This is a genomic window from Lichenibacterium ramalinae, assembly GCF_004137085.1.
Taxonomy (GTDB): Bacteria; Pseudomonadota; Alphaproteobacteria; order Rhizobiales; family Beijerinckiaceae; genus Lichenihabitans; species Lichenihabitans ramalinae.
Genome location: NZ_QYBC01000008.1, coordinates 1 through 55475 on the forward strand (window position 1 = coordinate 1; position 55475 = coordinate 55475).

At 71.3% G+C, this 55475-nt stretch carries 52 protein-coding genes and 2 pseudogenes; 28 read left to right on the forward strand and 26 right to left on the reverse strand.

The window, feature by feature from the left end; translation table 11 throughout:
• Positions 1-149 precede the first annotated feature (149 nt).
• Together D3272_RS10565 and D3272_RS10570 are read right to left on the reverse strand one after the other, a co-directional pair.
• A complete protein-coding gene (locus D3272_RS10565; RefSeq protein ID WP_129219141.1) occupies positions 150-869 on the reverse strand; it encodes a cytochrome c biogenesis CcdA family protein in 720 nt (239 codons plus the stop codon).
• Positions 870-879: 10 nt separating this feature from the next.
• Positions 880-1275: a thioredoxin family protein gene (locus D3272_RS10570; protein WP_129219142.1), complete on the reverse strand. Its 396-nt coding sequence runs from the start codon at positions 1273-1275 to the stop codon at positions 880-882.
• Between the two features lie 175 nt (positions 1276-1450).
• Here D3272_RS10570 and D3272_RS10575 point away from each other — a divergent pair, with 175 nt between their 5' ends.
• A complete protein-coding gene (locus D3272_RS10575) occupies positions 1451-2545 on the forward strand; it encodes a sulfite oxidase (protein WP_129219143.1) in 1095 nt (364 codons plus the stop codon).
• Positions 2546-2629: 84 nt separating this feature from the next.
• On the opposite strand, the gene D3272_RS10580 is transcribed toward D3272_RS10575, so the two are convergent.
• The gene (locus tag D3272_RS10580) at positions 2630-2917 is read right to left on the reverse strand and encodes an exodeoxyribonuclease VII small subunit (protein WP_129219144.1); all 288 of its coding nucleotides are present in this window, start codon (positions 2915-2917) and stop codon (positions 2630-2632) included.
• A 56-nt stretch (positions 2918-2973) separates the two neighbouring features.
• Here D3272_RS10580 and D3272_RS10585 point away from each other — a divergent pair, with 56 nt between their 5' ends.
• Complete coding sequence (locus tag D3272_RS10585; protein ID WP_129219145.1) at positions 2974-3837, forward strand: cytochrome b/b6 domain-containing protein; 864 nt, start codon at positions 2974-2976, stop codon at positions 3835-3837.
• Positions 3830-4618, forward strand: a complete 789-nt coding sequence (locus D3272_RS10590) for a molybdopterin-dependent oxidoreductase (RefSeq protein ID WP_129219146.1) — start codon at positions 3830-3832, stop codon at positions 4616-4618. The genes D3272_RS10585 and D3272_RS10590 overlap by 8 nt, the downstream gene beginning before the upstream one ends.
• On the opposite strand, the gene D3272_RS10595 is transcribed toward D3272_RS10590, so the two are convergent.
• From D3272_RS10595 to pdxH, 8 genes are all read right to left on the reverse strand, one after another.
• Positions 4594-5145 (reverse strand): tyrosine phosphatase family protein, encoded by a 552-nt coding sequence (locus D3272_RS10595; protein WP_129219147.1) that lies wholly within the window; start codon positions 5143-5145, stop codon positions 4594-4596. The two genes, D3272_RS10590 and D3272_RS10595, sit on opposite strands and share 25 nt — an antisense overlap.
• Positions 5146-5191: 46 nt before the next feature.
• Positions 5192-5755: an HD domain-containing protein gene (locus D3272_RS10600; protein WP_129219148.1), complete on the reverse strand. Its 564-nt coding sequence runs from the start codon at positions 5753-5755 to the stop codon at positions 5192-5194.
• Between the two features lie 68 nt (positions 5756-5823).
• Positions 5824-6627: a CAF17-like 4Fe-4S cluster assembly/insertion protein YgfZ gene (ygfZ, locus tag D3272_RS10605; protein ID WP_129219149.1), complete on the reverse strand. Its 804-nt coding sequence runs from the start codon at positions 6625-6627 to the stop codon at positions 5824-5826.
• 122 nt (positions 6628-6749) lie between these two features.
• A complete protein-coding gene (locus D3272_RS10610; protein ID WP_428977983.1) occupies positions 6750-7007 on the reverse strand; it encodes a hypothetical protein in 258 nt (85 codons plus the stop codon).
• A gap of 137 nt (positions 7008-7144) precedes the next feature.
• Positions 7145-7612: a TIGR02301 family protein gene (locus D3272_RS10615; RefSeq protein ID WP_245496492.1), complete on the reverse strand. Its 468-nt coding sequence runs from the start codon at positions 7610-7612 to the stop codon at positions 7145-7147.
• Positions 7609-8070, reverse strand: coding sequence for an NUDIX hydrolase (locus D3272_RS10620; protein ID WP_129219150.1), 462 nt, complete (start codon positions 8068-8070; stop codon positions 7609-7611). The genes D3272_RS10615 and D3272_RS10620 overlap by 4 nt, the downstream gene beginning before the upstream one ends.
• Complete coding sequence (locus D3272_RS10625) at positions 8067-8837, reverse strand: SDR family NAD(P)-dependent oxidoreductase (RefSeq protein ID WP_245496493.1); 771 nt, start codon at positions 8835-8837, stop codon at positions 8067-8069. The genes D3272_RS10620 and D3272_RS10625 overlap by 4 nt, the downstream gene beginning before the upstream one ends.
• A 147-nt stretch (positions 8838-8984) precedes the next feature.
• A complete protein-coding gene (pdxH, locus tag D3272_RS10630) occupies positions 8985-9614 on the reverse strand; it encodes a pyridoxamine 5'-phosphate oxidase (protein WP_245496494.1) in 630 nt (209 codons plus the stop codon).
• 127 nt (positions 9615-9741) lie between these two features.
• Here pdxH and D3272_RS10635 point away from each other — a divergent pair, with 127 nt between their 5' ends.
• Both D3272_RS10635 and D3272_RS10640 read left to right on the forward strand, forming a co-directional pair.
• Positions 9742-10179, forward strand: coding sequence for an RT0821/Lpp0805 family surface protein (locus D3272_RS10635; protein ID WP_129219151.1), 438 nt, complete (start codon positions 9742-9744; stop codon positions 10177-10179).
• 173 nt (positions 10180-10352) lie between these two features.
• Positions 10353-11285, forward strand: coding sequence for a DnaJ C-terminal domain-containing protein (locus D3272_RS10640; RefSeq protein WP_129219152.1), 933 nt, complete (start codon positions 10353-10355; stop codon positions 11283-11285).
• A gap of 73 nt (positions 11286-11358) precedes the next feature.
• Here D3272_RS10640 and D3272_RS10645 read toward each other — a convergent pair whose 3' ends face one another.
• Positions 11359-12261, reverse strand: a complete 903-nt coding sequence (locus D3272_RS10645; protein ID WP_129219153.1) for an anti-sigma factor family protein — start codon at positions 12259-12261, stop codon at positions 11359-11361.
• 13 nt (positions 12262-12274) lie between these two features.
• A complete protein-coding gene (locus D3272_RS10650) occupies positions 12275-12787 on the reverse strand; it encodes a sigma factor-like helix-turn-helix DNA-binding protein (protein WP_129219154.1) in 513 nt (170 codons plus the stop codon).
• A gap of 265 nt (positions 12788-13052) precedes the next feature.
• On the opposite strand from D3272_RS10650, the gene fabI reads away from it, so the two are divergent.
• The 5 genes from fabI to ribB all read left to right on the forward strand — a co-directional run bounded on the left by fabI (position 13053) and on the right by ribB (position 21488).
• On the forward strand, positions 13053-13901 hold the full coding sequence (gene fabI / locus D3272_RS10655) for an enoyl-ACP reductase FabI (RefSeq protein WP_129219155.1): 849 nt from the start codon (positions 13053-13055) through the stop codon (positions 13899-13901).
• Between the two features lie 44 nt (positions 13902-13945).
• Complete coding sequence (locus D3272_RS10660) at positions 13946-14518, forward strand: histidine phosphatase family protein (protein WP_342634175.1); 573 nt, start codon at positions 13946-13948, stop codon at positions 14516-14518.
• A gap of 328 nt (positions 14519-14846) precedes the next feature.
• On the forward strand, positions 14847-18908 hold the full coding sequence (locus tag D3272_RS10665) for a Pls/PosA family non-ribosomal peptide synthetase (protein WP_129219156.1): 4062 nt from the start codon (positions 14847-14849) through the stop codon (positions 18906-18908).
• 72 nt (positions 18909-18980) lie between these two features.
• The gene (gene aroC / locus D3272_RS10670) at positions 18981-20096 is read left to right on the forward strand and encodes a chorismate synthase (RefSeq protein WP_129219157.1); all 1116 of its coding nucleotides are present in this window, start codon (positions 18981-18983) and stop codon (positions 20094-20096) included.
• Between the two features lie 90 nt (positions 20097-20186).
• Positions 20187-21488, forward strand: coding sequence for a 3,4-dihydroxy-2-butanone-4-phosphate synthase (gene ribB, locus D3272_RS10675; protein ID WP_129219158.1), 1302 nt, complete (start codon positions 20187-20189; stop codon positions 21486-21488).
• A 30-nt stretch (positions 21489-21518) separates the two neighbouring features.
• Here the strand turns inward: ribB and D3272_RS10680 are convergent, their stop codons facing one another.
• Positions 21519-22457, reverse strand: coding sequence for an EcsC family protein (locus D3272_RS10680; protein ID WP_129219159.1), 939 nt, complete (start codon positions 22455-22457; stop codon positions 21519-21521).
• A gap of 171 nt (positions 22458-22628) precedes the next feature.
• Here D3272_RS10680 and D3272_RS10685 point away from each other — a divergent pair, with 171 nt between their 5' ends.
• The gene (locus D3272_RS10685; protein WP_129219160.1) at positions 22629-23090 is read left to right on the forward strand and encodes a hypothetical protein; all 462 of its coding nucleotides are present in this window, start codon (positions 22629-22631) and stop codon (positions 23088-23090) included.
• A 10-nt stretch (positions 23091-23100) separates the two neighbouring features.
• Here D3272_RS10685 and D3272_RS10690 read toward each other — a convergent pair whose 3' ends face one another.
• Positions 23101-23667 (reverse strand): DUF4337 domain-containing protein, encoded by a 567-nt coding sequence (locus D3272_RS10690; RefSeq protein ID WP_129219161.1) that lies wholly within the window; start codon positions 23665-23667, stop codon positions 23101-23103.
• A gap of 137 nt (positions 23668-23804) precedes the next feature.
• On the opposite strand from D3272_RS10690, the gene D3272_RS10695 reads away from it, so the two are divergent.
• The 4 genes from D3272_RS10695 to D3272_RS10710 all read left to right on the forward strand — a co-directional run bounded on the left by D3272_RS10695 (position 23805) and on the right by D3272_RS10710 (position 28785).
• On the forward strand, positions 23805-24515 hold the full coding sequence (locus D3272_RS10695) for a protein-L-isoaspartate O-methyltransferase family protein (RefSeq protein ID WP_129219162.1): 711 nt from the start codon (positions 23805-23807) through the stop codon (positions 24513-24515).
• 297 nt (positions 24516-24812) lie between these two features.
• On the forward strand, positions 24813-26471 hold the full coding sequence (locus D3272_RS10700; RefSeq protein ID WP_129219163.1) for a TolC family outer membrane protein: 1659 nt from the start codon (positions 24813-24815) through the stop codon (positions 26469-26471).
• A 219-nt stretch (positions 26472-26690) separates the two neighbouring features.
• Positions 26691-27338, forward strand: coding sequence for a PopZ family protein (locus tag D3272_RS28515; protein ID WP_487343527.1), 648 nt, complete (start codon positions 26691-26693; stop codon positions 27336-27338).
• A 607-nt stretch (positions 27339-27945) separates the two neighbouring features.
• Complete coding sequence (locus D3272_RS10710) at positions 27946-28785, forward strand: tetratricopeptide repeat protein (RefSeq protein WP_129219165.1); 840 nt, start codon at positions 27946-27948, stop codon at positions 28783-28785.
• Positions 28786-28849: 64 nt separating this feature from the next.
• Here the strand turns inward: D3272_RS10710 and D3272_RS10715 are convergent, their stop codons facing one another.
• Positions 28850-29983, reverse strand: a complete 1134-nt coding sequence (locus tag D3272_RS10715) for a DUF2336 domain-containing protein (RefSeq protein ID WP_129219166.1) — start codon at positions 29981-29983, stop codon at positions 28850-28852.
• A gap of 196 nt (positions 29984-30179) precedes the next feature.
• On the opposite strand from D3272_RS10715, the gene D3272_RS10720 reads away from it, so the two are divergent.
• The gene (locus D3272_RS10720; protein ID WP_129219167.1) at positions 30180-30383 is read left to right on the forward strand and encodes a hypothetical protein; all 204 of its coding nucleotides are present in this window, start codon (positions 30180-30182) and stop codon (positions 30381-30383) included.
• Here D3272_RS10720 and D3272_RS10725 read toward each other — a convergent pair.
• Genes D3272_RS10725 through D3272_RS10735 form a run of 3 tightly spaced genes read right to left on the reverse strand, consistent with a single transcriptional unit; the run spans position 30351 to position 33830 of the window.
• A complete protein-coding gene (locus D3272_RS10725) occupies positions 30351-30917 on the reverse strand; it encodes a DUF1254 domain-containing protein (protein ID WP_129219168.1) in 567 nt (188 codons plus the stop codon). The genes D3272_RS10720 and D3272_RS10725 overlap by 33 nt on opposite strands.
• A complete protein-coding gene (locus D3272_RS10730) occupies positions 30914-31675 on the reverse strand; it encodes a DUF1214 domain-containing protein (protein WP_129219169.1) in 762 nt (253 codons plus the stop codon). The genes D3272_RS10725 and D3272_RS10730 overlap by 4 nt, the downstream gene beginning before the upstream one ends.
• A 4-nt stretch (positions 31676-31679) precedes the next feature.
• Positions 31680-33830: a transglycosylase domain-containing protein gene (locus D3272_RS10735; protein ID WP_129219343.1), complete on the reverse strand. Its 2151-nt coding sequence runs from the start codon at positions 33828-33830 to the stop codon at positions 31680-31682.
• Positions 33831-34200: 370 nt separating this feature from the next.
• Between D3272_RS10735 and D3272_RS10740 the strand changes: the two genes are divergently transcribed.
• Entirely contained in the window at positions 34201-34704 is a 504-nt protein-coding gene (locus tag D3272_RS10740; RefSeq protein ID WP_281010843.1) for a YcgN family cysteine cluster protein, read from the forward strand.
• Positions 34705-34746: 42 nt separating this feature from the next.
• Here D3272_RS10740 and D3272_RS10745 read toward each other — a convergent pair whose 3' ends face one another.
• Both D3272_RS10745 and D3272_RS10750 read right to left on the reverse strand, forming a co-directional pair.
• A complete protein-coding gene (locus D3272_RS10745; RefSeq protein WP_129219171.1) occupies positions 34747-35538 on the reverse strand; it encodes a S1 family peptidase in 792 nt (263 codons plus the stop codon).
• A gap of 14 nt (positions 35539-35552) precedes the next feature.
• Positions 35553-36236 carry an alpha/beta hydrolase gene (locus D3272_RS10750; protein ID WP_129219172.1) on the reverse strand — a complete coding sequence of 228 codons (684 nt, stop codon included), beginning with the start codon at positions 36234-36236 and terminating at the stop codon, positions 35553-35555.
• 257 nt (positions 36237-36493) lie between these two features.
• On the opposite strand from D3272_RS10750, the gene D3272_RS10755 reads away from it, so the two are divergent.
• From D3272_RS10755 to D3272_RS10785, 7 genes are all read left to right on the forward strand, one after another.
• A complete protein-coding gene (locus D3272_RS10755; protein WP_129219173.1) occupies positions 36494-37651 on the forward strand; it encodes a cysteine desulfurase family protein in 1158 nt (385 codons plus the stop codon).
• Positions 37652-37732: 81 nt separating this feature from the next.
• The gene (gene sufB / locus D3272_RS10760) at positions 37733-39205 is read left to right on the forward strand and encodes a Fe-S cluster assembly protein SufB (RefSeq protein WP_129219174.1); all 1473 of its coding nucleotides are present in this window, start codon (positions 37733-37735) and stop codon (positions 39203-39205) included.
• Between the two features lie 166 nt (positions 39206-39371).
• Positions 39372-40121 carry a Fe-S cluster assembly ATPase SufC gene (sufC, locus tag D3272_RS10765; protein ID WP_129219175.1) on the forward strand — a complete coding sequence of 250 codons (750 nt, stop codon included), beginning with the start codon at positions 39372-39374 and terminating at the stop codon, positions 40119-40121.
• A 10-nt stretch (positions 40122-40131) separates the two neighbouring features.
• Entirely contained in the window at positions 40132-41454 is a 1323-nt protein-coding gene (gene sufD, locus D3272_RS10770) for a Fe-S cluster assembly protein SufD (RefSeq protein ID WP_129219176.1), read from the forward strand.
• A 4-nt stretch (positions 41455-41458) separates the two neighbouring features.
• Positions 41459-42706: a cysteine desulfurase gene (locus tag D3272_RS10775; protein ID WP_129219177.1), complete on the forward strand. Its 1248-nt coding sequence runs from the start codon at positions 41459-41461 to the stop codon at positions 42704-42706.
• An 11-nt stretch (positions 42707-42717) separates the two neighbouring features.
• A complete protein-coding gene (locus tag D3272_RS10780; protein ID WP_129219178.1) occupies positions 42718-43095 on the forward strand; it encodes an SUF system Fe-S cluster assembly protein in 378 nt (125 codons plus the stop codon).
• A gap of 170 nt (positions 43096-43265) precedes the next feature.
• Entirely contained in the window at positions 43266-43733 is a 468-nt protein-coding gene (locus D3272_RS10785) for a DUF4142 domain-containing protein (RefSeq protein ID WP_281010844.1), read from the forward strand.
• 82 nt (positions 43734-43815) lie between these two features.
• Here the strand turns inward: D3272_RS10785 and trmFO are convergent, their stop codons facing one another.
• The 5 genes and pseudogenes from trmFO to uvrA form a co-directional block, all read right to left on the reverse strand.
• The gene (trmFO, locus tag D3272_RS10790; protein WP_129219179.1) at positions 43816-45243 is read right to left on the reverse strand and encodes a methylenetetrahydrofolate--tRNA-(uracil(54)-C(5))-methyltransferase (FADH(2)-oxidizing) TrmFO; all 1428 of its coding nucleotides are present in this window, start codon (positions 45241-45243) and stop codon (positions 43816-43818) included.
• Between the two features lie 140 nt (positions 45244-45383).
• Positions 45384-45542, reverse strand: coding sequence for a DUF1127 domain-containing protein (locus D3272_RS10795; RefSeq protein WP_129219180.1), 159 nt, complete (start codon positions 45540-45542; stop codon positions 45384-45386).
• A gap of 251 nt (positions 45543-45793) precedes the next feature.
• Positions 45794-45934: pseudogene (locus D3272_RS27900) on the reverse strand (DUF1127 domain-containing protein); the annotation flags it as partial.
• A 258-nt stretch (positions 45935-46192) separates the two neighbouring features.
• A pseudogene (locus D3272_RS27905) lies at positions 46193-46321 on the reverse strand (DUF1127 domain-containing protein); the annotation flags it as partial.
• A 435-nt stretch (positions 46322-46756) separates the two neighbouring features.
• Entirely contained in the window at positions 46757-49840 is a 3084-nt protein-coding gene (gene uvrA, locus D3272_RS10810; RefSeq protein WP_129219183.1) for an excinuclease ABC subunit UvrA, read from the reverse strand.
• A 344-nt stretch (positions 49841-50184) separates the two neighbouring features.
• On the opposite strand from uvrA, the gene ssb reads away from it, so the two are divergent.
• The 4 genes from ssb to coaD all read left to right on the forward strand — a co-directional run bounded on the left by ssb (position 50185) and on the right by coaD (position 55430).
• Positions 50185-50733: a single-stranded DNA-binding protein gene (gene ssb, locus D3272_RS10815; protein WP_129219184.1), complete on the forward strand. Its 549-nt coding sequence runs from the start codon at positions 50185-50187 to the stop codon at positions 50731-50733.
• A gap of 88 nt (positions 50734-50821) precedes the next feature.
• On the forward strand, positions 50822-52066 hold the full coding sequence (locus D3272_RS10820; RefSeq protein WP_129219185.1) for an aspartate aminotransferase type Ic: 1245 nt from the start codon (positions 50822-50824) through the stop codon (positions 52064-52066).
• Positions 52067-52173: 107 nt separating this feature from the next.
• A complete protein-coding gene (gene gyrA, locus D3272_RS10825) occupies positions 52174-54927 on the forward strand; it encodes a DNA gyrase subunit A (protein ID WP_129219186.1) in 2754 nt (917 codons plus the stop codon).
• Complete coding sequence (gene coaD, locus D3272_RS10830; RefSeq protein WP_129219187.1) at positions 54924-55430, forward strand: pantetheine-phosphate adenylyltransferase; 507 nt, start codon at positions 54924-54926, stop codon at positions 55428-55430. The genes gyrA and coaD overlap by 4 nt, the downstream gene beginning before the upstream one ends.
• Positions 55431-55475 lie beyond the last annotated feature (45 nt).

Below are 55475 nucleotides of genomic sequence, written 5' to 3' on the forward strand. Positions count from 1 at the left end.
GCGGGGTGGAGCAGCCCGGTAGCTCGTCAGGCTCATAACCTGAAGGCCGCAGGTTCAAATCCTGCCCCCGCAACCACATCACCGAACCGACCCATCAGCCCCGCGCCCGACAGCGCGGGGCTGAAGGCGTTCGGGACGCGGCAGGGTGGTCAGAACCGCGTCGTCAGCTCCGTCAGCCAGGGCGGGGAGGCGTCGACCAGGACGGCTTCCAGGCGGTGGTCCAGCCCCGACAGGATGAGCACGCCACCAGCGATCAGCAGGACACCCAGGCCCGCCTTCAGCCCCGTGCCGGTGGACAGGAGGCGGCCGCGCCAACGCAGGACGAGGTCCCGCGACATCGTCCCGAGGACGAGCAAGGGCAGCGCGGAGCCGAGGCCGAAGAGCAGCATGGTGGCGGCGACCTGTCCGAGGTCGCGGCCCTCCGCCGCCAGGGTCGACGCGGCGCCGAGCGTCGGTCCCACGCAGGGACTCCAGACCGCGCCGAGCACGAGGCCCAGCGCGAACTGCCCGCCCAGCCCGCGGCGCGAGATCCCGCCGAACCGCGCGTCGCTCCACTGCCCGATGGGTGCGGCCGCGGCCGCGACTCGCGCCTGCAGCGGCGGCAGGACCAGGACGGCGCCGATGACGACCATCAGCAGGGCGGCGGCTCCGCGCAGCGCCCCGGAATCGATCCCGAGCGAAAAGCCGACGGTGGCGAAAAACAGTCCGATGACCACGAAGGAGATCGCGAGGCCTCCCGCCAGCGCCGCCGGTCCGAAACGATGTTCCGCCGCGGCGCCACCGAGCACGATGGGCAGGATCGGCAGCACGCAGGGCGACAGGACCGACAGGACGCCGGCCAGGAAGGCGAGGGCGAAGCCGGCCGTCATGCCGGCCCGCTCACAGCGCGGCGTCGAGCAGGTGCGCGATGGAGCCGGGCCGCGTGTCGCCCGTCGAGCGGGCCGTCTCGCGGCTGCCCTTGAAGGCGATCAACGTGCTCTGCATCCGCACGCCGAGCGACCGCAGCACGTCCTTCTGCGAATCGAAATCGACGTTCAGCACCACGAGGTCCTTGAACTTCGGCTCGGCCTCCAGGCCCGCGAGGATCGGGTGCTGCGCCTTGCAGGTGGGGCACCAGGGTGCCGAGACGTCGAGGAGGATCGACTTGCCCGACGCCTTGGCGGCGTCGAACGCGGCAGGGGTGAAGGGCGAGATCTCGGCCGCGACGGCCGACGACGGCGGCGCGACGGCCAGGGCGAGGAACATCATGGGGGCGATGCGGCGGAGAGCGATCATGGCGGCTGGACCTCTCGGATGAGCGTCGCGTTCGACGCCACTCGTCTACGAACGTCGACTGCCCGAGTTACACCGGCTTGCCTTGCGACCAGGCTGTGCTCCCGTCGTCGGCATGCGAGGCTGCAACATGGAGCGGTCGGGACGGTTGACCCGGCGACCGACGGAGTAGCCCCGCATGTCCGACCTCGCCAGCCTCAAGCCCGACCTCATCGTGCACGGAACCAAGCCGTTCAACGCGGAACCTCCGCTGTCGCGGCTGCGCGCCGCCTTCGTCACCGACGTCGCCGATTTCTACGTCCGTTCACACGGTGACGTGCCCGACCTCGACCGTGATCTCCACAAGGTGCGGGTGGTCGGGCAGGTGGCGGCGCCGCTCGCGCTCTCGCTCGCCGACCTCCAGGCCCGGTTCGCGACGAAACGCGTCGCGGCCGTGCTGCAATGCGCCGGCAACCGCCGGGCCGACCTGCAGGCGGTGGAGCGGACGTCGGGCGACGCCTGGGCTCCCGGCGCCATCGGCCATGCCGAGTGGACCGGCGTGGCCCTGGCCGACGTGCTCCATGCGGCGGGCGCGGCGGTGGGGGCGGGCCTGCATGTGGCCTTCGAGGGCGCCGACATCGCCGAGAACGAGGGCGCCCCGGACGCACCCTTCGGCGTCTCGATCCCGCTGAAGAAGGCGCTCACCGGCGACGTCCTGCTCGCCTGGGCGATGAACGGCGCGGCCCTCACCCGGGAGCACGGTGCCCCTCTGCGGGTCGTCGTGCCGGGCTACGCCGGGGTGAGGAGCACCAAGTGGATCCGGGAGATCCGCGTCCAGGACCACCCGTCCACGGCCTTCCAGCAGGCGCAAGACTATCTCCTGTTCCCGCCCGACATGCGGGCCGAGACGCACGATCCGTCACGCGGCACGGCCATCGCCGAGATGCCGCTCAACGCGGCCATCTGCGAGCCCGCGGCGGGCGCCACCCTACCCAAGGGCCGGACGGTCGTGCGGGGCTACGCCATCGCGACCGACCGTGCGGTTGCGCGGGTCGACGTCTCGGCCGATGGGGGGCGGGAGTGGCGCCAGGCGACGATCGAGCCCCGCGGCAACGGCCCCTGGAGCTGGACGTTCTGGAACACGGTGCTGGACATCACCGAAGGGGAGCACGACCTCGTCGTGCGCGCCTGGGATGCGGCCGGACAGACCCAGCCGGCGCGGCCCGAGGACGTGTGGAACTTCAAGGGCTACCTCAGCGCCGCGTGGCACCGGGTCCGGGTCATGGCGGTGTGATGCCGCGTCGGGGCCGACGGCGCCGAGGCGGCGTGTCCCCGTCCGGAACCCCTCAAAGGGGATCTCCGGCACCGGCGGCGCCGCTCAGTCGGCGTCGAACCGCTCCGCACCGGTAGGCTGCCCGTCGCTACCCACCGTGATCTTCTCGATCCGCATCTCGGCATTGCGCAACAGTGCGTCGCAATGTTTCTTCAGTGCCTCGCCGCGCTCGTAGATGGCGATCGACTCCTCCAGGGCCACGCTGCCGCGCTCGAGGCGCGTGACGATGTCCTCGAGTTCCGCGAGCGCCTTCTCGAACGGCAGTGCGGCGATGTCGCCCAACGCTGACTGATCCAAACCGAAACCTCGCCTTCCCTTCCGTCGAAACACCATGGCGACCCTGGCCGAGAAGGCAAGGGCGCCCCCGCAGGCAGCCAGAGCCCCGTCCCATGAGCCACGCTTCTCCCGCCGACCCAACGCCCGCCCGGCCGCCCGGCCGGTGGAGCAAGCGGCACAGCGCGGTCGTGCGCGTGACGCATTGGATCAACGCCCTGTGCCTCGTGCTGCTGTTCATGAGCGGGTTGCAGATCTTCAACGCCCATCCGGCGCTCTATCTCGGTTCCGCGTCCAACTTCGACGCACCCGTCCTCGCCATCGACGCGCGCGAGGTCGGTGGCCGGGCGGAAGGCTATGCGGCCCTGCTCGGCCATGCGGTCGAGACGACCGGCGTGCTCGGCCTGTCGTCGGTCGACGGCCGGGCGACCCCGCGCGCCTTCCCGAGCTGGATCACGCTGCCGTCCCGCCAGGACCTGTCGACCGGGCGGAACTGGCACTTCCTGATGGCGTGGCTCTTCGTCCTCAACGGCGTCGTCTACGGCCTCTACGGCATCGTCTCGCGCCATTTCGCCCGAGACATCGTCCCGGGACGGGCCGACCTCGCCCATACCGGGCAGGCCATCGTCGATCACGTGCGGCTGCGCTTCCCGCACGGCGAGAATGCCCGACGCTACAACGTCCTGCAGAAGCTGGCCTATGCCGGGGTGGTCTTCGTGGCGCTGCCGCTGATCGTGCTGGCGGGCTGGACGATGTCGCCGACGCTGGATTCCGCCTTCCCGTTCCTGACGAGCCTCTTCGGCGGGCGCCAGACGGCCAGGACCGTGCATTTCGTGCTGGCCTTCGCGCTCGTGGGCTTCGTCGTCGTCCACGTCGCCATGGTGCTGCTGACAGGCGTGATCAACAACATGCGCTCGATGATCACCGGGTGGTTCGACACGGGCGAAGCCAAGGACGAGGGGATCGAGACCCATGCGTGACGCGAACCCCACCCGGCGCGGCCTGCTCAAGGCCGGCCTCGCGGGCCTCGGCGGCCTCGCCCTGGCGGGCTGCGAGGGCGGCGGCGGTGACGGCGGCATCACCCAGGCGCTGTTCGGCACCGAGGAGGCCTTGACCCGCCGCATCCAGGGCCTCCTCGCGGGGCCGAACGCGCTCGCCCGGGAATACGGCGAAGCCGACATCAGCCGGTCGTTCAAGCCGAACGGCTCGACCGACCCGCAGGACGACGCCTACAGGGCGCTGGTGAAGGACGGGTTCTCGGCCTTCCGGCTCGCCGTCGACGGGTTGGTCGACAGGCCCGGCAGCTTCACCCTGGCGGACCTGCGCGCCATGCCGTCCCGCACGCAGATCACCCGGCACGACTGCGTCGAGGGCTGGAGCTGCATCGGCAAATGGTCGGGCGTGCGGCTCTCGCATCTCCTCGACACCGTCGGCGTGAAGCCCGAGGCGCGGTTCGTCGTGTTCCACTGCGCCGACACGCCCGACGAGCCCTCCTTTGGCGACGAGCCGGCGCATTTCTACGGCTCGATCGACCTCGCCTCCGCGCGCCACGAGCAGACCATCTTGGCCTACGACCTGAACGGCGCCGCGCTGGCGGTGGAGCATGGCGCGCCGCTGCGCCTGCGCGTCGAACGCCAGCTCGGCTACAAGATGTCGAAATACGTGATGCGCGTCGAGGTGGTGGACAGCTTTGCCAAGATCGGCGACGGCCACGGCGGTTACTGGGAAGACAACGGCTACAACTGGTACGCCGGCATCTGACCGGGACCCACGGCGGACGGCACGGCGAGCCGGAACACCTCGCCTTCGAAGCAGTCGGCGCCGCGTCCGATGGCTGAGACGGCCGCCACCATGCGGCCCCGCCGGCCCAGCGCGGCGTCGGCGAGGGCGACAAGGCGGGGGTTGGGCGTCGCGCTGGGGGCGGAGGCGCGCAACTCCGCCGCGATGTCTCGTTCGGGGCGTCCGGGCTGCAACGCGCAGGAGACGGCGAAGGCGGCGGCGGTGGAGCGGCTGACCCCCGCATAGCAATGCAGCAGCAGCGGCGCGCGCCGATCCCAACGCCGGGCAAAATTCAGCAGCGCCGCCACATGGTCGGCCCCCGGCGGGACGTGGCCGGCGCGCGGCCCCACGATGTCGGACAGGTCGAGCGCCAGATGGGCGAGCCCTTCGAAGGCCGGCAGGTCCTGCCGCTGGGACCGGGCCAGCAGTGTCACGACGCTGCGGGCGCGGCTCGACGCCAGGGTTTCGGCGAGCCGCGACAGCGGGCAGACCACCAGGGCGGCGCTCATCTCGGCGGACCGAACCCGCGCCAGCCGGCCACGCTGGTGAGCCCGCTCATCCCGGCAGGCCGAGCCCGCGGCAGCGGGCCACGAAGGCCGCCTCCACCTCGTCGGAGGGCCGCGGCCGGAGCCAGGGCGCGAAGGCGTCGAGGCCGGCTTCGGCCGGGCCCAGCACCGCCATGGCTTCCGCCTCGTCGAACCCCGCCAGCAGCACGGCCTCGAGACGGGCGGCGGCCCGATCGGCGCGCTTCAGCAGGGCGAGGGCCGCCGCATCGGGTTCGGGCAGGGCGAAACGGCACAGGATGGCGGCGAAGAGCCGGTTCTCCACGGCCTTGTAGGTATCGCCCACGCAGGCCTTGAAGGGCGAGATCAGGTCGCCCACCACGTATTCGGGGGCGTCGTGCAACAGGACGACGAGCCGGCCGTTCCGGTCGATGTCCGGCGCGAGATGGCCGGCCAGCGCCTCGACCAGCAGCGAATGCTGGGCCACCGAGAAGATGAAGGGCCCGCGCGTCTGGCCGTTCCACCGCGCCACGCGGGCGAGGCCGTGGGCGATGTCGTCGAGGTCGATGTCGCCCGGGGCCGGGGCCAGCAGGTCGAGCCGACGGCCGGACAGCATGCGCTGCCAGGCCGGACCGGGAACGCCGCCCGCCGTCGGAGGCGCGCCGGCGAGGGGCGGGGTCGCCGTCACGACAGCGACAGGGCCAGGTGAACGCCGTCGGCGACCGGCGGCGCCCCGAGGGCCGCGGCCTCCTCGGCCCGGTCCGTCCTCACCATGGCGAGACCGCGCCCGTCGAGGCTCGTCCCCATGGTGCCGATGACGATCTCGCCGACCGTGATGTCGGCACCGCCGGCCGGTGGCGGGCCGTCGAAATGCACCGGCACGATGCGCTTGCGCGCGGTGCCGCGGTGATGGACGCGGGACACGACCTCCTGGCCCACGTAGCAGCCCTTGCCGAAATCCACGCCGCCGAGCCGGTCGAGGTTGACGTCGTGCGGGAATGCGTCGCCGTAGGCGAAGTCGCGGCCGCCCTCGGGGATGCCGAGCGCGATGCGGTGCGCCTCGTAGGCGAGGCGGGCCGCCGGGTCGGCGATGCCGCGGGGACCGATGTCGCGGGTCCCCAGGGCGGGGTGGCGCGGGTCGCGGGCGCCGGGCCCGTCCGGCCAATGCGCCGTCACGCCGAGATCGGCGCTGCGGTCGGCGATGCCGACGGCGGCGCGCAGCCGGTACAGCGTGAGTTTGCGGGCCAGGTCCGGCGCCAGTGCGGCCGGGCAATCGAGCAGGAAGCGGTCGGCGCCACCGTCGGTCGTGGCATCGACGATGAGGAAGTCGACCATCACCTTGCCCTGGGGGCTGAGCAGTGCCGTGTAGCGGGCCTCGCCCGGGGCGAGGCCGAGCACGTCGCTGGTCACCAGCCTGTGGAGCAGGGCGCGAGCCTCAGCGCCCTCCACGGCGACGATGCCGCGATCGTCGAGAAACGCCGTCCCCATGCCAGACCCCGTGCCTTCCGTCAGGCCGGCTCGCCGCCGGCACCAGCCGACATAGACGCCCGGCGCCGCGACGCAAGATGCCGGGCCGCCTCATCCACCGTCCGATGGCGGACCGGGTCGGGTCACTGCCGGGTGAGGATCGAGAACTCGCCGTGGCGGACGCGCTCGGGCAGGCGCTCCGCGAAGGTCGCCACCGCGTCCTCGCCGTAGCAGCTCACCAGCTTCTGGAAGGCCACGAAGAGCGCGGCCTGCGTCATGCTGTCCTCGTCGAGCCCATCCAGTTCCGCCTCGGCGAAGGTCTCGATCAGGATTGACATCGCGATCTGCCGCTCTTCGGCTGCGGCGAATCGGTCTTGCTGCTCGGTGGTGGTGTCCATCATGGGCGATCTGTAACGTCTCGAAAGGGCGAGGGACAGCCTACTCTTGACCGATCGTTAACGGAACGGGCCGCCTTCGCTTTAAACCGCGCTGTGGCTTGCCGGTGCCACCGCGGCGGTGCCGGCTTCGATCGGCGACGTCAGGTGCCGCCATAGCGGGACGCGAGGTCGCGCGTCAGGCGGTCGGCGTCGGCCAGCGCCCGGGCGATGACGAGCCGCGCCGAAGCCGTGCATCCGCGGTAGGACGCGGCATAGCCGCGCAGGCCGCGGTTGAAGGCGCCGGCGAGGCGGGCACGCCGGAGGTCGCTCTGCGCTTCGGCCTCGATCAGCGCCGCCATGCGGGTCCGGTATTCGGCGGCGTCGCCGTCGCCGCACAGGCCCCGGAGCAGCGCCAGGGTGCCCAGCCGCTCGGCCAGGCGTTCCAGCTGCGGCTCGTAGGGCGGCAGCCCGTCCCCGGCGCCGGGCGGAGGCCGCGCGGGAGGGCCGGACGCGCCGACCAGTGGCGGCAGCGGCGGGTTGGCGGGCAGGCCCTGGGCGAGCCCGTCACGGGCCGCGGCGGCCATGCAGCAGGTCAGCACCGCCCCGGCGAGCCGCCGGCGGGCCGTCACCGCGCGCCCATGATGGCGGCGGCCCGGCGCAGGATGAGCGGCAGCTGCGGCGTCGTGGCGAGGCCGTCGATGCCGTCCGGCGGCACCCACAGCGTGCGCAGGGCTTCGGGGCCCGTCGTGGCTTCGCCCGCCACCCAGCGCGCCACGAAGGAGGCGACGACGAAATGCGCGGCGACGCGGCCCTCGCCGTCGCGCTCGATCACCTCGACGTGGTCGTTGAAGCCGACGATCTCGCCCTCGACCCCCGTCTCCTCGCGCAGCTCCCGCAAGGCCGCGTCGCGGATGGTTTCGCCGGGCTCGACGAGGCCGCCCGGCAGCGAGAAGCGGCGCGCGCCCGGCGGCACCGCCCGCTCGGCCAGCAGCACCAGCCCGTCCCGGAACACGGCCACGCTGGCGGCCAGGAAAGGTCGGGTCGGATAAGCGCGGGATTCGGCGAAGCTCGGCGGCGCGGCGCTCAAACGTGCTGCCCGCCGTTGATGTGGATCTCGGCGCCGTGCACGTAGCTCGACTGGTCGGTGCACAGGAAGTAGATCGCCTTGGCGACCTCCTCGGGCGTCCCGAGACGCCGCAACGGCAGCGTGTCGACGATCTTGTCGGTCCCCGGCGACAGGATGGCGGTGTCGATCTCGCCGGGCGAAATGGCGTTCACCCGGATGCCCTTCGGGCCGAAATCCGCCGCCATCTCGCGGGTCAGCGACGCCAGCGCGGCCTTGGAGGTGGCGTAGGCGGCCCCGGCGAAGGGATGCACGCGCGAGCCCGCGATGGAGGTGACGTTGACGACGGAGCCGTGGGCCTGCTGCAGTTCCGAGATCAGGCCTCGGGCCAGCATCACGGGTGCGAAGAAGTTGACCTGGAACACCTTCTTCCAATCGGCGATCTCGGTGCCGAGCGTGCCGAGGCGGGCGCCGGCTTCGCCCTTGGGCGAGATGCCGGCATTGTTGACCAGCGCGTCGAGCCGCCCCTCGGGGAGCCGCTGGCGCACGTCCGACAGCGCCTTGACGATGTCCTCCGGGTCGGCGAGGTCGACCTGCAGGTGGTCCTCGGGGCCCATCTCCCAGGGGCAGTTCTCCGGGAAGGCGTGCCGCGAACAGGTGATCACCCGCCAGCCGGCGGAGGAGAAGCGCTTCACCGTGGCGTGCCCGATGCCGCGCGAGGCGCCGGTGAGCAGCATCGTGCGGCGGGCACCCGCGGGATTCGAGGCCCGGGACATGGAGGACAGGGACATGGGACGGTTTCGCGTCGCGGTGCGGATCGGCCGGAGCGGCGCCGCGGCCGCCACCGCCCCCTTTGCGAAGTCCACGCCAGGATAGACGAGGGCGACCCGCCCGATCAAGGATCGCGCGGCATCGGGCCCGCGGCGCAGGGGCGGGCGTCAGGGGTAGAGCCGCTGGCGGCTCCAGTCGGCGGTGGGCCAGGGTGCATCCGTTTCGCCGCGCCGGAACACGATCCGGTCGTGCAGGCGGTTGGCGCGGTCCGCCCAGAACTCGATCTGGTAGGGGCGGACCCGGAAGCCGTGCCAATGGGCCGGGCGCGGGATCGGCCGGTCCCGATAGCGGTCCTCGAGGTCCGCCACGGCGTCCTCCAGCGTGGCGCGGCTGTCGAGGGGGCGCGATTGGCGGCTCGCGATGGCGCCGAGGCGGCTGCGGGGGTGGCGGCTCGCGAAATAAGCGTCCGACTCCGCCTCCGACACGGATTCGACGCGGCCTCGGACCCGCACCTGCCGGTTCAAGCTCTTCCAGTAGAGGACGAAGGCCGCCTCGGCATGGGCCGCCAGTTCCTCGCCCTTGGCGCTCTCGGCGTTGGTGTAGAAGACGAAGCCGCCCGGGTCCTTGCCCTTCAGCAGCACGATCCGGACGTCCGGCCGCCCGTCGCGGTCGACCGTGGCCAGCGCGATGGCATTGGGGTCGCGCGGCTCGCCCGCCTCGGCCTCGGCCATCCAGGCGTCGAACAGCGCATCGGGGTTCTCGCTCAGGGTGAAGTCATTGGGGATTAACGCATTCACGTTAGGTCCTTCCCGGGTGGCGTAGCGTGGGAGGCGTAAGGTGGAGCGAACGAGACGTTGCCGCCATCACGGCCATGCCGAACGTCTAGCCCGCGTGGGAGGCCCGAACAATCGGGCGCATCGTCTCGTGGCCCGGGCCGGCCTGCTGGCTCTCGCCGTCGGTCTGACCTCCGGCTGTTCGCTGTCCTTCCCCCTGTCGGGCATCGCCACCGATGCGACCCCGACGGGATCCATCGACCCCATGGCGACCCTGCTGTCCCCGGCGCTCGATCGGGAGGACATGCGCCGCGCCAAGGCGGCGCTCGCCGTCGCCCTGGATCCGCAGGGCAACGGGGCGCGCGTGGTCTGGCAGAACCCGCAGACCGGCGCCCACGGGGCCTTCGCGGCTTCGGCCCCGCCCTTCGCCGACCAGGACCGCGTCTGCCGCGCCTTCGCCGGTGCCATCGCCCCGGCGGGTTCCCCCGAACGGCACCTGGCGGGCTCCGCCTGCCGCGACGGAGACGGGACGTGGCAGGTGCGCGGCACGGATGTCGCGCCGAAGCCCGACGCCGCCGCCAAGGTGTGACGCCGAGGCCCGACGCCGAGGCCCGACGCCGAGGCCCGACGCCGCACCGCCGCCATCTTATTGCGCGTCGCCGTTCCCGCGCGGCTTGCTGACGCGGACCGGCGGCACCATCTCCACCACTGGGTTTTTTCAGCCGCGCCGCTGTTTTGGCGCGGGCCGACGATGGGTCAGATATGCGCGATCCCTATACGGTTCTCGGCGTCACGAAGTCGGCCGACGCCGCCGAGATCAAGAAGGCGTTCCGCAAGCTCGCCAAGAAATTCCACCCGGACCAGAGCCAGGAGCCCAAGGCCAAGGAGCGGTTCACCGAGGTGAACAGCGCCTACGAGATCCTGGGCGACGAGACCAAGCGCGGGCAGTTCGACCGCGGCGAGATCGATGGCGACGGCAAGCCTCGGTTCGGCGGGTTCGGCGGCGGCGCGGGCGGCGGCGCCGGCGGCTTCGACTTCAACGATTTCGGCGGCGCCTCGCCCTTCGCCCGCGGCACGCGCGGTGGCGGCGGTTTCGACGCCAGCGACATCTTCGCCGACCTCCTCAACGGGGGCGCGCGGGGCGGACGGCGCACGGCGCAGCAGCCCAGCCGCGGCGAGGACGTCACGGCCTCGGTGGCGGTGCCGCTCGAAGATGTGGTCAAGGGCGGGTCCGCCCGCGTCACGCTGCCGACCGGCCGCACGCTGGACGTCAAGGTCCCGGCCGGCATCGAGGACGGCAAGGCGATCCGCCTCAAGGGGCAGGGCCACGAGAGCCCCAGCGGCGGCCCGGCGGGCGACGCCATCGTCACGGTGCGGTATGCGCCGCACCGGACCTTCCACATCGAAGGGCGGGACCTCAGGCTCGACCTGCCCGTCACGTTCTACGAGGCCGTGCTGGGCGGCACCGTGCCGGTGGCGACGCTCGACGGCACGGTGGAGATCACGCTGCCGCCTGGCGCCAACAAGGGCCGCACGCTGCGCCTGCGCGGCAAGGGCATGCCGGGGCCGAACGGTGCCGGCGACCTGCTGGTGACTCCGCGCGTGGTGCTGCCGGAGCGGAGCGATCCCGAACTCGAGGCCCTGGCCAAGCGCCTGCGGGACGAACAGCCCTACGATCCGCGCTCCCGGGCGTGAAGGGTCGCAGGCGGCCCGGCCGGACCGCGGAAGACGGTCCGTGTCGGCGGCTGCGTGACCCAGGCCGGCCCGCTCAGGGGACGGCGACCTCGGGCTCCATCGGGGCGCCGACACTGTCGCGCAGGGCTTGACCGTTGCGGGCCAGCCAATCGGCGCCCCGGTCGCTGGTCACGGCATAGGAGAAGCCGCCGCCGCTCCAACTGGCGACCGCGATCGGCTCGGCGGCACCACGCCGCACCGCCGGCTCCGTCGGGGGCGTGGGCGAACGCGACACCAGCAGGCCCAGCCGCTCGGCGCCGTTGCCGTAGACCAGGAAGGCTTCGGCGCCCTGTGGCCCCGGCAGGATGCGGCCCCCGACGAAACTCCAGCCGAGGCGGCTGAAATCCGGGATGCGGGCCGGGGCGCCGAGGCGGTGTTCCAGCCAGCGGAGCAGCTTCGGCTCTTCGGCCGCCGTCAGCTCGACCTGGCGGATGCCGTCACCGAGGTAGATGCGATGGGCCTGGGCGGCCCGTTCGGCGAGCGCCCCGGAGGCTGGGATCCGGCCGGCCGCGGCGTGGCGCCAGCCCGTCGCGAGCCGGTCGCCGAGGCCGAAGCCGTCCGTCCCGAGGCTGCCCAGCGCGCCGATGACGAAACCCACCAGTGCCATGCCGAGCGACGTCGTCACGACCACGCCCGCCAGGCGCCCCGGAGGCGGCGCGGCCTCGTGGGCTTCCGGCTCCCGCGGCCTGGCGGCCGGTGCCTTCGGGTTGCGGGTCGGGATGGCGCCGGGCAGGAGGCGCACCGGGAGCGGCTCGAACAGCACGGAGGCGAACATCGTCCGCAGGCTCTCGTTCTGGCGCTTCCAGGCGTCAATCCGGGCCCGGGCCTGCGGATCGGAGGCCAGCGACTCGGCGAGGGCCGCGGCGCGGGCCGGGTCGATCCGCCCATCCACGAAACCGTTGAGGTCGGCGTCGTCGAAGGCCGTGTCGTAGCTCATTGCGCTGCCGGGCTCACTTCACGAGGCGGAGGTGGGAGGCCCCGCCGGGCCTGCCGCGTTCGCCTGCACGGGTCGACCGGGCGGCGGCGGGATCGGCCCGGGTCAGGAGGTCGCGCGCCTGGGTCAGGTGGGTGAAGACCACGGCGATGTCGACCTGGAGCACATCGGCCACCTGCGGGTAGGCGAGACCCGCCACCGTGGTCAGCAGCAGCACCTCCCGCAGTTCGAGCGGCAGCGCGTCGAGCCGCAGGATGTCCTTCGGCAGGAAGGGCAGCGGCCGCGTGGCGGGGTCACCCTCGGGGACCAGAGGGGCGCGATTCCGCAGCCGGTTGAGGCGGATCAGGGCCGCGAAGCACCAGACCGCCAGGGTGGGACCGCGCTTCGGCAGGTCGGCCCGGGCCGCCAGCACGATGGTTTCCTGCACGAGGTCGTCCGCCGCAGCGGGCCCGTGCCCTCGAACGAGGGCGCGGCCGAAACGCCGGAGATGCGGCGTCAGCTTTCCGATATCGTCTGCGAAGCCCGGCATCCTACCCTGATCCGCTGTGGCCGATAGGTTTACGGCGCGTTAACGAACCTACGCGACATCAACGCCGATTCCCATGCCGACGACGCACCGTCAGGCAAATTTTAACCGATCCTTTGCCGCAGTTGCGCCGCGGTCTCCGACGCCGGGCGCCGGGCTGCCGGACTTTCCTCGCGGCGCGGCGATGGGCTAAGGAAGACGAAAGCGCGGCCGCCGCGGGCGCCCGCATCGCCTCGATCCCGTCCGGCGCGGAACCTTGGAAAACCTGATGTCAGAGACGCCCACCACAGCCGCCGCCCCGGGTTCCTCCATCCTCGCCGGCCGGCGCGGCCTGATCATGGGCCTGGCCAACAACCGTTCCATCGCCTGGGGCATCGCCAAGGCGGCCCGGGCCGCCGGCGCGGAACTCGCCTTCACCTACCAGGGCGAGGCGTTGGAGAAGCGCGTCCGTCCCCTCGCCAAGGAACTCGACGGGCTCGTCGTGGGCCATTGCGACGTCACGGACTCGGCCTCGATCGACGCCGTCTTCGCCGAGGTGGCGCGGGCCTGGGGCAAGCTGGACTTCATCGTCCACTGCATCGCCTTCTCGGACAAGGACGAGCTCACCGGGCGCTACATCGACACCTCCGAGGAGAACTTCACCCGGTCGCTGGCGATCTCCTGCTATTCCTTCACGGCCGTGGCGCAGCGGGCCGAGACCCTGATGACGGATGGCGGGTCCATGCTGACGCTCACCTACTACGGCGCCGAGAAGTGGATGCCGCACTACAACGTGATGGGCGTCGCCAAGGCGGCGCTCGAAGCCTCGGTGCGCTACCTCGCCGCCGACCTCGGCGAGAAGGGGATCCGGGTCAACGCCATCTCGGCCGGCCCGATCAAGACACTGGCGGCTTCGGGCATCGGCGACTTCCGCTACATCTTGCGCTGGAACGAACTCAACGCCCCGCTGCGGCGGACCGTGACGATCGAGGAGGTCGGCGAAAGCGCCGCCTTCCTGCTCTCCCCCATGTCCCGCGGCGTCACGGGCGAGATCCTGCACGTCGACGCCGGCTATCACGTGGTGGGGATGAAGAACCCGGCCGCGCCCGACATCGCCGTCAAGGACGCGGGGCACTGAGCGCCGCCCCGACGGTCGGAACCGGCCCGCGGCGCTTCTTCTACATCCGCCACGGCGAGACGGCCTGGAACCGCGAAGGCCGCCTCCAGGGTCAGCGCGAGGCGGCCTTGAACGACCTCGGGCAGCGGCAGGCGTCCGCGGCGGGCGACACGCTGGCGCGGCTGCTCGCCGACCGCGGCCTCGACGTCGCCGCGCTGGCATACGTATCGTCCCCGCTGTCGCGCACGCGCCACACGATGGACCTGCTGCGGGGCCGGCTCGGGCCCGGTCTGCCGCAGTATGCGACCGACGACCGCCTGAAGGAGATGTCCTTCGGGGCTTGGGAAGGGCGGACCTGGCACGACCTGAAGCGTGCCGAGCCCGCCGCGATGGCGGAGCGCCGCCGCGACTGCTGGGGCTTCGTCCCGCCCGGCGGCGAAAGCTACGCCATGCTGCTGGAGCGCCTGTCGCCCTGGCTCGCTGGCCTCGCCGAGGATGCCGTGGTGGTGGCGCATGGCGGCGTGGCCCGGGCGCTGCTGCACGGCATCGCCGGCATCGCCGTGCACCGCGCTCCGTCCGAGGAGATCCACCAGGGGCGCGTGCTGCTCTTCGAGGCGGGAACCGCCCACTGGATTTGAAGCGCGTCAGGCAAGGTTCATCGGCGGCCGGCTATCGCGGGCGTCGGGGGCCCGAGCCCGCGGCGCGTCACCGATGCCCCCGCGATGCAGGGTTACGCCGCGCGGCGAAACATCTTATGACCGGCGGGCCGACGCGGCGGCCGGCAGGATGCTGGCCTTCCGCGGGGCAGGATGGGATCGAGGGTGGGCGCCACCGCGCCGGCATCGTCGAGACCCGGCTCCCTTTCCAGGCCGGAGTGCCGCCGCCGCGGGCGGGAGTGCTTCGGTCCCCATTGTCCGCAGGACCGGGCTCGGCCCGCTTCGACGGTGAAGACGGGCGCAGCACACGATGAGCGAGACGATCACGGCCGAACGCGGTCCCGCGGCGGGCATTGTCGGCCCGGCCCCGGTGCCGGCGCGGCTCGAAGGTGCTTCCCGGCCGGAATTCCTGCGCGACGAGATCCTGGCGGAGGTCTTCGCCCACGCCGTGGCGGCGCACCCCGAGGCGCCCGCGTTCCGCGCCCCGGACCGCGTGCTCACCTATGCCGAGGTGGACCGCCGCGCCGAGGCCATGGCGCGCGGGCTCGCGGCGCGGGGGCTCGGGCCGCGCAAGGTGGCGGGCCTGTGGCTGCAGCGGGGCTTCGACCTGCTCGTCGCCCAGGTCGCCATCGCCAAGACCGGCGCCGCCTGGCTGCCGTTCGACGCCGACGCGCCGGCCGACCGGATCGCGGTCTGCCTCGCCGATGCCGAGGCCGTCCTCCTCGTCACCGACGCGGGTTTCGCGGCGGCGCATGGCGGCGCCATGCCGTGTCCCCCGGTCGTCGAGGCGGACCTCGCGGCGGAGGGGGCCGGGCATCCGGCCGCCGCGGCGCGGGCCGCCGGGGCCGGCCCGGACGACCCCGCCTATCTCATCTACACGTCGGGTTCGACGGGCGTGCCCAAGGGCATCGTCATCACCAACCGCAACATCTGCCACTACCTCCGCGCCGCCAACGCGCTCTATGCCATCGCCCCCGCCGACGTCGTGTTCCAGGGCGCCTCGGTCGCCTTCGACCTGTCGATGGAGGAGATCTGGATCCCCTACCTCGTCGGCGCCAGCCTCTTCGTCGCGACGCGCGAGATCCTCGGCGAGGCCGATGCGCTGCCGGACGTGCTCAACGATGCCGGCGTCACCGTGCTCGACACGGTCCCGACGCTGTTGGGGCTGCTGTCGCGCGACATCCCCTCGCTGCGCCTCATAATCCTCGGCGGGGAAGCCTGCCCGCCGAGCCTCGGCGCGCGCTGGTGCCGGCCGGGCCGCACCATCTACAATTCCTACGGGCCCACGGAGGCGACCGTGGTGGCGACCGCCGCCCTGGTCGAGCCCGGCGAACCCGTGACCATCGGGGGGCCGATCCCGAACTATTCCTGCTACGTGGTCGACGAGGGCCTGAACCTGCTGGCCCGCGGCCAGGAGGGGGAACTGCTGATCGGCGGCCCCGGCGTGGCGCGGGGCTACCTCAAGCGCGACGCGCTGACGGCTGAGAAGTTCGTCGCCAACCCCTTCGCCCAGGGCGGCATCGACCCGGTCCTGTACCGGTCCGGCGACGCCGTCGCGGTGGACCCGGAGGGCAACATCCTGTTCCGCGGCCGCATCGACGACCAGGTCAAGCTGCGCGGGTTCCGCATCGAGCTCGGCGAGATCGAGGCCAGGATCGTCGCCCTGGACGGGATCCACCAGGCCGCCGTCGTGCTGCGCCACGATGACGGGCTCGACCAGCTCGTGGCCTTCCTCGTCGGCCAGGACGGCGCCGCGCCCGACGCGCTCGCGCTGCGGGCCGCGCTGCGCGATGCGCTGCCGCCCTACATGGTGCCGTCGCGCTTCGAGCCGCTGGACGTCCTGCCGCGCCTGCCGTCCGGCAAGGTCGACCGCAACGCGCTGAAGCGCGTGGCCCTGGCGGCGCGGGCCGCCGAGGCCCAGGAGGACCCGCGCAGCCCGACGGAGGCGGCCCTGCTCGAGGCCGCCCGCGCGGTGCTGCCGGCCGGCGCCATCCCGTTCGACGCCGACTTCTTCACCGACCTCGGCGGCCATTCCCTTCTGGCGGCGCGCTTCGTTTCCGTGGTGCGGCAGACGCCGTCGCTGGCCGGCATCACCCTGCAGGACATGTACCGGGCCCGCAGCCTGCGGGCCATCGCGGCGCTGATCGACGGGCGGGCGCCGAAGGAGGGCGCGGCCCCGGTCGACCTCGGCTTCGTGCCGCCGCCGCTGATGCGCCGCTTCCTGTGCGGGCTGGCCCAGGCCGTGGCCCTGCCCATCATCCTGTCGCTGGCCACCGCGCAGTGGCTCGGCGTCTTCGTCTCCTACATGCTGCTGACGACCAGCGAGGCGACGTTCTGGGAGGAATGTCTCTACCTCGTCGGGACCTACATGGTGATCAACATCGTCACGATGGTGCTCGCCATCGCGTCGAAATGGGTGATCATCGGCCGCCTCAAGCCGGGACGCTACCCGCTGTGGGGCACATACTACTATCGCTGGTGGCTGGTGCAGAGGCTCACGGCCCTGACCCATCCCAAGTGGTTCCAGGGTTCGCCCGTGATGCGCCTCTTCATGATGGCGATGGGCGCCAAGGTCGGGCTCGACGCCATCGTGGGCGACCACGAGGCCGGCGCGCTGGACCTCATCGAGATCGGCCGGCGGGCCAGCATCGGCGGCAAGGTCAAGTTCGCCAACGCCCGGGTCGAGGGGGCGGAGTTCATCGTGGGCCGCATCGTCATCGGCGACGACGCCTATATCGGCACCTCCTGCGTCATCGAGGACGGCGTCACCATCGGCGAAGGGGCCGAACTCGGCGACCTCTGCGCCGTCTCGTCGCAGACCGTCATCGGCGCGCGCGAAGTGTGGGACGGGTCGCCGGCGCGGCGCACCGGCACGGTCGATCCGGCCGACATCGACGCCTACCCGCATGCGACCCCCGGTCGCCGCACGCTGCTCGGCATCGGCTACGTCGCCATGCTGCTGGTCATCCCGCCGCTCGGCCTCTTGCCGATCTTCCCGGCCTTCTGGGTGTTCGACCAGCTCGACGAGTGGCTGTCGATCCCGGACGTGGACCGCTTCGCCTACCTCGCCTCGCTGCCGCTGCTGGCCTGGCCGACCGCCTTCGTCATGGTGCTGATCTCGGTCGCCTTCATCGCGGCCATGCGCTGGGCCATCCTGCCGCGCGTCAAGGAAGGGCGCTATTCGGTCTTCTCCTTCTTTTACCTGCGCAAGTGGACGGTGGCGCTCGCCACCGAGATCACGCTCGAAGTGCTCTCCTCGCTCTTCGCCACCGTCTACATGCGGGCCTGGTACCGGCTGATGGGCGCGAAGATCGGCAAGGACGCCGAGATCTCCACGAACCTGTCGGGCCGCTACGACCTTGTCGAGATCGGCGAGAAATGCTTCATCGCCGACGAGGTCGTGCTGGGCGACGAGGAGGTCCGCTCCGGATGGATGCGGCTCAGCCGCGTCCGGACCGGGCCGCGCGTCTTCGTCGGCAACGACGCCGTCGTGCCGATCGGCTCCGACATCCCCGAAGGCGCGCTGATCGGCATCAAGTCGAAGCCGCCCGAGAACGCCGCCATGAAGCCCGGCGACACCTGGTTCGGCACCCCGCCGATCCGCCTGCCGGTGCGCCAGCGCTTCGACGGCGGCGGCGCCAACTGGACCTACGAGGCGCCGCGCTGGAAGAAGGCGATGCGCGCCGTCTTCGAGGCCGTGCACATCTCGCTGCCCACGATGCTGTTCATCGTCTTCGGCACCTGGTCGGTCCAGTGGCTCGGCCCCAAGGTGTTGGATGGCCTCTACGGACAGGTCGCGCTGTTGTTCGTCTTCCTGTCGCTGCTCATCTCGGTCACCATGACGCTGGTCGTGGTGGGGGTGAAATGGGCCACGATGGGGCGCTACGAGCCGACCACCCAGCCCATGTGGTCGTTCTGGGCCATGCGGACCGAGGCCGTCGCCGTCATGTACTGGGGCCTCGCCGGGCGCGTGCTGCTCGAGCACCTGATGGGCACGCCCTTCCTGCCCTGGGCGCTGCGGCTCTTCGGGGCCAAGTTCGGCCGGGGCGTCTGGATGAACATGACCGACATCACGGAGTTCGACTGCGTGACGGTCGGGAACTTCGCCGTCATCAACTCGCTGTCGGCGCTCCAGACGCATCTTTACGAGGATCGCGTCATGAAGGTCGGCCGGGTGCGGATCGGCGACGGCGTCACGATCGGCGCGGGTTCGACGGTGCTCTACGACACCCATGTCGGGGATTTCGCCCGTTTGGGTCCGTTGACGCTGGTGATGAAGGGCGAGGCCATCCCGGCCCATTCCGAATGGGTCGGCGCCCCGGCCGAGCCCAAGGGGGCCGCCGACGAAGGCCCGATGGCGCGGGCCGCCTGAACCCGGCCGCACGACGGCGCGGCGTCCCGGCCCGCGCCGTCCCAACTGGATCCTGCCACAACCGCGGACCCCATGTCGCACAACAGCTTCGGCCACCTCTTCCGCGTCACGACCTTCGGCGAGAGCCACGGGCCGGCCCTGGGTTGCGTCATCGACGGCTGCCCACCCGGCCTCGAGATCTCCGAGGCGGTCATCCAGGCCGACCTCGACCGGCGACGCCCCGGCCAGTCGCGCTTCACCACGCAGCGCCGCGAGCCCGACGCGGTGCGCATCCTGTCCGGCACCTTCGCCGAGGGCGACGCGCCGGCCCGCACCACGGGGACGCCCATCGCCCTGATGATCGAGAACACCGACCAGCGGTCCAAGGACTACGGGGACATCAAGGACAAGTACCGGCCCGGCCACGCCGACTTCACCTACGACGCCAAATACGGCATCCGCGACTACCGCGGCGGCGGGCGCTCGTCGGCGCGCGAGACGGCCGCCCGCGTCGCGGCAGGCGCCGTGGCCCGGCGGGTCATCCCGCAGGTGCAGGTGCGCGGCGCCCTCGTGCAGATGGGGCCGCACCGCATCGACCGTTCCCGCTGGGACTGGGACGAGGTCGCCCGCAACCCGTTCTTCTGCCCCGACCCCGTCGCGGCGCGGTCCTGGGAGGGCTACCTCGACGGCATCCGCAAGGCCGGCTCCTCCGTCGGCGCCGTCGTCGAGGTGGTGGCCGACGGCGTGCCGGCCGGGTGGGGCGCCCCCATCTATGCCAAGCTCGACGGCGAGATCGCGGCGGCCTTCATGAGCATCAATGCCGTCAAGGGCGTCGAGATCGGCGACGGCTTCGCCGCGGCCGAACTCAGCGGCGAGAGCAATGCCGACGAGATCCGCCAGGGGCCGAACGGCCATCCCATCTTCGGCTCGAACCACGCCGGCGGCCTGCTCGGCGGCATCTCGACGGGCCAGGCCATCGTGGCGCGCTTCGCCGTGAAGCCGACCTCGTCCATCCTCACCCCGCGCGCCACCGTCGACCGCCGCGGCGACGAGGTCGAGATCCTGACCAAGGGCCGTCACGACCCCTGCGTCGGAATCCGCGCCGTGCCGGTCGGCGAAGCCATGATGGCCTGCGTGCTGGCCGACGCCTTCCTGCGGCACCGCGGCCAGGTCGGCGACGGACGGGCCTGGCCCTTCCAGGCGGGGTGAACGGCGCGACACCAGAGTCGGCGGTTTAGCAGCACTAAAACTTCCGTCTTTTGAGTTGGACTAAAAGCATCCCTTCGTTATCGTGGCGCCATGAAGCTCGCCGCATGGCTGACGGCTCACGCCGTGACCCGCTCCTCCTTCGCCCGGCGCATCGGGGTCACGCCCGGCGCCGTGACGCAGATGTGCGGGCCGGGAGCCTGGGTGTCGCGCGACACGGCCGAGCTGATCCTGCGCGAGACGGGCGGAGGCGTGACGCCGAACGACTTCCTGTCGGGCCTGTTTCCCCTCACCGGCGATGGAGCGAAGACGATGACCGATCAGACGTCCGTGATGGAGGCGATCGACGCCCTGGCCCGCGGCGAGATCGTCGTGGTGACGGACGACGACGACCGGGAAAACGAGGGTGACCTCATCGTCGCGGCCCAGCATTGCACGACCGAGAAGATGGCCTTCATCATCCGGAACGGTTGCGGCATCGTCTGCGTGCCGATGACCGGGACGGAGGCGCGCCGCCTGCACCTGTCCCCCATGGTGGCGGCCAACGACGCGCCGCTCGGCACGGCCTTCACGGTGTCGGTCGACGTGCGGCACGGGCTCACCACCGGCATCTCGGCCGAGCAGCGCGCCAACACGGCACGTGCCCTCTCGAACGGCAACATGAGCGCGGGCGATTTCGTGCGCCCGGGCCACATCTTCCCGCTCATCGCCCGCGACGGCGGCGTGCTGATGCGCTCGGGCCATACGGAAGCCGCCGTCGACCTCTGCCGCCTCGCCGGCCTGCCGCCCGTCGCCGTCATCTGCGAACTCGCCAACGACGACGGCACCGTCATGATGGGGCCGCAGATCGACCGCTTCGCCGCCAACCACGGCCTCAAGAGCATCGCGGTCGCCGACCTCATCGCCTACCGGCAGGCGCGCGAGAAGCTCGTCGAGCGCGTCGCCACCTTCCCGGTCAAGACCGCCATCGGCGAGATGACGGGTTATGCCTTCACCACGCCCTTCGACCAGGTGCAGCACTTCGCCTTCGTCCACGGCCGCATCGGCGACGGGCGCGCCGTGCCGGTGCGGCTCCACCGGGCCGACATCGTGAAGGATGTCCTCGGCGGCAACACCATCGTCAACCAGGCGCTGGAACGCTTCGCGGCGGAGCGGCGCGGCGTGCTGATCTACCTGCGGGACGGCACCGCGGGCGTGCCCATGTCGTCCGTTTCGGCGGAGGACGGTTCCGAATCCAAGCGGGTCAGCCAGTGGCGTGAGATCGGCGTCGGCGCCCAGATCCTGAGGGACCTCGGCATCGCCTCGATCAAGCTGCTGACATCCAGCGAGCGGACCTACGTGGGCCTGTCGGGCTTCGGCATCGAGATCGCCTCGACGGAAGCGCTCGGCGCCTGACGCCGCCGGGCCTTCCGCCGGGCGACGGCGTCACGCCGCCGACCCGCCTCCGGCCGGCGCCGCCACCCGCGGCACCGCCGATCCCGGCGCCTCGCCGCCCGGCGCGCGCGGCCGCAGCCGCTCGTAGGCGGCTCGGACGAGGGCGGCCCCATAGGTCCGCTCGAGGCGCCGCACGGCGAAATGCCCGCGCGCCAGCCGCTGGTAATGGTCCATGAAGGCCGCGTTGATGCCGGCACCCGTCACGGCGCCGAGAAGCGGCACGGCCTGGGCCACGAATTTCTGGCTGACCACCAGCCCGAAACGCGACGCGATCTGCCCCAGCAGCCGCGACAGCACCGGGGCGGCCTCGTCGGCGATGCCCCGGGTCAGGATGTGGCGGGCGGCTTCCGTCACGGATTTGGCCAGCAGGGCGCGCACGGCGAAGTAGCTGCTTTCGCCGAGGCCGGCCTCTGGCCCGGTGCCGAGCGCGAAGACTTCGAGGCAGCCCAGAACGGCTTCCGGGTCGTCGAGGTCCTCGCCCTCGCCGCGGGCGATCTCCGCCACGGACCGCAGGATGAGCGCGGTGGAGAGCGGCAGTTCGAGGGGTAGGGTGGCGAGGCCGAAGGCGCCGCCCACGGCGCCCGACGCCGCGACCGCCGCGAGGTGCAGGCGGTTGCGCGGCGGCTGGGCGTCGCCGGACAGTGACCGGACGGCGCCCCGCAGCGCGTAGCGCAGCGCCGTCGCGGCGGCCCGGTTCGCGGTCTCGGTGACGCGGGCCGGCAACAGGTTTCCGGCGAAGCCGAGCTGCCGGCCGACGAGGCCGGACAGTTGCGCGGCGAAGCTCGATCCCTCCAGCGCCCGCACCGCCTCGGCGAGCGCGGCCTCGTCCTCGGGCGAGAGCGTGCCGGGGCGCCCGACCGGCAGGGTGGCGAGTACGGCGTCGTCCGGTGGCGACGCGGCGTCGCGGCTCGGCTCGAAATGGTCGACCATGGCTCACGGGCCTCCGATGGCGGGCCGGTGCGGCCCGGCTCTCTGCGGGAAGACGCGCAAATCGGCATGGCAGTTCGATGCCGGGTGCCGGACGAAGGCTTGCCGGCCGGTCGCACCTGGGGCAGCGTCGGGGCGCGGGCCCGTGCCGGCCCGCGATCGGGGGAGGCCGCGATGGCGCATCGGGTGACGGGGTTGGCGGTCGTCGCGCTGGCGATGTCGGTTTTCGGGTCGGCCGGGGCGGCCGAACCCGTGATGGTGCAGTGCGGGCGCGAGTATCAGGCTGCGAAACTGGCCGGCACGCTCGGCGGCCTCGACTGGAACCGCTACCGCGCCGATTGCGCGGCGCGCCTCAAAGCCTCGCCCGCCGCCGCGTCGCCCGCCGCCGAAGCTCCCGTCGCGGCCGTGCCCCCTGCGGCCGCCGCCACCCCCATAGCCGTCGCCCCCACAGCCGCCACCCCTGCCGGGGCAGCGTCCAAGACCGGCGGCGGCCGGGCCGCCGCGACGGCGCGCCAGCGGCAGTGCGGTGCGGAATGGCGCGCCAACAAGGCCACGCTGGTGGCGCAGACCGCCGGCCTGACCTGGCCCCGCTACTGGAGCCAGTGCAACACCCGGCTCAAGGCGGCCGGGCAGTGACGGACCGGCGTCACACCGCGTAGGCGTAGGCCGCCACGGCCGAGCCGATGACGCCGAGCACGATGGACGCCTGCCACGGCCACCGTCGCCCGCGCATGATGATCGACAGCGTGGCCACGGCGATGCCGACATGCAGCAGCGTCACCCCCACGGTCAGCACGTGGTGGCGCTTCTCGTGGTGCTCGCCGGCTTCGATCAGCGCCTCGCTCTCGCGGCCGAGTTCCTCGGCCTTGTCCTTCGTGGCCTCGCTCTCCGTCTCGTAGACGCGCGCTTTCTTCTCGTAGGCTTCCGCCTGGGCCGGAGTGCCGATCCTGGCGATGTCGTACATGTTCTTCTTGATGCTCTGCGCCTGGAAGTAGGACCATTGGTCGGTGGCGCGGTTCTGGAGCAGGACCGATTCGCTCTTCTTGGACAGGGCGATGCCGCTCTCGACCGTCTCGAGGCTGCCGATGGTGGCGGCCACGACGGCCAGGATCGCGATGGTGACCGACACCTTCGTCAGCAGGGGATCGCCGCTATGCGCGGCGTGTTCGGCCTGCTCGCGCCGCTCCAGGTGTTCGGTCGTCACGTCTTCCATGTGGGGCTCCCCTCGCCGCCGGCGCCCGCCCGCATGGACAGCGCGCCCGCCGCTCCCCTATAAGCCTTCGGCGGCTTCGCGGCGCGCCTTCGCGCACTCGCGCGCGAATAGATTTCACTGGACGAAGGGCAGGCTCCATGCAGGGCGAGGTTGCGGCGACGGAGCAGGTGTTCTCGGCGCAGAGGCGCGCCATGGTGGATGGCCAGATCCGGACCTTCGACGTCACGGATGCGCGCGTCGTCCGGGCCTTCGACATCACCCAGCGCGAGCTCTTCGTGCCCGATGAGCTGCGCGCCTTCTGCTATTCCGACGCCATGCTGACGCTGAAGTCCCCGGCGACCGGCAGGGCGGTGCGGACCGTCATGCAGCCCATGCATCTCGCCCGCATGCTGCAGGGCGTCGATCCGGCGCCCGACGCCCATGTGCTCGTCGTGGCGGGCGGCACCGGCTACGAGGCCGCCCTGCTGCTGGAACTCGCCGGCAGCGTCGTCACGCTCGAATCCGACCCCGGCCTCACGGCCGCGGCCGCCGACAGCGTCGTCAAGGCCTCGAACGGGCGGGCAACCGCCGTCACGGGCCCACTCGCCGAAGGCTATGCGGCCCGCGGGCCCTACGACGCCATCCTGGTGCTCGGCGGTGTCGAGACCGGTCTCGACACCCTGTTCGGTCAGCTCAAGCCCGGCGGGTGCCTGGCGGCCATCGAGAGCGCGACGGTCCCCAACGGCCGCCGGATCGGCCGCGTGATGTTGTATCGGGAGACGGGCGGCGAGGTCAGCGGGCGCCCGCTCTTCGACGCCACCGTGCCGGTGCTGCAGGAGTTCAAGGCAGAGGCAGCTTTCGTCTTCTGACGGCGAATCGACGTCGGCCGAATCGCGGCCGAATGCCGTCGATGACGTTACGGAAACCCCTGCCGCGAGCTGCGGCAGGGGTTTTTGCGTCGTTAGGGCGGTCGGACCGTCGCCCTGTGTCGCATTTTTGCGCCAGATGAGCGAATTGAGGGGAGTGGGGGGAGCATGTCGCCCCACGGGCTGGCGCGACGGAGTATGATCCGGCCTCGGGTGCATCCGGCCATGGCCGCGATGGACCTGCAGCGTAGCGCGGCGCTCTCCTCATCGGGGCAGCGTCCCCGGCGTCGAGGTCTAAAGATGAGTCGTTCCAGCGCCACCAGCAGCGCCGCCGAGTCCCGCGGGCCGAACCGGCACCGGATTCGGCCTGCTCTGGCAGCTGTGGGTTTCGTGGGCCTGTCCGTCGTATCGGTCGTCTCGCCCACCGGCGCCGGTGCCGAGACGCTGAGCGACGCGCTCGCCAAAGCCTATTTCAACAACCCCAACCTCAACGCCCAGCGCTCGAATACGCGCGCGGCGGACGAGAACATCCCCATCGCCAATTCGGGCTACATGCCCCACGTCACCGCCTCCGGCGATGTCGGCGCCCAGTACCAGGACTACAGCAGCCCGGTCGGGGTTTCCTCGGGCGTGAGCTCGACCGGACTCGGCACGTCGACCGGCACCGGCACGGGCATCGGCACGACCGGGGTCGGTACCAGCACGACCGGAGTCGGCACCAGCACGACCGGCGTCGGCACCAGCACCACCGGCATCGGCACGACCGGTCTCGCCAGCGCGGTCTCGACGTCGTCGACCAGCACCGCAGTGTCGGGGTCGAGCGCCAGCAGGATCTCGGACCTATCCGGAACCGTGATCCCGCGCGGCGCCGGCATCACCGTCACGCAGACGCTGTTCGACGGCCTGCGCACCACCAACAACATCCGGTCCGCCGAATCCAATGTGTTCGGAAGCCGGGAAACGCTGCGCAACGTGGAACAGAGCGTGCTGCAGAGCGGCGCCCAGTCCTACATGGACGTGCTGCGCGATACCGCCATCCTCGACCTGCGCAACTCCAACATCAAGGTGCTGGAGGAACAGCTCCGCCAGACGCAGGACAGGTTCAAGGTCGGCGAGGTGACCCGCACCGACGTCGCCCAGGCCGAGGCCAGCGTCGCCGGCTCGAGGGCCGACTATTTCGCCGCCCAGTCGCAGCTCCAGAACTCCATCGCGAGCTTCCGCCAGGTCATCGGTGAGCAGCCGACCCGGCTCGAGCCTGCGCGCCCGCTCGACCGCGGCATCCCGCCCTCGCTCGAGAACGCCATCGCGGTGTCGCAGATCGAGCACCCCTCCATCCAGGCCGCGCTCCATTCCGTCGACGTCGCCGGCCTGCAGGTCAAGATCGCCGAGGGCGCGCTCTATCCCACGCTGAGCCTCAACGGCTCGGCCCAGCAGCGCTACGACGTCAGCAACGTCGGCAACACCAGCGTTTTCGCGGCCTCCATCGTGGGCTCGCTGTCGGTGCCGATCTACGAGGGCGGCGCCTCCTACGCGACCATCCGCCAAGCCAAGGAGCAGCTCGGAACGGCCGAATTCCAGGTCGACGTTTCGCGCGACAACGTCCGGGCCGCCGTGATCTCGTCCTGGGGCCTGCTGGTGTCCTCCAAGGCAGCCGTGCAGGCCGACCAGGCCCAGGTCAATGCCGCCGAGATCGCCCTCAACGGCACGCGCGAGGAGGCCCGGGTCGGCCAGCGCACGACGCTCGACGTCTTGAACGCGCAGCAGACCCTGCTGAACGCCCGCGTGCAGCTCGTGGGGGCGCAGCGTGACCGCGTCGTGGCCACCTACGCCATCCTGGCCTCCTGCGGGCGGCTGTCGGCCTCGGGCCTCAACCTGCGGCTCCAGCCCTACAACCCGACGGTCCATTTCGACCAGGTCAAGGATAAGTGGTTCGGCCTGCGCACCCCCGACGGCCGCTGACACCATCGAACGAGACGCGGTTTGTCCACGGAACTTCGGGCGAGGCGGCTTGTTTGCGATCCGTCTCCGACGTATCCGTTAAAGACAGGTTTACGCCGCTTCGGCCGGCGATAGCGACCTGAGTCGAGACCCCGTATCGCGTAAGAAGGTCCACAGGCCATGAGTGCTGCCAGCACCTTTTCCCCCGAATCGACCGAGGGCCGACCCGCCGAGCCGTCGATGGAAGACATCCTGGCCTCGATCCGTCGCATCATCGCCGACGACCAGAGCCACGGCGGCAAGGCCGCGACGGCCGGCAACGCCGCCCGCCGGGCGGCGCCGGACGCGGACCGCGCCGGGGCGTCGCGGGCTCGCTCGCCCTACGACGACGTGCTGGATCTCGCCCGCCTCGTGCCGTCGGCCGACCGCGCCGGCGCCCCGGAGCAGCCGCACGAGCCGCCCGCCGACGAAACTCAAAGCGATCTGCCAGCGCTGCAACAGGCGGCGGATGACGTCGATTACCGGCAGGTGGAGGACGGCGAGGGCGGCCGCGCCATGGCCAGCCTGCGGGACCGGATGCCCGAACCGTCGCCGCGCGAGGCGGCGCAGGATGAGGACGACCACATGCTCGATCACCCGGTCCCGGCCCTCGGCGATGAATCCGAAGGGGATCTCCTGTCGGCTCCGCTCGGCGCCTCCGTGATGTCGGCCTTCGAGACCCTCGCCGCGACGGTGGTGCTGCAGAACACCCCCATGCTGGAGCGGGTGATGCGCGACCTGTTGCGCCCCATGCTCAAGACATGGCTGGACGACAATCTCCCGGGCCTGGTCGAGCGCCTGGTGCGGGGCGAGATCGAGCGCGTCGCCCGAGGCACGCACCGAAGCTGACCGTCGGCGGGCCGGGAAGGCGGGGCCTGACCCGTCTCGCCGGCCAGGCCTCGTTCGACACGACACAGCCTCCGCGGTCCCCGCGGAGGCTGTGTCGTGTCGGGCTCCGCCCCCTCGGCGGCCTGGGTGCCAGCTTTCCCGGCCGCCGCGGCGCCTCCACTGCAGTGTGGCACCGTCGGTCGCCAGCATCGCTGCCGGCAATGTTGAGTCCACATTCATCACATCGCGATGTTCTTTGAGCGTTGCCTGGAGACATCGGTCTCCGTTGTGATCGTGGCTTTCCGGCAACAATGCAGGATGATCCCAACTCGGCCCGAATGGTGTGGTTCGCACGCCGCTATTCAGCCATAAACCGACCGCTACTCTCCCGCATCGTGACACGGTCGCCGCAGCCAGGCGACATGAACGGGAGATGACTGGCCAGCTGGCCGGCGTCTCAAGGCAGCGGGGGTCGGAACAGCGGCGCGACGGGCGCGCCGCTCCGGCCGGGCGAGGGGACCGGGCAGATGAGGGCATTCCGCACGCTATGCCGACGCGCCCGGGCCGACCGTCGTCCCGCGCTTTCGCGTCCCTGTCCCGCAAGCCGCCGCGGTTGAGTCCCCCATCCATGCCGATGTTTCGTCGCGTCGCCTTCCTGCTCCTCGCCGGCCTCGCCATGGGCTGTGCCGTTCCTGCCTTCGCCTTCGACGGATCGGACGGCCCCCCGCAGGGCGAGTCGCCCCTGGCCCTGTTCAAGAACCCGTCCCAGGCCTTCCGCCAGGGCATGGACGGCTATCGTTCGGGCAACTTCAAGACATCCGTCGAAGCCTTCGAATATGCCGCCGCCAACGGCAACCCGCTCGCCCGCTGGAAGCTCGGCCGCATGTATGCGGTGGGGGATGGCGTGCCGCAGGACGACGACAAGGCCTATCGCTACTTTTCCCAGATCATCAACAACTACGACGAGGACGACGGCGACCGGCGCGACCTGTCCGTCGTGTCGAACGCCTTCGTGGCGGTCGGCGTCTACAGCCTCAGCGGCCTGCCCAAGACGGGCGTGAAGCCCGATCCGGAGCGCGCGCTGGAGATGTTCCAGTATGCGGCGCTGAACTTCGGCAATGCCGATGCCCAGTACAACCTGGCGCGCCTCTACCTCGACGGGGCCGACGGCGTCGTCGGCAAGGACTCGCGGCAGGCCGTGCGTTGGCTGGCGCTGGCGGCCGACAAGGGCCACCTGCAGGCCCAGGCGCTGCTGGGCCACATGCTGTTCAACGGCTTCGAAGGCATGCCGCCGCAGCGGGCGCGGGGCCTGATGTGGCTGACCATGGCGCGCGACGCGGCCGTGAGCAGCAAGGACCCCAAGGACGCCTGGATCGGCGACCTCTACGCCAAGGCCGCCGCCGCGGCTTCCGACAGCGACCGCCAGGTGGCGTCCCTGTATCTCGACGAGCACCACAAGCGGAACTGACCCGAGGTCCGGCTCGGCCTGTCGGGCGCCGCCCCGCCGCCGGGCCGGCCCGCGGGCCGGAGCCTCAAAACCCGCGGATCCGCCTCTGCGCCGCCGCCACGATGTCCTCGGCCCGCTCCCGGGACCGCGCGACGGATCGGCCGTCCTCCACCCTCGGCCGGCCGTCCTGGTCCGCGGGCGGGCGCCGCTGGGCGCGGCTCGCCGCCTGCGTCATGGCGCCGACGAGGCGCAGCGCGGTGCGCCGCGGCAGCCCCTCGACCAGTGCCGTCAGGTTGCGGACCGCCATCACCGAATGGCCGATCGCCGGGCCGCTCAGGATGAAGACGCGCGCCGCCAGTTCCGGCGAGGCGCCGATGGCGGCCAGGGCCACGGCCAGGGGCTCGCCCCGGGGGTCGTCGATCAGCCGCCAGGCATCCTCCACCCTGACGTTGAGCGCCACCGCCAGGGCCGTGTCGAAGCCGTCCCGGTCCGGCGCCATGATGGCCCGCTCGACCCGCTCCAGCGCCACCACGTCCTCGGCCGTCTGCGGCCGCCGGCGTTCGTCCGGGGCGAGATCCTCCCGCCGTGCCGCCAGGAGGATGGCGGCGCGGCGCGCGCTGTCGGCCAGGAGGAAGAGCGGCGCCTGGGAGGCCGGCGGCAGGCCGTCGCGCTCGAGCAGTGCCCGCCCCAGGGCCTCGTCGTCGCGCGCACGGCGCACCAGATAGGCGAAGGTCCCGGCCGCGAGCGGCGCCGCGGCGTTCTGGGCCAGGGCCCGCAGAACCTCCGGCTCCGGCCGGCCGGCGAGGCTTTCGACGGTCTCGGGGCGGAGGTCGGGCCGGCCCGCCACCGCCACCGCCATGGCGGTGGTGCCCCAGTCGGCGGCCTGCGTCAGCGCCCCGGTGCCGACTTCGGCCCGGGCGAGCACCGGCACGGCGATGTCGCCGCCTTCGGCGAGGAAGCGCTTCAGGAGCCGGGTCGGCGTGGCGGGGTGGCCCGCCAGGGTTTCGGCCACCGAGCGGCGCACCTCCCCGTCGGCATCGTCCAGCAGGCGGCCGATCATGTCGTCGAACTGCAGCAGGTCGCCGGGGGCGTGATGGCTGCGTCGCACGAACATGTCCACCAGCACGCGCAGCAGCACCGGGCGGATGTCGACATCCGGCGTGCGGCCGAGACGGACGAGGCGCTCCAAGGATCCGCGCAGATCGTCGTCGTGGTCCATAACCGGAACCCCTGAATGGATTATTGCTGGCGACTCCCGTTTTACGGTCGGATCGTTGATGCGGTGTTAACCTTCGTCGAGCTTTATCGTCCTCGTAGGCCGGGGCGTGACCCCACGCGCAGCGCAGGAGCTGGAGCGAATTCGCCGGAGGCGAAACTGCTCTCGTGACCGCATCGCTCTCGTCGAGGACAGCCGCATGCAGAACATCCTGAGCCTTCCCGCCGACCGCAGACGGCCGCAGCGCGTGCTCGGCGTGCCGCGCAACGGCGCCCGCATCCTGTTCTTCACGGGCGTGCGGTACTGCCGCGACGAGCCCGCCGAAAACTTCGAGCCGTCCGCCGCCTACCGCGTGCCCCCGACCGCGACCTCAGACCGGGCGTTCGACACTGCAGCGCATTGAGGCGAGCCCTCGCTCGGCCTCGGCATAGCTGCCGAGCCGCGGCAGGATGTCGAATAGGATGAAACCACGCGCCTCCGGCGCCACCACCCTCACCTCGCGCGTTTGGCCCTCCGCGGTGTCGCGGGCCTGGGCAGCCTCCCGCTGGCTCGCCGTGAGCAGCACGAAATCCAGCCGGCCGTCGTTCTCGGCCCGGTCGTCGAGCCCGTAGAAGGCGATGCCCGACCGGCTGTGCAGAGACAGGGCGACGAAGCCCCGCCCATCCACCGCCGCCGACACGCGCAACGGACCCCGGTCGAGGTCGTAGCGGCAGACCGCCGTGGCGACCGAAGGGTCGCGCCCCGGCAGGGGATCGCCCGGCAGGCCGGCGCGGGGCAGCACCCGCAGGCCGTCGCCGGCCGCGAAGACCGCCAGGCGCGCATAGGCGTCCTCCGGGGCGACGCGCGGCAGCAGAAGCAGCGACGCGATGTGGACGACGCCCGCCACCATCACGATGGCGACGAGGATGAGGGCGGCCACGAGGCTCCTGTGGCTCATCGCGTGGTCCCCCCGTCCGCATTCGCCGCCCCGCCCGTGCAGGACAGGCGGGCGATGGCGGGAAGCGCCGCGGCGGCGGCTTCCCCGTTGTGGCCGGCCAGCGGCGTGCCGTAGAGCCGGAGCGTCAGGGTGAGCGGCCCGTCTCCCGTCAAGGGCAGCCAGTTGCCGGGCCGGGCAGAGGGCGCCACCACCACCGCCACGCCCCCGGCCATGTCGCGCAGGACATCGTTCGACGTGAAGGCGGCGCGCTCGGCCGGGTTCGCCAGGGTCGACCCATCCGGGTCCGTGGCGGTCAGCGTCCACACCCGCGCCGGTGGAAACGCGCCGGAAACGCGGTAGCTGCAGGTCCGCAGCAGGCGATAGCCCGTGTCGTCCGTGGTGGCCACGAAGGCCAGGCCCTCGCCCGCGACGAGCGGGACGGCGCCGCTCCGCGCCAGTTCGGCCCGCGCATAGGGGTCGATCGCCGCCGTCCCGACCTGGGGCCGCGCCGTCCAGGCCCCGACCGTGACGGCGCCGGGGTCCCAGCCGCGTGCCAGAACCAGCGCCGTGGCGCAGAGACCCAGGGCCAGCCCCACCGCCATGATGGCCAGCACCCCGGCGCCCGGCAGGCCGCCGGCCGTGGCGGCACGGCCGTCCGGAGCGGCCGCGGACGGGTCCTCGACAGGCCGCCGCGACGCGGACGCGACGGGGCCGGGCCGAAGCGCGGCGCTGCGCCGCGCGTCTGCGGCGCCGGACTCGTGGTTCAGGGCCGACGTCATCGCGTCATGGCATCCGGGTGGCGGCGGCCGTGCCCGGGGCGGCGTTGCCGGCCGCGAAGGCGTCGTCACCGGCCAGCCTCGGCCGGTCGGCGTCCGCCACCAGGGCCGCGATGGCGCCGACGACGGCGGCAGAGCGCGGCGACAGGGTCGAACGGTTGTTGCCGGCCGGCTGCGTCCCGCCGGCGAGCGGGGCCGCCGCGACCGTGGCGGACTGGCCGGCGGGGCCGAGGCCGAACGGGAGTCGGGCTTCCACGTTCTGCTGGGCGAACTGCATGACGTCGTGCCAGGTCGCGGCGGGCAGCGTGCCGCCCGTCACCTTCTCCATCGGGGCGTAGTCGTCGTTGCCGTACCACACGGCCGCGACGTAATTGCCGGTGAAGCCGCAGAACCAGGCGTCCCGGTAATTGTTGGTCGTGCCGGTCTTGCCGACCGCGACGGCGTCGTCGAGGCGCGCCGCGCGGCCGGTCCCGTCCGTGACGACGCGGGCCAGCATGGTGTTCAGCGTGGCGACGTCGGCGGCCGGCGCCACCTGCCGGGGCTGCGGCCCGTCCCGGTCGTGCCGGTAGACGAGGTCGCCGTGGCCGTCCCGGATGTCGACGGCCGCATAGGGCTGGACGCGCTTGCCGCCGTTGGCGAAGGCCGAATAGGCCGTGGCCATGTCGATGACGGTGACGACGTCGGCGCCGACCGGCAGCGACACCGTGTCGTCGAGCGGCGTGGTGAGGCCGAGGCTGTGGGCGAGGTCGATGATCTTGGCGCGACCCGCCTTGGGGGAACCGTTGCCGATGGCGATCGACAGCTTCACCGCCACGGTGTTGAGCGAATGGGCCAGGGCGGCCCAGAGGGGCAGGGTGCCCATCTGCTCGCCCTCGTAGTTGCGCACGCACCAGGTGCCGATGCACACGGGCGAATCCGTCACCATGGTGGTGGGCTTGAACCTGCCGGTCTCGATCGCCGCGAGATAGACGAAGGGCTTGAACGATGAGCCGGGCTGGCGCTGCGCCACGGTGGCGCGGTTGAACTGGCTGGCGCCGTAGTCGCGCCCGCCCACGATGGCCCGCACGGCGCCGTCGGGTTCCATCAGCACCATGGCGCTCTGCTTGGCGTGGTAGCTCGGGCCCTTCTCGCGCAGCTGGTCCTCGATGACGCTCTCGCTGCGGGCCTGGATGGCGCTGTCGAGCGCCGTCCGCACCGTCAGGACCCGGCTCGAGCCGAGCTTGCCGGCCTCGGCGAGCCGGCGCACCTCGTCATAGGCATAGTCGAGGTACCAGTCGGGCGCGACCTCGCGGGTGCGGTCCACCGGGGTCGCGGGGTTGCGGCGGGCGGGGTAGACCTGTCCCTCCGTCATGTAGCCGGCGTCGACGAGGTTCGACAGCACGTCGCCGGCACGGGCCCGGGCCGCCGGCAGGTTGATGTGGGGGGCGTATTTCGTCGGGGCCTTGAACAGGCCCGCCAGCATGGCGGCCTCGGCCAGCGACACGTCGCGCACCGACTTGCCGAAGTAGAACTCCGAGGCCGCCTGGATGCCGAACGTGCCGCCGCCCATGTAGACCCGGTCGAGGTAGGTCTGCAGGATCTCGTGCTTGCTCATGTGGTGCTCGAGCCAGAGCGCCAGATAGGCCTCGATGATCTTGCGCCCGATGGTGCGCTCGTTCGACAGGAACAGGTTCTTGGCGAGCTGCTGGGTCAGCGACGACCCGCCCTGCACCACGCCCGACGCATTGGCGTTGACCGTCACGGCCCGCAGGGTGCCGATGACGTCGATGCCGAAATGGTCGAAGAAGCGCCGGTCTTCCGTGGCCAGGACGGAATGGATGAGGTAGGGCGGCATCTGGTCGATCGGCACGCTGTCGTCGTGCAGGATGCCGCGGCGCCCCACGTCGGCGCCGGTGCGGTCGAGGAAGGTGACGGCGAGGTCCTGCTTCTTCAGCCAGTCCTCGGAAGTGAGGTGGAAGGCCGGGATCGCCAGGGCCAAGGCCACGATGGCGCCGCCGAGCCCCAGCGTCAGCCCTTCGCAGCAGAGCTCGACGGCCCAGCGGCGCAGGCCGGCGACGCCGAAACGTTCCATGAAGACGGCGTAATCGCCGTAGGCCCGCAGCACGCCGCGGCGGCCCCGGAAGACGGAGCTGTCGAACCAGGCGTCCAGCGCCAGCATGGCGCGCCGCACCCGCGCCCCGAACCCGTCGCCTCGCTCCACGCCCCGCTCCTGCCTCGATCGACGGTCCGCATCCGTCCCGACCCGGAGCGCTTCCGCCTCCGGCGGACCCGCTCCGGCTTGCTGTCGAGAGCAGTTCTGCCGGATCGGAGTCGCCAAGGCGTTTCCAACCGGGCCGATGCTGCTCCGGAGAACCGGGCCGCGACGGACCATACCCCCGTTCTGACCAGATTCGGTGCATGACGTCGTCGCCCGTGAGCCGAACGGGCCGGATGCCGCGCCCATCCGCCCCGACCGGTCCCGGGCCGGCACCCTTGACGGCGCCGGTGTCGAAGCGCAACTCCGGACGGGAAAGGTCGGATCCGGCGACCTGTGCCGACCCCTCCGTCCCGACCCGAGCGCGATGACCGATCCTTTCTGGCGTAGACCCCTGTCGTCCTTAACCCAGGCTGAATGGGAGAGCCTCTGTGACGGTTGCGGCCGTTGCTGCCTCGTCAAGCTCGAGGACGAGGATACCGCGCAGGTGCTCTACACCGACGTGGCCTGCACGCTCTACGATGCCGGCGCCTGCCGGTGCGGTAACTACCCGGAGCGGCAGTCCCGCGTGCCCGATTGCGTGAAGTTGACGCCCGAAGCCGTGGCCGAGATCACCTGGCTGCCGCCGACCTGCGCCTATCGCCTGGTCGCCGACGGACAGGACCTGCCGTGGTGGCACCACCTCGTGTCCGGCAGCCGCGACACCGTGCACGAGGCTGGGGTCGGGGTGCGGGGCCGCATCGCGGCGTCCGAGGACGACGTCGCCGTCGAGGATCTTCCCGATCACATCGTGTCCTGGCCGGACCGCTGGCCCAGGCGCGCCAAGCGCCCGCGCTGAAGCGCGCCAAGCGCCCGCGCTGACGCGCGCCGCAGTCCGGCGTCACGGTTCCCCGGCCGCCGACGCGATCCAGGCCGCGTAGGGAGCGAGCCAGAGCGCCTGGGTGAGGCTGCCGCACCGGCGGCTGCCGGTCCCGGCCGACCACAGGGTCAGGGCCGCGACGGCGCCCGACCGGTCGAGAAGGGGGCCGCCGGAATCGCCCGTGCAGGCTCCGGCGCCCCGGCCGGCGGGATCGACGGCCCAGGCCAGGACGGCGGACAAGGGGGCCCGCAGGGCGACGTCGGCCTCGCGCAGCCGTCCCGAGGTCGCGGCCTCGCCCTCCCGCGCCAGCCCGAAGCCGGCGACGCCGAACGCGTCACCGACGCCGTGCGCGGCCTCGGGGGCCAGAACCGCGGGCCGGAACCGCGCCGGCAACGGCTCCGCCGTCACCACGACGGCGAGGTCGATGGAGCGCTCGCGCTTGGCGATGGCTTCGGCGCGGTAGCCCGGATGCCGCCGCACCGCCGCGACCGGCAACAGGACCGGCGCGCCGCCGTCGTCCTTGAAGTGGACCCGCAGATCCGCCCCGGGCGGCACGCAATGGGCGGCGGTGAGGACGGCGCGCGGGCCGAGCACGATCCCGGTGCAGAAGCCCGCCGCGGCGCCCTGGCGCTGCAGAACCATGACGAGGCTCGCGGCGACCTCGGGCGAGGCGTCACGGGCGGGCCCGACCACGGCCGCGGCGGGCCCGGCGAGCGCCGGGAACGCCAGCGCGGCCCCGACCAGGGCCGAGCGCGGGCCGCATCGCCGCCGGGGCCGGGCACGGGCGGCGGCGGCGCGCGGTGTCCGGGCCATGGCGGCGCCGAGGCTCAGCCGGCGCTGCTGCTGCGGGCCGGGATGGCGGTCCGCACCGGGTTGTCGAGGCGGCGGTCGAGGTAGGTGCTGACCTCCTCGATCAGCTTGTCGACGCAGTTCTCGAAGAAGTGGTTGGCGTCCGGCACCACCGCATGCTCGATCAAGATGCCCTTCTGGGTCTTCAGCTTCTCGATCAGCGTCTGCACCTCCTTCAGCGGGGCGACGCGGTCCTTGTCGCCGTGGACGAAGAGGCCCGAGGAGGGGCAGGGCGCCAGGAAGGAGAAGTCGTAGAGGGTGGCGGGCGGCGCGATGGAGATGAAGCCCTCGATCTCCGGCCGCCTCATCAGCAGCTGCATGCCGATCCAGGCGCCGAAGGACAGGCCGGCGATCCAGCAGGCCCGGGCGTCGGGGCTCACGGTCTGGGCCCAGTCGAGCGCCGCCGCGGCATCCGACAGCTCGCCGGCGCCGTGGTCGAAGTGCCCCTGGCTGCGCCCGACGCCGCGGAAGTTGAAGCGCAGGACCGAGAACCCGCGCTCGGCGAAAGCGTAATAGAGATTGTAGACGATCTGGTTGTTCATCGTGCCGCCGAACTGCGGGTGCGGGTGCAGCACGATGGCGATCGGGGCGCCGCGCTTCTTGGCCGGGTGGAAGCGGCCTTCGAGGCGACCGGCGGGTCCGGCAAAGATGACTTCAGGCATGGGTTCTCCGAGCGTTCCGGGGTCGCGTGTCGCCCGGCCTTCGCCCCCGCCCAGGGACCGGCCGGCCCGGGCAGCGGGTGCCGGACGGCCGGACGGGCTCGCTTGACACCGGTTTGGAGAGGCCGTAACCCTGTTAGAATAATTCTAACAGCTTGACGGCCGCACGCTCACGGGATCGAGCGAAGGCTTGCCAGGGGGCAAGCGGCCTCTTAGCACGCCGACCCCTTGCGAAAGCAAGACTTTTGAGTGATGCACCCGTGACCGGCCAGCCCGCACGCCCCCGCGTCTACCTCGACCACAACGCCACGGCACCGCTGCGGCCGGAAGCCAGGGCGGCGGCCGGGGCGGCGATGGACCTGGCCTGCAACCCGTCTTCCGTCCATGCCGAGGGCCGGCGGGCCCGGGCCCTGGTCGAGGAGGCCCGCAGCCGCGTGGCGTCGCTCGTCGGGGCGGCGCCGGCCGGCGTGGTGTTCACCTCCGGCGCCACCGAAGCCGCGGCCTTCGCGCTGACCCCCGACCTCGGCGGTGACGGGCGGCGGGGTTTCGGACGCCTCCTCGTCTGCGCCACCGATCATGCCGCCGTGCTGCACGGGCACCGTTTCCAGCGCGATGCCGTGACGGTGCTGCCGGTGCTGCCCGACGGGCTGCTCGACCGCGACGCCTTGGGGGACGCGCTCGCCGCGGGCGGCCCCGCCCTCGTCGCCGTCCAGGCTGCCAACAACGAGACCGGCGTGATCCAGCCGGTGCGCGAGATCGCCGCCACGGTGCGGTCGGCGGGTGGCATGCTGGTTTGCGACGCCGTCCAGGCCGCGGGGCGGATCGACTGCCGCGACTTCGGGGCGGACGTGCTGCTGCTGTCCGGCCACAAGCTCGGCGGTCTCGCCGGGGCCGGCGCGGCCGTCGCGGCGACGCCGGACGTCGTCTGGGGCGCCGCCATGCTGCGCGGCGGCGGGCAGGAGCGTGGCCGGCGCGCCGGGACCGAGAACGTCGCCGCCATCGCGGCCTTCGGGGCCGCCGCGGCGGCCTCGGCCCCCGGCCCGGCGGTCGGCGCCTTGCGGGACCGGTTCGAGGCGGCGCTGCTCGCCCTCGCGCCCGATGCCGAGATCTTCGGCCGCGGGGCGCCGCGCCTGCCCAACACCAGCGCCTTCGCGGTGCCGGGCGTGGTGGCGGAGCGCTTGCTCATGGCGCTCGACCTCGACGGCGTCGCGGTCTCGTCGGGGTCCGCTTGCGCGTCCGGCAAGGTCGCAGGGTCGCACGTCCTTGACGCGATGAAAGTGAAAACCGATTTCACTTCAGGTGCGATCAGGGTAAGCTTCGGGTGGGATTCGGTCGCAGCCGACGTGGACCGCATCGTCCACGTGCTCGGCACGGCACTGCACCGCATGCGCAGGGGGCGGCTTCGGGCCGCCGCATGACGACATAGAGACAGAGGCCCGCGAGGGCGATTGAGACCAGGGGGACCGGGGCGCTCGCGCGGCCGGTCCGGGAGTGTTGAAATGGCGGCTGTCCAGGAAACCGTTGATCAGGTCAAGTCGATCGACGTCAGCGAGTACAAATACGGCTTCGTGTCGGATATCGAGTCCGAGAAGGCGCCGAAAGGCCTCAACGAGGACATCGTCCGCTTCATCTCGGCGAAGAAAAACGAGCCGGAGTGGCTGACGGAGTGGCGCCTCGAAGCCTTCCGCCGCTGGCAGACCATGGAGTCCCCGGACTGGTCGCGGGTGAAGCACCCGCCGATCGACTACCAGGACCTCCATTATTTCTCGGCCCCCAAGGGGACGTCCGGGCCGAAGTCGCTCGACGAGGTCGACCCTGAACTGCTGCGGACCTACGAGAAGCTCGGCATCCCGCTGCGCGAGCAGGAGATCCTGGCCGGCGTCGAGCCGTCGTCGCGCGTCGCCGTCGACGCGGTCTTCGACAGCGTCTCGGTCGCCACCACCTTCAAGGCCGAGCTCGCCAAGTCCGGCGTCATTTTCTGCCCCATCTCCGAGGCGGTGCATTCCCACCCCGAACTCGTGAAGAAGTACCTCGGCTCGGTCGTGCCGGTGACGGACAATTATTACGCGACGCTGAACTCGGCCGTCTTCTCGGACGGGTCCTTCGTCTACATCCCGCCGGGCGTGCGCTGCCCGATGGAGCTGTCGACCTACTTCCGCATCAACGACACCAAGACCGGGCAGTTCGAGCGCACGCTGATCATCGCCGACAAGGGCTCCTACGTCAGCTACCTCGAAGGCTGCACGGCGCCGATGCGGGACGAGAATCAGCTGCACGCCGCCGTCGTCGAACTCGTCGCCCTTGAGGACGCCGAGATCAAGTATTCCACGGTGCAGAACTGGTATCCGGGCGATGCCGAGGGCCGGGGCGGCATCTACAATTTCGTGACGAAGCGCGGCGACTGCCGCGAGGCGCGGGCCAAGATCTCCTGGACGCAGGTCGAGACGGGTTCGGCCATCACCTGGAAATATCCGTCCTGCATCCTGCGCGGCGACGATTCCCGCGGGGAGTTCTACTCGATCGCCATCTCCAACGGCATGCAGCAGGTCGACAGCGGCACCAAGATGGTCCACCTCGGCAAGAACACGACGAGCCGGATCATCTCGAAGGGAATCGCGGCCGGCCGGTCGGACAACACCTACCGGGGCCTCGTCTCGGCGCATCGCAAGGCCACCAACGCCCGCAACTTCACCAACTGCGATTCGCTGCTCATCGGCGAACTCTGCGGCGCCCATACGGTGCCGTACATCGAGGCCAAGACCGCGACGGCGGTGTTCGAGCACGAGGCCACGACGTCCAAGATCTCGGAAGATCAGCTGTTCTACTGCCGCCAGCGCGGCCTGTCGGGCGAGGAGGCGACCGCCCTCATCGTCAACGGCTTCGTGCGCGACGTGCTCCAGCAGCTGCCGATGGAATTCGCCGTCGAGGCCCAGAAGCTCATCGCCATCTCGCTCGAGGGCAGCGTGGGCTGAACCGAGCCCCGCCCCATCCCCGCCACGGCGGGGACGGGGCGACAGGCGCCGGCCTTCGGCCGCCGCCGATCCTTCAAGGCTCCGGGCCCGGCCCCGTCCCCCGCCCGCGCGGGGTGACGCCGGGACGGGCCGGCCGCCGATCCGACACACACAAGGTCTACGAACGATGCTCGAAGTCAGGAATCTCCACGTCGAGGTGGACGGTCAGAAGATCCTCCGCGGTCTCGACCTCACCGTCCGCCCCGGCGAAGTCGCCGCCATCATGGGCCCGAACGGCTCCGGCAAGTCCACGCTCTCCTACGTCATCGCGGGCCGCGAGGACTACGAGGTGACGGCTGGCGAAGTGCTGCTCGACGGCGAGAACGTGCTCGAGATGGACCCCGAGGTGCGGGCCGCCAAGGGGCTGTTCCTGGCTTTCCAGTATCCGGTCGAGATCCCCGGCGTCGCCACCATGACGTTCCTCAAGGCTTCGGTGAACGCCCAGCGCAAGGCGCGCGGCGAGGCCGAACTGTCGACGCCCGACTTCATGCGCCACGTCAAGCAGGGGGCCGAGAAGCTCGAGGTCAACCCCGACATGCTGAAGCGCCCGCTCAACGTCGGCTTCTCGGGCGGCGAGAAGAAGCGCATGGAGATCCTGCAGATGGCGCTGCTGGAGCCGCGCTACGGCCTGCTCGACGAGACCGATTCGGGCCTCGACATCGACGCGCTCCGCATCGTGTCGAACGGCGTCAACGCGTTGCGCGCCGCCAACCGCGGTTTCCTCGTCATCACGCACTACCAGCGCCTGCTCGACTACATCAAGCCGGACGTGGTCCACATCATGTCCAAGGGGCGCATCATCAAGAGCGGCGACGCCTCGCTGGCGCTCGAGCTCGAGAAGAACGGCTATCGCGACTACGTCGCCGACGCCGCCTGAGGTTCCCTCCATGGCCCCGATGATCCGCCGCGAACACGATGCCGAGCGCGCGCTCGGCGAGCAGTTCAGCGCCTTCCGCCCCGGCGACGCCTCGGCGTCTCGCCGCCAGGAAGCCTTCACGCTCTTCGCCGAGGCCGGCCTGCCGACCCGCCGCATCGAGAGCTGGCACTATACCGACCTGCGCGGACTCGTTCGGGAGGCTCTGCCGCCCGCGCCCGAGCCCGATGCCGAGACGGTCGCGCAAGCCCGTGAGCGCCTCCAGGCCCATGAGGTGCCGGGCGCGGCCCGCATCGTCGTGCTCGACGGCTCGTTCCGTCCCGAGCTTTCGGACCTGTCTGCGCTGCCTGCCGGCGTGACGGTGCGGTCCGTCCTGGACGCTCTCGCCACCGGCGACCTCGACGCCGACCTCGCCGCCGCCCAGAAGCTCGGCGCGCCCGAATCCATGCTGGCGCTCAACGCCGCCTTCCTGCAGGGCGGCGCCATGGTCGAGGTGGCCGAGGGCGCCAGGATCGACACGCCGGTCGAACTCGTGCTGCTGCTGTCCGGCCGCGCGCCGGCCGCCACCTACGACCGCAGCTTCGTGAAGCTCGGCCGGGGGGCGGCGCTGACCCTGGTCGAGCGCCATGCCGCGCTCGGCGGGGCCAAGTCGCTGACCGCGACCGTCGTGGTCGCCGCCATCGGCGACGGCGCCGCGCTGGAGCACCTCGTGCGAGTCGACGGCCTCGGCCCGCAGGCCCTGCACCTCGGCACGACTCTGGTGCGCATCGGCGCCGAGGCCAAGTTCGAATCGACCACGCTGGTGGCGACGGGCGGCGTCACGCGCCGGCAGTCCTACCTCGAGTTCGTCGGCGAGAACTCCACGTCGCACCTCTACGGCGTGTCGCTGCTCGACGGCCGCGCGCACGCCGACACGACGCTGATCGTCACCCACACGGCGGCGCATTGCGAGAGCCGCGAGCTGTTCAAGCACATCCTCGACGGCGAGGCGACGGGCATCTACCAGGGCCGCGTCGTGGTGGCGCCCGGCGCGCAGAAGACCGACGGCAAGATGCTCTCCAAGTGCATCTTCCTCGGCGAAGGCGCCAACATGTACAACAAGCCGGAGCTGGAGATCTTCGCCGACGACGTGGTCTGCGGCCACGGCGCGACGGTGGGGGCACTCGACGAGGACCAGCTCTTCTACCTGCGCGCCCGCGGCATCCCGCTGCGCGAAGCCCAGGCGCTGCTGCTCGAGGCCTTCGCGGCCGAAGCCGTCGACACGGTCTCGGTCGACGCCGTCAAGGACGAGATGGTGGCGCGCGTCGGGCAGTGGCTCCGCCAGCACGGAAGGTGATGTGATGCGCGATCAGCCCGCCGCCGCCTCGCCGGCCTACGACGTCGAGGCCCTGCGTCGGGACTTCCCGGCCCTGTCCCTGACGCCCTACGGCAAGCCGCTCGTCTACCTCGACAACGCGGCTTCGGCCCAGAAACCCCGGGCCGTGATCGATCGCATCACCACAGCCTACGAGACCGAATACGCCAACGTGCATCGCGGCCTGCACTATCTCGCCAACGCCGCCACCGAAGCCTTCGAAGGCGCGCGCGAGACGGTGCGGGCCTTCCTGAACGCCGGCTCGACCGACGAGATCGTCTTCACGCGGTCGGCGACCGAAGCCGTGAACCTCGTGGCCTCGTCCTTCGGCCTCGCCCACATCGGGGAGGGCGACGAGATCGTGCTCTCCATCATGGAGCACCATTCCAACATCGTGCCCTGGCATTTCCTGCGGGAGCGCAAGGGCGCGGTGCTGAAGTGGGTGGGGGTCGACGACGACGGCAACCTGTCGCTCGACGACTTCGAGGCGGCTCTGTCGCCCCGCACCAAGATCGTCGCCATGACCCACATGTCGAACATGCTGGGGACGATCACGCCCATCAAGGAGATGATCCGCATCGCCCACGCGCGCGGCATCCCGGTGCTGGTCGACGGTTCGCAGGGTGCCGTGCACCTCGACGTCGACGTCCGCGACCTCGACGCGGACTTCTACCTGTTCACCGGCCACAAGGTCTACGGGCCGACCGGCATCGGCGTGCTCTACGGCAAGAAGGACCTGCTCGCCGCCCTGCCGCCCTTCAACGGCGGCGGCGAGATGATCGACACGGTCACGACCGAGGGCATCACCTACAACACCCCGCCGCATCGCTTCGAGGCCGGCACGCCGCCGATCGTCCAGGCCATCGGGCTCGGCGCCGCGCTCGACTACATGCGGGACATCGGGCGCGACAAGATCCGCGCCCACGAGCGCGACCTCACGCTCTATGCCCACGAGCGGCTCGGCCGGGTGAACTCGCTGCGCATCTTCGGCAATGCCCGCGACAAGGGCGCCATCGTGTCGTTCACCATGCAGAACGCCCACGCCCACGACGTCGCGACCGTCATCGACCGCTACGGCGTGGCGGTGCGGGCCGGCACCCACTGCGCCATGCCGCTGCTGCAGCGTTTGGGCGTCACGGCGACGTGCCGCGCCTCCTTCGGGCTTTACAACACCCGCCAGGAGGTCGATGCCCTGGCGGACGCGCTGCTCCGCGCCGAAGCGCTCTTCGCTTGAACGGGACGACCATGTCAGAGACCGCCGCCACCGCGCCGAACCTGCCGGAGATCGACCCGGCCTCCGAGATCCCCCCGGCCGAGCTCGACCAGATCACCGAAGGCCTCGTGGCGGCGCTGAAGACCGTCTACGACCCCGAGATCCCGGTCGACATCTACGAGCTCGGCCTGATCTACAAGATCGAGATCGACGATTCGAAGTTCGTGTCGATCGACATGACCCTGACGGCGCCGGGCTGCCCGGTGGCGGGCGAAATGCCCGGCTGGGTCGAGACGGCGGCCGCGGGCGTGCCCGGCGTCGCCGGCGCCCGGGTCAGCATGGTGTTCGACCCGCCGTGGGACCAGAGCCGCATGTCCGACGAGGCCCGCGTCGCCCTCGATATGTGGTGAGGCTGTCGAGCATCGCCCGAAGCTGTCGAAAAGGCCGTCGGGTCGCCATCTGCCTCTATCGGTCGAGGCACGTTACGGGCCAGGCGGTAAGGCCGGACACGGCACATCGGAGATCGAGCATGAAACGACAATAAACCGTCCTCGCCGCTGCGACCGGCGTCGCCTGTCTCATCGGTTTTGGGGCGGCCTCGGCAGCGCCGAACGTTTCCGACCAGGACAAAGCCTTCGTGGCCAAGGTGTCCCAGGGCGGGATGTACGAGGTCGCGCTCGGGAAGCTCGCCGAAACGCAGGGCTCGGCGCAGGACATTAAGGATCAGGGCAACACCGAAGCCCACGATCACGAACTCGTCGGACAAGCCCTCAAGACCGCGGCGGACGGAGCGGGAATCGCGTTCTCGTCCGAACTCAATGCCGACTTCAAGGCGCGGCTGGCCAAGGCCAGCGCCTTGTCGGGGCTGCAGTTCGATCGGCACTATGTCGAGGACATGAAAGCCATCCACGTCGCTGACGGTGCCGCCTTCCTCGAGGAGGCCAAAGCCGGCACCGACACCGCCCTCAAGGCCTTCGCGGCGTCGACCTTCAACATCGTCCAGCGCCACATCGGGGAACTCGACGCGAGGACGACCGAGATCAAGTAGGTCGATCGCGGCGCGCGAGACCGGCGACCATCCCGGTCATCTCGCGGGGCGCAGGCGTGGCGGCGTCAGTTCCCTGACGGTGTCAGGCAGCGGCCGTCTCCTCGGCCGTCCCGGCCGCCAACCACCCTTCGAGATCCCGCTCCGCCCTGAGGCTCATGGCGCGCTTGTTGGCCTTGGCCTTCTCGGGCCCGCGCAGCTTCTTGCCCGTCTCCGACCGCGGCGCTTCGCCGAGCGGCGGGAACAGGCCGAAATTGACGTTCATGGGCTGGAACGAGGGCGGGCCGGCGTCGATTGTCGCGATGTGGCCGCCCGTGATGTGGTTGATGAGGGCGCCGATCGCGGTGGTGGCGGGCGGCAGGGCCGGCTCCTCGCCGCGGCGCTCGGCCGCCGCCATGCGGCCCGCCATGAGCCCCACGGCGGCACTCTCGACATAACCCTCGCAGCCCGTGATCTGGCCGGCGAAGCGCAGCCGGGGCATGGCCTTCAGGCGCAGGCGGCCGTCGAGCAGCTTCGGCGAATCGATGAAGGTGTTGCGGTGCAGCCCGCCGAGCCGGGCGAACTCCGCCCGCTCGAGCCCCGGGATGGTGCGGAACACCTCGACCTGGGCGCCATGCTTCAGCTTCGTCTGGAAGCCCACCATGTTGTAGAGCGTGCCGAGCGCATTGTCCTGGCGCAGCTGCACGATGCCGTAGGGCTTGACGGTGGGGTTGCGGGGATTGGTCAGCCCCACGGGTTTCATCGGCCCGTGCCGCAGCGTCTCGCGCCCGCGCTCCGCCATGACTTCGACCGGCAGGCAGCCGTTGAAATAGGGCGTGCCTTCCCAGGCCTTGAAGGAGATCGCCTCGCGGCTCAGCAAGGCGTCGACGAAAGCCTCGTACTGGTCGCGATCGAGCGGACAGTTGATGTAGTCGAGGCCGTTGCCGCCGGGGCCGACCTTGTCGTAGCGCGACTGATACCAGGCCTTGTCGAAGTCGATCGTCTCCTTGTGGACGATCGGCGCGATGGCGTCGAAGAAGGCGAGGTGCTGGGCGCCGCCGACGTCCGCGATGGCCTGCGCCAGCCCGGGCGAGGTCAGCGGGCCCGTCGCCACGATGACGCTGCTCCAATCCTCGGGTGGCAGGCCGTCCACGACCTCCCGCCGAACCGTGATCAGCGGCTCGTCGGCGATGGCCTGCGTCACGGCGGCCGAGAAGCCGTCGCGGTCGACCGCGAGGGCGCCGCCGGCCGGCACCTGGTGACGGTCGGCGCAGGCCATGATGAGCGAGCCGAGCCGCCGCATCTCGCGGTGGATGACGCCGACGGCATTGCCGAACGCGTCGTCCGAGCGGAACGAGTTGGAGCAGACGAGTTCGGCGAGGTCCTGCGTCTTGTGGGCCTCCGTCGCCCGCGTCGGGCGCATCTCGTGCAACACCACCGGGAGACCGGCGCGGGCGACCTGCCAAGCCGCTTCTGAGCCGGCGAGGCCGCCGCCGATGACGTGGATGGGTTCGGGACGGGCTGGGATGGACATGGCCCAGACCTAGGGGAGGCATGCGGCGCCCGCAAGGCACGGCGGGCATCGCCACCCGGAGTTCTCACGCGCCCAACGACGAAGCGCCCGCCGGAGAGATCTCTCGGCGGGCGCTTCGTCGTCTGCGGTCTCGAGACCGATCAGGCTTCGCTGTCGGTGCTCTGGCGCACCAGGGCCTGGATGTCGGCCCGGCCGATGCCGAGGTCGTCGAGTTCGCGGTCGGACAGGCGCGACAGTTCGCGCACCGAGTCGCGGTAGCGGCGCCAGGCGGCGATCTTGATGCTGAGGGTCTTGATCATGGGATGGCTCCGGTCTTGTTAGCCCCTTGGGTCCACCGATGCGGCCCGGGGCGGTAGCGACATGCCCACCCACACACACATGCGGGCATGATGGTCGTCGGGAGGCGGTCCGATGGACCGCCGCGTCGGGGATGCGCTGGCGGTCAGGCGGCCAGGGACGTCGGGGCGTGAGCGGCCCAGTTCGGCCCGATGAGGGCACCGTCCTCGGCGGTCGCCGGGGTCGTGATGAACGACTGCACGTCGTCCACCGAGGCGCCCGCGGCCACGAAGGGGATGTCGCCGCGGCCGATGCCGAGGTCGGCGAGCTCGCGGTTGGTCAGCTGGGACAGCTCGCGGATGGTTTCGCGCTCACGGCGCCAGGCGGCAAGGCGGGTGGTGAAGGTCTTGAACATGGGAAACTCCATTTCTTGTCGACCCCGGCCCGGCGATGGCGCCGCGGCGGAGCGAAGGTTAGGCGGACCCGCCCAAAGACAATGGCGGGATCCGGTGGCGGCCCGCCCCGTCCGGGGCGGGTCTGGAGGCCGCCTGCGGCGGCCCGTGTGGTGTCAGGCGGCCAGGGAGCGGCGGCCGTCGGCGCCCCACGCCGGGGCGAAGCCGTCGTCGTCGCGCTGCGCCGTCAGGGTGGCGGTCTCGCCTCGCACCGCGAGGGCGGCGCCCTCGGCGACGGCCCGGATGTCCGAGCGGGCGATGCCGAGGTCGGCCAGTTCGCGGTCCGACAGGCGGGACAGTTCGCGGACGGCCTCGCGCTCGCGGCGCCAGTTGGCGATGTAGTTCAGCATCGGAAGATCCTCGACCGCGGTCGGCGCGGGCCGTATGCCCCGCCTCGTCGGCCTTTGATGCAGTGCAATATACGCGAGTGCGGTCGCGCCACCAGCGCCGACTACAACCGTCTGACCTGCACGAAACGCATGGGTCTGTTCATCACTCGGTAGGACTTATGGCCGAATTGGCGCGAGAGGCGTCCGATTAAGCCGCGAATGCCACCTCTGTCACCCAACTGCCATGTGAATATTGCATGACGGAGTAGCGCATTGCCGTCTCTCCGTGCAGTTGTCGGGCCACGGCCGCCCCGTGCCCGGCAGGACGCCGCTTCGCTGTGCACAGGACGCTCGATGCACTGCACCATGCGTCCGCCGGCGCGGCGGCGTCGTGCTCCCGTCCTCTCCCTCGCACCGCCGCCCTCGCCCGGAGGTGCGTCGGGCCGGATGCCGAAGCTATTCGGCCGCCGCGGTCAGGGGCCGGCGCGCCAGGACGTCGCGCAGAAAGCGCCCGGTGTGGCTGGCGGGGTTGCGGGCGACCTCCTCGGGCGATCCCGTGGCGACGATGCGGCCGCCGCCGTCCCCGCCTTCGGGGCCGAGGTCGGCGATGTAGTCGGCGGTCTTGACGACTTCGAGGTTGTGCTCGATCACTACGACGGTGTTGCCCTGGTCGACCAGTTCCTGCAGCACTTCGAGGAGCTTGCGCACGTCCTCGAAATGCAGCCCGGTGGTGGGCTCGTCGAGGATGTAGAGGGTGCGTCCCGTGGAGCGGCGCGACAGTTCCTTGGACAGCTTCACCCGCTGGGCCTCGCCGCCCGACAGCGTGTTGGCCTGCTGGCCCACCTTGACGTAGCCGAGGCCGACGCGCGCCAGCGTCTTCATCTTGTCGCGGATGGACGGCACCGCCTTGAACAGGTCGGCGGCCTCCTCCACCGTCATGTCGAGCACGTCGGCGATGGACCGGTCGCGGTATTTGACGTCGAGCGTTTCGCGGCCGTAGCGCTTGCCCTTGCAGACGTCGCAGGTGACGTAGACGTCCGGCAGGAAGTGCATCTCGATCTTGATGACGCCGTCGCCCTGGCAGGCCTCGCAGCGTCCGCCCTTCACGTTGAAGGAGAAGCGTCCCGGGCCGTAGCCGCGCGCCTTGGATTCCGGCAGCCCCGCGAACCAGTCGCGGATCGGCGTGAAGGCGCCCGTATAGGTGGCGGGGTTCGAGCGGGGCGTGCGGCCGATCGGTGACTGATCGATGTCGATGACCTTGTCGAGGAACTCCAGCCCCTCGACGGCGTCGTGCGGTGCCGGGTGTTCGGCGCCTCCCCCGAGGCGCCGTGCCGCGGCGGCGAACAGCGTGTCGATGACCAGAGTCGACTTGCCGCCGCCTGACACGCCCGTCACGCAGGAGAAGGTCCCGAGCGGGATCGCCAGCGACACGTTCTTGAGGTTGTTGCCCCGGGCGTTGACCACCTTGAGGTACTGGCCTTCCTTGGCGCCGCGCCGCCGCCGCGGCAGTCCGACATGGCGGCGGCCGGCCAGGTAGTCGCCGGTGAGCGAGGCCGGGTTGGCCATGATCTCCGCCGGCGTCCCCGCCGCCACGATGTGGCCGCCGTGCACGCCGGCGCCGGGGCCGACGTCGACGACGTAGTCGGCCGCCAGGATGGCGTCCTCGTCGTGTTCCACCACGATGACGCTGTTGCCGAGCCCCCGCAGGCGCCGCAACGTGCCGAGCAGGCGCTCGTTATCGCGCTGGTGCAGGCCGATCGAGGGCTCGTCGAGCACGTAGAGCACGCCCGTCAGGCCGGAGCCGATCTGCGACGCCAGGCGGATCCGCTGGCTTTCGCCGCCCGACAGCGTGCCGGCACCGCGCGCCAGCGTCAGATAGTCGAGCCCGACGTCGATGAGGAAGCGCAGCCGGTCGCGGATCTCCTTCAGGATGCGGGCCGCGATCTCGTTGCGCTTGGCGTCGAGCTGGTCCGGCAGGGCGTCGAACCACGCCAGGGCCTTGCGGATCGACAGTTCGCCGGCGGATGCGATGGTGCGGTCCGCCACCCGCACGGCGAGGGCCTCGGGTTTCAGACGCGCGCCCGCGCAGGTGGGGCAGGGCACGGCGCCCATGTAGCGGCCGATCTCCTCGCGCACGAACTCGCTGTCGGTCTCCTTGAAGCGCCGGTCGAGACTGCGGACCACGCCCTCGAAGGGTTTGGTCACCCCGTAGGCGCGCGCCCCGTCGTCGTATTCGAAGCGGATCGGCACCTCGCCGGAGCCGAACAGCACGATGTCGCGCACCGCCTGGGGCAGGGCGTTCCAGCGCGTGTCGAGCCGCACCTTGCAGTGCTTGGCGATGCTGTCGAGCGTCTGGGCGTAATAGGGGGAGGAGGATTTGGCCCAGGGGGCGATGGCGCCGCGCTTCAGCGTCAGGGTCGGGTCCGGCACCACGCGCTCGGCGTCGACCTGCATCTGCGCGCCGAGGCCCGCACAATGCGGGCAGGCGCCGAACGGGTTGTTGAACGAGAACAGCCGCGGCTCGATCTCCGGGATGGTGAAGCCCGAGACCGGGCAGGCGAACTTCGACGAGAACACCACCTCCTTCGGGCTGCCCTCCGGGGCCTCGTCGGCGAATTCGAGCAGCGCAATGCCGTCGGCGAGGTCGAGCGCCGTTTCGAAGCTTTCGGCGAGGCGCGTCGCCATGTCGGGCCGGACCGCGATGCGGTCCACCACCACGCCGATATCGTGCTTCAGCTTCTTGTCGAGGACCGGGGCCTCGTCGATCGGGTAGAACTCGCCGTCGACCTTGAGGCGCTGGAAGCCCTTGCGCTGGTATTCGGCGATCTCCTTCCGGTACTCGCCCTTGCGACCCCGCACCACGGGCGCGACGAGGTAGAGGCGGGTGTTCGGCGGCAGTGCCAGCACGCGGTCGACCATCTGGCTGACGGTCTGGCTCTCGATCGGCAGGCCCGTGGCGGGCGAATAGGGGATGCCGACCCGCGCCCACAGCAGGCGCATGTAGTCGTAGATCTCCGTCACGGTGCCGACCGTGGAGCGGGGGTTCTTCGACGTCGTCTTCTGCTCGATGGAGATGGCGGGCGACAGGCCGTCGATCTGGTCGACGTCCGGCTTGCCCATCATCTCGAGGAACTGGCGCGCGTAGGCGGACAGCGATTCGACATAGCGGCGCTGGCCTTCGGCGTAGATCGTGTCGAAGGCGAGGGACGACTTGCCCGACCCCGACAGGCCGGTGAACACCACAAGCTTGTCGCGCGGGATGGTGAGGTCGACGTTCTTCAGGTTGTGCTCGCGCGCCCCCCGCACCACGATGGAGCCGCGGTCGGGCAGGCGCGGCGGCTCGGCGCGGTCGACGACCGCCGCCAGTGCATCGTCCGACAGTTCGTCCGCCGCGGGCGGGAGCGGCCCCTCGGCTGCGGGCGGAGCCGCCGCCCTGGCGACGCGGACCTTGCGCAGGATGCGGGCCGGCTCGACCGGCGTCTCGGCCCCGCTGGCGGGCGCTGCGGCTGTGCGGGTCTTGGAGCGGGGCGGTTGCGCCATGGCGTGAGCGGTTTCCGGTGGATGACGGGCCGGCCGACGACCGGGACAAGCAACATATAGGCGCGCCGCACGGCGCCGAGCACCCTCGCCCGCCCGCAACGGGCACGGCGGCGATGAGACTCGGCAAATAGCACGATCCGTGCTATGGAACAAAGACGGAACGCGAAGGCGCGGTCGCCGGCTTGGGTCGACGGCCTTTTTTTTGACGGCCCGGGTCGCCGCCTTCGGCGGCGGCTTGGGGCCGCACGCGAGTTTGGTAACCGGCGTGCCGTATGGGCGTCGGACGGAACCGGGGCGCGGCACGCACGCGCCTCCCCATTCAATCCGGTCCCGAGGAGGGGTCCATGTCGGGCAGCGTCAACAAAGTCATCTTGGTGGGCAATCTCGGGCGCGACCCCGAAGTCCGCCGCATGCCCTCGGGCGATGCCATCGTGAACCTGCGGCTCGCCACGACCGAGAGCTGGCGCGACAAGGCCACCGGCGAGCGCAAGGAGAAGACCGAGTGGCACTCGGTCGTGATCTTCAACGAGAACCTCGCCAAGGTGGCGGAGCAGTATTTGAAGAAGGGTTCCAAGGTCTACATCGAGGGCCAGCTCCAGACCCGCAAGTACAACGACAAGGACGGCGCCGAGAAGTATTCGACCGAGGTGGTGCTGCAGCGCTACCGCGGCGAACTCACCATGCTGGAAGGGCGCGGCCAGGGCGGCGGCAGCTTCGCGGGCGGCGGCGACGAGGACCGCGGCTCCTTCGGCGGCGGTGGCGGCGGGGAGCGCGCCTCCTTCGGCCGCGCGTCGCCCATGGAGGGCGGCCGCGGCGGCGGCGGCGGTGGCGGGGGCGGCGGTGGTCGCGGCGGCAGCATGTCGGATGCGATCGACGACGACATCCCGTTCTGATCGACGGCCCCCTCGCGGCGACGGACGAGGGGGCCACCCCCGTCCTTCGGCGGCGTCGCGCCGCCATCGCCGAATCCGGATCCCCAAGATGCTCCCCGACCTCGCCAGCACCCGCGCCGATTACGAAAGCTTCAAGGCTCGCGGCCTCAAGCTCGACATGACCCGCGGCAAGCCTTCCCCCGAGCAGCTATCGCTGTCCGACGCCATGCTGGTGCCGCAAGGCAATGGCGACACCACGACGGCGGCGGGCGAGGACGCGCGCAACTACGGCGGCGACCTCCGGGGCCTGCCGGAGGTGCGGGCGCTGTTCGCCGAGGCGCTCGGCCTGCCGGCCGACGCGATCGTGCTGGGCAACAATTCCAGCCTCGCCCTCATGCACGACTGCATCGTGTGGGCGCTGCTGAAGGGCGTGCCGGGCGGAGAGCGGCCCTGGTCGCGCGAGCCGTCCCCGGCCTTCATCTGCCCGGTGCCGGGCTACGACCGGCATTTCGGCCTCGCCGAGGACTTCGGCTTCCGGCTGCTGCCGGTGCCGCTGACCGGGCAGGGGCCCGACATGGACGCCGTCGAGGCCCTGGCCGCCGACCCCGCCGTCAAGGGCATGTGGTGCGTGCCGCGCTATTCCAACCCGACGGGCGAAACCTATGCGGACGAGACCGTGCGCCGCCTCGCCGCCATGCGGACCGGTGCGCCCGACTTCCGCCTGTTCTGGGACGACGCCTATGCGGTGCATCACCTGACGGCGGCTCGCACCCCGCTCGCCCCGATCCTCGACCTTTGCGCCGCGGCCGGCCATCCGGACCGCGCCTTCTGCTTCGCCTCCACCTCCAAGGTGACGCTGGCCGGGGCGGGCGTGGCGCTCTTCGCCGCCTCGCCCGCCAACGTCGCCTGGTACCTCGCCCGCGCGGGCCGCCGCACCATCGGCGCCGACAAGCTGAACCAGTTGCGCCATCTGCGCTTCCTGCGCGATGCCGAGGGGCTGCACGCCCATATGGCGCGCCACCGGGCGCTCATCGCGCCGAAGTTCGACGCCGTGCTCGACGCGCTGGAGCGCCGGCTTTCCGGCACCGGGCTGGCGCGCTGGTCGCGGCCGGAGGGCGGCTATTTCATCAGCGTCGACGTCCTGCCCGGCACGGCGGCGCGGGTGGTCGACCTCGCCAAAGCGGCAGGCCTCGCCCTGACGCCGGCGGGCGCGACCTGGCCGCAGGGGCGCGATCCGGAGGACGCCAACCTGCGCCTCGCCCCGACCTTCCCGTCGCTGAAGGACGTCGCCGCCGCCGCCGAGGGGATCGCCCTGTGCATCGCCCTCGCCGGGCTCGAGGCGCGCGCGGCGTGAGGGCCGTCGCGGAACCTCGCAAAATTCTCCGGTTCCGCTTATCTTGACACGAGACGCTTAGTAGAGGAGCGGCGCCCCGCCCGGGGCTGTCCGCGAAGGGATGCCACTTGGCCGACAACGAAGACCGCATCGAAGACCCGACCGGAATCCGGCCCGTGTCCATCGCCGATGAGATGAAGCGCTCCTACCTCGATTACGCCATGAGCGTGATCGTGTCGCGCGCCCTGCCGGACGTACGGGACGGGTTCAAGCCGGTTCACCGCCGCATCCTGCATTCCATGCAGGAGAACAACTATCTGCCCGATCGGCCCTACGTGAAGTCGGCCCGCATCGTGGGCGACGTCATGGGCAAGTACCACCCGCACGGCGACAGCGCGATCTACGACGCGCTGGTCCGCATGGCGCAGAGCTTCTCGATGCGCCTGCCGCTCATCGACGGACAGGGCAACTTCGGTTCGGTCGACGGCGATCCCGCGGCCGCCATGCGCTACACCGAATCGCGCCTCGCCCCGCCCGCCCTGGCGCTGATCCAGGACATCGACGAGAACACCGTCGACTTCCAGCCCAACTACGACGGCAAGGAACGCGAGCCGGTCGTTCTGCCGGCTCGCTTCCCGAACCTCCTCGTCAACGGCGCCGGCGGCATCGCGGTCGGCATGGCCACCAACATCCCGCCCCACAACCTCGGCGAGGTCATCGACGCGACGCTGGCCGTGATGGAGCGGCCCGAGATCGACCTCGAGGACCTGCTGCAGATCGTGCCGGGGCCCGACTTCCCCACCGGCGGCCAAATCCTCGGCCGGGCCGGCATCCGCTCGGCCTATACGACGGGGCGCGGATCGGTCGTGATGCGGGCCAAGGTCGTCACGGAGGAGATCCGCCGCGACCGCGAGGCGCTGATCGTCACCGAGATCCCCTACCAGGTGAACAAGACGACCCTGCAGGAGAAGATCGCCGAGGCGGTGCGCGAGAAGCGCATCGAGGGCGTCTCCGAGATGCGGGACGAGTCCGACCGCGACGGCATGCGGATCGTCATCGAACTCAAGCGCGACGCCGTGGCCGACGTCGTGCTGAACCAGCTCTACCGCTTCAGCCAGCTGCAGACCTCCTTCGGCGCCAACATGATCGCGCTGAACGGCGGTCGGCCCGAGATGCTGAATCTCAAGGACTTCCTCACCGCCTTCATCGACTTCCGCGAGGAGGTGGTGACGCGGCGCACGAAGTTCCGGCTCGCCAAGGCCCGCGCCGCCGCGCATGTGCAGGTCGGCCTCGCCATCGCGGTCGCCAACATCGACGAGGTGATCCGCCTCATCCGCACCTCGCCCGACACCGGCACGGCGCGCGAAGCCCTGATGGCGCGCGACTGGCCGGCGCTCGACATGGCGCCGCTGATCCAGCTCATCGCCGACCCGCACCACACGCTCAACGAGGACGGCACCTATCGCCTCTCCGAGACGCAGGCCCGGGCCATCCTCGAGCTGCGCCTCGCCCGCCTGACCGCCCTCGGCCGCGACGAGATCGCCGAGGCCCTGAACAAGCTCGCGGCCGAGATCGCCGACCTGCTCGACATCCTGGGCTCGCGCCTGCGCATCTTCGAGATCATCCGGGGCGAGCTCGAAGCCATCAAGCTGGCCCATGCGACGCCGCGCAAGACCGAGATCCTCGACAGCCTCGGCGACATGGAGGACGAGGACCTCATCGCCCGCGAGGACATGGCCATCACGGTCAGCCACGCCGGCTACGTCAAGCGCGTGCCGCTCTCGACCTACCGGGCGCAGCGCCGCGGCGGCAAGGGCCGCTCCGGCATGCAGACGCGCGACGAGGACTTCGTCGCCCGCATCTTCGTGGCCAACACCCACCAGCCGGTGCTGTTCTTCTCCTCGCTCGGCCAGGCCTACAAGATGAAGGTGTGGCGGTTGCCGCTGGCGGCGCCGCAGGCCCGCGGCAAGGCCATGGTCAACCTGCTGCCGCTGGAGCAGGGCGAGCGCATCACCACCATCATGCCGCTGCCCGAGGACGAGCGCGCCTGGGCGGACCTCGACGTGGTGTTCGCCACGACGCGCGGCACGGTGCGGCGCAACAAGCTCAGCGACTTCGCCCAGGTCAACCGCTCGGGCAAGATCGCCATGAAGCTCGACGAGGGCGAGTCCATCGTCGACGTGCAGATCTGCTCGGAGAACGACGACGTCCTGCTCACCACGGCGCAGGGCCAGTGCATCCGCTTCGCCGTCACGGACGTGCGGGTGTTCAAGGGCCGCGACTCCATGGGCGTGCGGGGCATCAGCCTCGGCCGGGACGACACCGTGATCTCCCTGGCGATCCTGCGCCACACCGAGGCCGATTCGGCCGAGCGCATCGCCTTCCTCAAAATGCGCCGCGCCGTCGAGGGCGAGACCGGCGAGGACGACATCGAGAAGGAGGTCGTGGGCGCCGACGGCACCGCGCCCGACGGGCCCGCCACCCTGTCGCAGGAGCGCTATGCGGCCCTGTCGGCCGCCGAGCAGGTCATCCTGACCATCTCGGAGCGCGGCTTCGGCAAGCGGACATCGTCCTACGAATACCGCATCACGGGCCGCGGCGGTAAGGGCATCGGCGCCATGGCGGTCAACCCCCGCAACGGCAAGCTCGTGGCCTCCTTCCCGGTGGAGCACGGGGACGGCATCATGCTGGTGACGGACGGCGGCCAGCTCATCCGCTGCCCCGTCGAGGGCATCCGCGTGGCGGGCCGCAACACGCAGGGCGTGATCGTGTTCAACACGGACGAGCGCGAGAAGGTCGTGTCGGTGGACCGCATCGCCGAGGTCGGGGCGGACGGGAACGGCGGCGGCGAGGCCGAGGTCGAAGGGGACGGCGAAGCGTGACGCCGCGCACGGCGCTCTATGCGGGGTCGTTCGATCCCCTGACGCTCGGCCACCTCGACGTGGTCCGGGCCGGCGCCCGGCTCTGCGACATCCTCGTCGTGGCGGTCGGCCGCCACGCCACCAAGCAGCCCGTGCTCACCCACGACGCCCGCGTCGCCCTGATTCGGGCGGAAGCCGGCCCCGTGGTGCAGGCGGCCGGTGCGGTGCTGCGCGTCGAAAGCTTCTCCGGCCTCGCCGTGACGGCGGCGCGGGACGTGGGGGCGACGCTCATCCTGCGCGGGCTGCGGGGCGCCACGGACCTCGACGACGAGATGAGCATGGCGGGCATGAACGCCGCCATGGCGCCCGACCTGCAGACCGTCTTCGTGCCGGCGTCGCCCGGCACGCGGTTCGTCACCGCCACGCTGGTCCGGCAGATCGCCGCCATGGGCGGCGACGTGTCCCCCTTCGTCACGCCCGGCGTGGCGCGGGCCCTGCGCGAGGCCATGACGGGACGGGGCTGACGGGACGGAGTTGACGGGACGGGGCTGACGGCGCGCCTTCCCATC

What these genes read in the sequence shown, in the direction of transcription:
- D3272_RS10565 (WP_129219141.1), bottom strand. Translation starts at nt 869, where the DNA reads ATGACGGCCGGCTTCGCCCTCGCCTTCCTGGCCGGCGTCCTGTCGGTC.
- D3272_RS10570 (WP_129219142.1), bottom strand. Translation starts at nt 1,275, where the DNA reads ATGATCGCTCTCCGCCGCATCGCCCCCATGATGTTCCTCGCCCTGGCC.
- D3272_RS10575 (WP_129219143.1), top strand. Translation starts at nt 1,451, where the DNA reads ATGTCCGACCTCGCCAGCCTCAAGCCCGACCTCATCGTGCACGGAACC.
- D3272_RS10580 (WP_129219144.1), bottom strand. Translation starts at nt 2,917, where the DNA reads ATGGTGTTTCGACGGAAGGGAAGGCGAGGTTTCGGTTTGGATCAGTCA.
- D3272_RS10585 (WP_129219145.1), top strand. Translation starts at nt 2,974, where the DNA reads ATGAGCCACGCTTCTCCCGCCGACCCAACGCCCGCCCGGCCGCCCGGC.
- D3272_RS10590 (WP_129219146.1), top strand. Translation starts at nt 3,830, where the DNA reads ATGCGTGACGCGAACCCCACCCGGCGCGGCCTGCTCAAGGCCGGCCTC.
- D3272_RS10595 (WP_129219147.1), bottom strand. Translation starts at nt 5,145, where the DNA reads ATGAGCGCCGCCCTGGTGGTCTGCCCGCTGTCGCGGCTCGCCGAAACC.
- D3272_RS10600 (WP_129219148.1), bottom strand. Translation starts at nt 5,755, where the DNA reads ATGCTGTCCGGCCGTCGGCTCGACCTGCTGGCCCCGGCCCCGGGCGAC.
- ygfZ (WP_129219149.1), bottom strand. Translation starts at nt 6,627, where the DNA reads ATGGGGACGGCGTTTCTCGACGATCGCGGCATCGTCGCCGTGGAGGGC.
- D3272_RS10610 (WP_428977983.1), bottom strand. Translation starts at nt 7,007, where the DNA reads ATGATGGACACCACCACCGAGCAGCAAGACCGATTCGCCGCAGCCGAA.
- D3272_RS10625 (WP_245496493.1), bottom strand. Translation starts at nt 8,837, where the DNA reads ATGTCCCTGTCCTCCATGTCCCGGGCCTCGAATCCCGCGGGTGCCCGC.
- D3272_RS10640 (WP_129219152.1), top strand. Translation starts at nt 10,353, where the DNA reads ATGCGCGATCCCTATACGGTTCTCGGCGTCACGAAGTCGGCCGACGCC.
- D3272_RS10645 (WP_129219153.1), bottom strand. Translation starts at nt 12,261, where the DNA reads ATGAGCTACGACACGGCCTTCGACGACGCCGACCTCAACGGTTTCGTG.
- D3272_RS10650 (WP_129219154.1), bottom strand. Translation starts at nt 12,787, where the DNA reads ATGCCGGGCTTCGCAGACGATATCGGAAAGCTGACGCCGCATCTCCGG.
- fabI (WP_129219155.1), top strand. Translation starts at nt 13,053, where the DNA reads ATGTCAGAGACGCCCACCACAGCCGCCGCCCCGGGTTCCTCCATCCTC.
- D3272_RS10665 (WP_129219156.1), top strand. Translation starts at nt 14,847, where the DNA reads ATGAGCGAGACGATCACGGCCGAACGCGGTCCCGCGGCGGGCATTGTC.
- aroC (WP_129219157.1), top strand. Translation starts at nt 18,981, where the DNA reads ATGTCGCACAACAGCTTCGGCCACCTCTTCCGCGTCACGACCTTCGGC.
- ribB (WP_129219158.1), top strand. Translation starts at nt 20,187, where the DNA reads ATGAAGCTCGCCGCATGGCTGACGGCTCACGCCGTGACCCGCTCCTCC.
- D3272_RS10680 (WP_129219159.1), bottom strand. Translation starts at nt 22,457, where the DNA reads ATGGTCGACCATTTCGAGCCGAGCCGCGACGCCGCGTCGCCACCGGAC.
- D3272_RS10685 (WP_129219160.1), top strand. Translation starts at nt 22,629, where the DNA reads ATGGCGCATCGGGTGACGGGGTTGGCGGTCGTCGCGCTGGCGATGTCG.
- D3272_RS10690 (WP_129219161.1), bottom strand. Translation starts at nt 23,667, where the DNA reads ATGGAAGACGTGACGACCGAACACCTGGAGCGGCGCGAGCAGGCCGAA.
- D3272_RS10695 (WP_129219162.1), top strand. Translation starts at nt 23,805, where the DNA reads ATGCAGGGCGAGGTTGCGGCGACGGAGCAGGTGTTCTCGGCGCAGAGG.
- D3272_RS10700 (WP_129219163.1), top strand. Translation starts at nt 24,813, where the DNA reads ATGAGTCGTTCCAGCGCCACCAGCAGCGCCGCCGAGTCCCGCGGGCCG.
- D3272_RS28515 (WP_487343527.1), top strand. Translation starts at nt 26,691, where the DNA reads ATGGAAGACATCCTGGCCTCGATCCGTCGCATCATCGCCGACGACCAG.
- D3272_RS10710 (WP_129219165.1), top strand. Translation starts at nt 27,946, where the DNA reads ATGCCGATGTTTCGTCGCGTCGCCTTCCTGCTCCTCGCCGGCCTCGCC.
- D3272_RS10715 (WP_129219166.1), bottom strand. Translation starts at nt 29,983, where the DNA reads ATGGACCACGACGACGATCTGCGCGGATCCTTGGAGCGCCTCGTCCGT.
- D3272_RS10720 (WP_129219167.1), top strand. Translation starts at nt 30,180, where the DNA reads ATGCAGAACATCCTGAGCCTTCCCGCCGACCGCAGACGGCCGCAGCGC.
- D3272_RS10725 (WP_129219168.1), bottom strand. Translation starts at nt 30,917, where the DNA reads ATGAGCCACAGGAGCCTCGTGGCCGCCCTCATCCTCGTCGCCATCGTG.
- D3272_RS10730 (WP_129219169.1), bottom strand. Translation starts at nt 31,675, where the DNA reads ATGACGTCGGCCCTGAACCACGAGTCCGGCGCCGCAGACGCGCGGCGC.
- D3272_RS10735 (WP_129219343.1), bottom strand. Translation starts at nt 33,830, where the DNA reads ATGCTGGCGCTGGACGCCTGGTTCGACAGCTCCGTCTTCCGGGGCCGC.
- D3272_RS10745 (WP_129219171.1), bottom strand. Translation starts at nt 35,538, where the DNA reads ATGGCCCGGACACCGCGCGCCGCCGCCGCCCGTGCCCGGCCCCGGCGG.
- D3272_RS10750 (WP_129219172.1), bottom strand. Translation starts at nt 36,236, where the DNA reads ATGCCTGAAGTCATCTTTGCCGGACCCGCCGGTCGCCTCGAAGGCCGC.
- sufB (WP_129219174.1), top strand. Translation starts at nt 37,733, where the DNA reads ATGGCGGCTGTCCAGGAAACCGTTGATCAGGTCAAGTCGATCGACGTC.
- sufC (WP_129219175.1), top strand. Translation starts at nt 39,372, where the DNA reads ATGCTCGAAGTCAGGAATCTCCACGTCGAGGTGGACGGTCAGAAGATC.
- sufD (WP_129219176.1), top strand. Translation starts at nt 40,132, where the DNA reads ATGGCCCCGATGATCCGCCGCGAACACGATGCCGAGCGCGCGCTCGGC.
- D3272_RS10775 (WP_129219177.1), top strand. Translation starts at nt 41,459, where the DNA reads ATGCGCGATCAGCCCGCCGCCGCCTCGCCGGCCTACGACGTCGAGGCC.
- D3272_RS10780 (WP_129219178.1), top strand. Translation starts at nt 42,718, where the DNA reads ATGTCAGAGACCGCCGCCACCGCGCCGAACCTGCCGGAGATCGACCCG.
- trmFO (WP_129219179.1), bottom strand. Translation starts at nt 45,243, where the DNA reads ATGTCCATCCCAGCCCGTCCCGAACCCATCCACGTCATCGGCGGCGGC.
- D3272_RS10795 (WP_129219180.1), bottom strand. Translation starts at nt 45,542, where the DNA reads ATGATCAAGACCCTCAGCATCAAGATCGCCGCCTGGCGCCGCTACCGC.
- uvrA (WP_129219183.1), bottom strand. Translation starts at nt 49,840, where the DNA reads ATGGCGCAACCGCCCCGCTCCAAGACCCGCACAGCCGCAGCGCCCGCC.
- ssb (WP_129219184.1), top strand. Translation starts at nt 50,185, where the DNA reads ATGTCGGGCAGCGTCAACAAAGTCATCTTGGTGGGCAATCTCGGGCGC.
- D3272_RS10820 (WP_129219185.1), top strand. Translation starts at nt 50,822, where the DNA reads ATGCTCCCCGACCTCGCCAGCACCCGCGCCGATTACGAAAGCTTCAAG.